At 62.9% G+C, this 42,726-nt stretch carries 47 protein-coding genes; 13 read left to right on the plus strand and 34 right to left on the minus strand.

All coding sequences use genetic code 11. The annotated features are described in order from the left end of the window. Window positions 1-238 precede the first annotated feature (238 nt). The 9 genes from NKJ28_RS29905 to NKJ28_RS29945 all read left to right on the plus strand — a co-directional run bounded on the left by NKJ28_RS29905 (window position 239) and on the right by NKJ28_RS29945 (window position 8,497). Window positions 239-1,066 (plus strand): AraC family transcriptional regulator, encoded by an 828-nt coding sequence (locus NKJ28_RS29905; protein WP_023675803.1) that lies wholly within the window; start codon window positions 239-241, stop codon window positions 1,064-1,066. A 108-nt stretch (window positions 1,067-1,174) separates the two neighbouring features. Continuing rightward, the gene (locus NKJ28_RS29910; RefSeq protein ID WP_352638162.1) at window positions 1,175-1,624 is read left to right on the plus strand and encodes an SRPBCC family protein; all 450 of its coding nucleotides are present in this window, start codon (window positions 1,175-1,177) and stop codon (window positions 1,622-1,624) included. A gap of 12 nt (window positions 1,625-1,636) precedes the next feature. Beyond that, window positions 1,637-2,431 carry an FAD binding domain-containing protein gene (locus NKJ28_RS29915; protein WP_352638164.1) on the plus strand — a complete coding sequence of 265 codons (795 nt, stop codon included), beginning with the start codon at window positions 1,637-1,639 and terminating at the stop codon, window positions 2,429-2,431. A gap of 49 nt (window positions 2,432-2,480) precedes the next feature. Next, on the plus strand, window positions 2,481-2,963 hold the full coding sequence (locus tag NKJ28_RS29920; protein WP_352622417.1) for a (2Fe-2S)-binding protein: 483 nt from the start codon (window positions 2,481-2,483) through the stop codon (window positions 2,961-2,963). A gap of 13 nt (window positions 2,964-2,976) precedes the next feature. Further along, complete coding sequence (locus NKJ28_RS29925) at window positions 2,977-4,341, plus strand: xanthine dehydrogenase family protein molybdopterin-binding subunit (RefSeq protein WP_352638166.1); 1,365 nt, start codon at window positions 2,977-2,979, stop codon at window positions 4,339-4,341. A 1-nt stretch (window position 4,342) separates the two neighbouring features. Then, window positions 4,343-5,347, plus strand: a complete 1,005-nt coding sequence (locus tag NKJ28_RS29930; protein ID WP_352638168.1) for a xanthine dehydrogenase family protein molybdopterin-binding subunit — start codon at window positions 4,343-4,345, stop codon at window positions 5,345-5,347. 9 nt (window positions 5,348-5,356) lie between these two features. After that, window positions 5,357-6,238 (plus strand): AAA family ATPase, encoded by an 882-nt coding sequence (locus tag NKJ28_RS29935; protein WP_352638169.1) that lies wholly within the window; start codon window positions 5,357-5,359, stop codon window positions 6,236-6,238. A 235-nt stretch (window positions 6,239-6,473) separates the two neighbouring features. Continuing rightward, window positions 6,474-7,610, plus strand: coding sequence for a vWA domain-containing protein (locus NKJ28_RS29940; protein WP_352638170.1), 1,137 nt, complete (start codon window positions 6,474-6,476; stop codon window positions 7,608-7,610). Then, window positions 7,610-8,497 carry an amidohydrolase family protein gene (locus NKJ28_RS29945; protein WP_352638182.1) on the plus strand — a complete coding sequence of 296 codons (888 nt, stop codon included), beginning with the start codon at window positions 7,610-7,612 and terminating at the stop codon, window positions 8,495-8,497. The genes NKJ28_RS29940 and NKJ28_RS29945 overlap by 1 nt, the downstream gene beginning before the upstream one ends. 220 nt (window positions 8,498-8,717) lie before the next feature. Here NKJ28_RS29945 and NKJ28_RS29950 read toward each other — a convergent pair whose 3' ends face one another. The 21 genes from NKJ28_RS29950 to NKJ28_RS30050 all read right to left on the minus strand — a co-directional run bounded on the left by NKJ28_RS29950 (window position 8,718) and on the right by NKJ28_RS30050 (window position 32,441). After that, complete coding sequence (locus NKJ28_RS29950; protein ID WP_352638172.1) at window positions 8,718-9,125, minus strand: carboxymuconolactone decarboxylase family protein; 408 nt, start codon at window positions 9,123-9,125, stop codon at window positions 8,718-8,720. A gap of 355 nt (window positions 9,126-9,480) precedes the next feature. Continuing rightward, window positions 9,481-10,977, minus strand: a complete 1,497-nt coding sequence (locus NKJ28_RS29955; protein WP_352638173.1) for a sugar ABC transporter ATP-binding protein — start codon at window positions 10,975-10,977, stop codon at window positions 9,481-9,483. Next, window positions 10,977-12,035: an SMP-30/gluconolactonase/LRE family protein gene (locus tag NKJ28_RS29960; protein WP_352638174.1), complete on the minus strand. Its 1,059-nt coding sequence runs from the start codon at window positions 12,033-12,035 to the stop codon at window positions 10,977-10,979. The genes NKJ28_RS29955 and NKJ28_RS29960 overlap by 1 nt, the downstream gene beginning before the upstream one ends. After that, window positions 12,032-14,155, minus strand: a complete 2,124-nt coding sequence (locus NKJ28_RS29965) for an ABC transporter permease (protein ID WP_352638175.1) — start codon at window positions 14,153-14,155, stop codon at window positions 12,032-12,034. The genes NKJ28_RS29960 and NKJ28_RS29965 overlap by 4 nt, the downstream gene beginning before the upstream one ends. 83 nt (window positions 14,156-14,238) lie before the next feature. Further along, window positions 14,239-15,264, minus strand: a complete 1,026-nt coding sequence (locus tag NKJ28_RS29970) for a sugar ABC transporter substrate-binding protein (protein WP_352638177.1) — start codon at window positions 15,262-15,264, stop codon at window positions 14,239-14,241. A 57-nt stretch (window positions 15,265-15,321) separates the two neighbouring features. Further along, window positions 15,322-16,308, minus strand: coding sequence for an ABC transporter permease (locus NKJ28_RS29975; RefSeq protein ID WP_023675789.1), 987 nt, complete (start codon window positions 16,306-16,308; stop codon window positions 15,322-15,324). 280 nt (window positions 16,309-16,588) lie between these two features. After that, window positions 16,589-18,031 (minus strand): DHA2 family efflux MFS transporter permease subunit, encoded by a 1,443-nt coding sequence (locus NKJ28_RS29980; RefSeq protein WP_023675788.1) that lies wholly within the window; start codon window positions 18,029-18,031, stop codon window positions 16,589-16,591. Between the two features lie 225 nt (window positions 18,032-18,256). Further along, window positions 18,257-19,057, minus strand: a complete 801-nt coding sequence (locus NKJ28_RS29985) for a 3-methyl-2-oxobutanoate hydroxymethyltransferase (RefSeq protein WP_023675787.1) — start codon at window positions 19,055-19,057, stop codon at window positions 18,257-18,259. A gap of 37 nt (window positions 19,058-19,094) precedes the next feature. Then, window positions 19,095-19,409 carry a MocE family 2Fe-2S type ferredoxin gene (locus NKJ28_RS29990; protein WP_023675786.1) on the minus strand — a complete coding sequence of 105 codons (315 nt, stop codon included), beginning with the start codon at window positions 19,407-19,409 and terminating at the stop codon, window positions 19,095-19,097. Between the two features lie 44 nt (window positions 19,410-19,453). After that, complete coding sequence (locus NKJ28_RS29995) at window positions 19,454-20,542, minus strand: fatty acid desaturase family protein (RefSeq protein ID WP_023675785.1); 1,089 nt, start codon at window positions 20,540-20,542, stop codon at window positions 19,454-19,456. Between the two features lie 91 nt (window positions 20,543-20,633). Continuing rightward, window positions 20,634-21,815, minus strand: coding sequence for an aldose 1-epimerase family protein (locus tag NKJ28_RS30000; RefSeq protein ID WP_023675784.1), 1,182 nt, complete (start codon window positions 21,813-21,815; stop codon window positions 20,634-20,636). 34 nt (window positions 21,816-21,849) lie between these two features. Further along, window positions 21,850-22,632 carry an ATP-binding cassette domain-containing protein gene (locus NKJ28_RS30005; protein ID WP_023675783.1) on the minus strand — a complete coding sequence of 261 codons (783 nt, stop codon included), beginning with the start codon at window positions 22,630-22,632 and terminating at the stop codon, window positions 21,850-21,852. Next, the gene (locus NKJ28_RS30010; RefSeq protein ID WP_245274659.1) at window positions 22,629-23,633 is read right to left on the minus strand and encodes an ABC transporter permease; all 1,005 of its coding nucleotides are present in this window, start codon (window positions 23,631-23,633) and stop codon (window positions 22,629-22,631) included. The genes NKJ28_RS30005 and NKJ28_RS30010 overlap by 4 nt, the downstream gene beginning before the upstream one ends. Window positions 23,634-23,694: 61 nt before the next feature. Beyond that, entirely contained in the window at window positions 23,695-24,636 is a 942-nt protein-coding gene (locus NKJ28_RS30015) for a sugar ABC transporter substrate-binding protein (protein WP_023675781.1), read from the minus strand. Between the two features lie 37 nt (window positions 24,637-24,673). Further along, window positions 24,674-25,588 carry a sugar phosphate isomerase/epimerase family protein gene (locus tag NKJ28_RS30020; protein WP_023675780.1) on the minus strand — a complete coding sequence of 305 codons (915 nt, stop codon included), beginning with the start codon at window positions 25,586-25,588 and terminating at the stop codon, window positions 24,674-24,676. Window positions 25,589-25,630: 42 nt separating this feature from the next. After that, window positions 25,631-26,719: a Gfo/Idh/MocA family protein gene (locus NKJ28_RS30025; RefSeq protein WP_023675779.1), complete on the minus strand. Its 1,089-nt coding sequence runs from the start codon at window positions 26,717-26,719 to the stop codon at window positions 25,631-25,633. Between the two features lie 50 nt (window positions 26,720-26,769). Further along, on the minus strand, window positions 26,770-27,843 hold the full coding sequence (locus NKJ28_RS30030; RefSeq protein WP_352458307.1) for an ABC transporter ATP-binding protein: 1,074 nt from the start codon (window positions 27,841-27,843) through the stop codon (window positions 26,770-26,772). Between the two features lies 1 nt (window position 27,844). Further along, the gene (locus tag NKJ28_RS30035) at window positions 27,845-28,936 is read right to left on the minus strand and encodes an ABC transporter ATP-binding protein (RefSeq protein WP_352638179.1); all 1,092 of its coding nucleotides are present in this window, start codon (window positions 28,934-28,936) and stop codon (window positions 27,845-27,847) included. After that, complete coding sequence (locus NKJ28_RS30040; RefSeq protein ID WP_352458309.1) at window positions 28,933-29,892, minus strand: carbohydrate ABC transporter permease; 960 nt, start codon at window positions 29,890-29,892, stop codon at window positions 28,933-28,935. The genes NKJ28_RS30035 and NKJ28_RS30040 overlap by 4 nt, the downstream gene beginning before the upstream one ends. Beyond that, entirely contained in the window at window positions 29,889-30,749 is an 861-nt protein-coding gene (locus NKJ28_RS30045; protein ID WP_254820511.1) for a carbohydrate ABC transporter permease, read from the minus strand. The genes NKJ28_RS30040 and NKJ28_RS30045 overlap by 4 nt, the downstream gene beginning before the upstream one ends. Before the next feature lie 78 nt (window positions 30,750-30,827). After that, window positions 30,828-32,441 carry an extracellular solute-binding protein gene (locus NKJ28_RS30050; RefSeq protein WP_352458310.1) on the minus strand — a complete coding sequence of 538 codons (1,614 nt, stop codon included), beginning with the start codon at window positions 32,439-32,441 and terminating at the stop codon, window positions 30,828-30,830. A 372-nt stretch (window positions 32,442-32,813) separates the two neighbouring features. Here NKJ28_RS30050 and NKJ28_RS30055 point away from each other — a divergent pair, with 372 nt between their 5' ends. Continuing rightward, on the plus strand, window positions 32,814-33,845 hold the full coding sequence (locus NKJ28_RS30055; RefSeq protein WP_352571254.1) for a LacI family DNA-binding transcriptional regulator: 1,032 nt from the start codon (window positions 32,814-32,816) through the stop codon (window positions 33,843-33,845). A gap of 172 nt (window positions 33,846-34,017) precedes the next feature. Further along, window positions 34,018-34,236, plus strand: coding sequence for an SIP domain-containing protein (locus NKJ28_RS30060; protein ID WP_352458312.1), 219 nt, complete (start codon window positions 34,018-34,020; stop codon window positions 34,234-34,236). On the opposite strand, the gene NKJ28_RS30065 is transcribed toward NKJ28_RS30060, so the two are convergent. From NKJ28_RS30065 to NKJ28_RS30075, 3 genes are all read right to left on the minus strand, one after another. Continuing rightward, a complete protein-coding gene (locus NKJ28_RS30065) occupies window positions 34,233-34,655 on the minus strand; it encodes an aconitase X swivel domain-containing protein (RefSeq protein ID WP_023675772.1) in 423 nt (140 codons plus the stop codon). The genes NKJ28_RS30060 and NKJ28_RS30065 overlap by 4 nt on opposite strands. Next, on the minus strand, window positions 34,652-35,902 hold the full coding sequence (locus NKJ28_RS30070) for an aconitase X (RefSeq protein ID WP_352571255.1): 1,251 nt from the start codon (window positions 35,900-35,902) through the stop codon (window positions 34,652-34,654). The genes NKJ28_RS30065 and NKJ28_RS30070 overlap by 4 nt, the downstream gene beginning before the upstream one ends. A 184-nt stretch (window positions 35,903-36,086) precedes the next feature. Further along, a complete protein-coding gene (locus tag NKJ28_RS30075; RefSeq protein WP_023675770.1) occupies window positions 36,087-36,338 on the minus strand; it encodes a hypothetical protein in 252 nt (83 codons plus the stop codon). A 273-nt stretch (window positions 36,339-36,611) separates the two neighbouring features. Between NKJ28_RS30075 and NKJ28_RS30080 the strand changes: the two genes are divergently transcribed. Next, entirely contained in the window at window positions 36,612-36,944 is a 333-nt protein-coding gene (locus tag NKJ28_RS30080) for a hypothetical protein (RefSeq protein WP_023675769.1), read from the plus strand. A 211-nt stretch (window positions 36,945-37,155) separates the two neighbouring features. Here the strand turns inward: NKJ28_RS30080 and NKJ28_RS30085 are convergent, their stop codons facing one another. The 9 genes from NKJ28_RS30085 to NKJ28_RS30125 all read right to left on the minus strand — a co-directional run bounded on the left by NKJ28_RS30085 (window position 37,156) and on the right by NKJ28_RS30125 (window position 41,707). Next, window positions 37,156-37,482 carry a hypothetical protein gene (locus NKJ28_RS30085; protein ID WP_352614491.1) on the minus strand — a complete coding sequence of 109 codons (327 nt, stop codon included), beginning with the start codon at window positions 37,480-37,482 and terminating at the stop codon, window positions 37,156-37,158. Further along, window positions 37,479-37,658, minus strand: a complete 180-nt coding sequence (locus NKJ28_RS30090) for a hypothetical protein (protein ID WP_352614490.1) — start codon at window positions 37,656-37,658, stop codon at window positions 37,479-37,481. The genes NKJ28_RS30085 and NKJ28_RS30090 overlap by 4 nt, the downstream gene beginning before the upstream one ends. Further along, on the minus strand, window positions 37,655-38,161 hold the full coding sequence (locus NKJ28_RS30095) for a type II toxin-antitoxin system VapC family toxin (RefSeq protein WP_352638181.1): 507 nt from the start codon (window positions 38,159-38,161) through the stop codon (window positions 37,655-37,657). Before NKJ28_RS30095 ends, NKJ28_RS30090 begins: the two co-directional genes overlap by 4 nt. Continuing rightward, window positions 38,154-39,008 (minus strand): hypothetical protein, encoded by an 855-nt coding sequence (locus tag NKJ28_RS30100; protein WP_352614488.1) that lies wholly within the window; start codon window positions 39,006-39,008, stop codon window positions 38,154-38,156. Before NKJ28_RS30100 ends, NKJ28_RS30095 begins: the two co-directional genes overlap by 8 nt. A gap of 8 nt (window positions 39,009-39,016) precedes the next feature. Continuing rightward, a complete protein-coding gene (locus NKJ28_RS30105) occupies window positions 39,017-39,946 on the minus strand; it encodes an IS1595 family transposase (protein ID WP_352614486.1) in 930 nt (309 codons plus the stop codon). Between the two features lie 162 nt (window positions 39,947-40,108). After that, window positions 40,109-40,342 (minus strand): DUF2934 domain-containing protein, encoded by a 234-nt coding sequence (locus NKJ28_RS30110; RefSeq protein ID WP_352594170.1) that lies wholly within the window; start codon window positions 40,340-40,342, stop codon window positions 40,109-40,111. Between the two features lie 86 nt (window positions 40,343-40,428). Next, on the minus strand, window positions 40,429-40,641 hold the full coding sequence (locus NKJ28_RS30115) for a hypothetical protein (protein WP_352594171.1): 213 nt from the start codon (window positions 40,639-40,641) through the stop codon (window positions 40,429-40,431). A 121-nt stretch (window positions 40,642-40,762) separates the two neighbouring features. Then, window positions 40,763-41,068, minus strand: coding sequence for a DUF1236 domain-containing protein (locus NKJ28_RS30120; protein ID WP_023675766.1), 306 nt, complete (start codon window positions 41,066-41,068; stop codon window positions 40,763-40,765). 342 nt (window positions 41,069-41,410) lie between these two features. Further along, entirely contained in the window at window positions 41,411-41,707 is a 297-nt protein-coding gene (locus NKJ28_RS30125; RefSeq protein ID WP_023675765.1) for a hypothetical protein, read from the minus strand. A gap of 167 nt (window positions 41,708-41,874) precedes the next feature. Between NKJ28_RS30125 and NKJ28_RS30130 the strand changes: the two genes are divergently transcribed. Next, window positions 41,875-42,150, plus strand: a complete 276-nt coding sequence (locus NKJ28_RS30130) for a hypothetical protein (RefSeq protein ID WP_023675764.1) — start codon at window positions 41,875-41,877, stop codon at window positions 42,148-42,150. Window positions 42,151-42,201: 51 nt separating this feature from the next. Here the strand turns inward: NKJ28_RS30130 and NKJ28_RS30135 are convergent, their stop codons facing one another. Then, entirely contained in the window at window positions 42,202-42,501 is a 300-nt protein-coding gene (locus tag NKJ28_RS30135) for a hypothetical protein (protein ID WP_023675763.1), read from the minus strand. Window positions 42,502-42,726: the final 225 nt, after the last annotated feature.

Below are 42,726 nucleotides of genomic sequence, written 5' to 3' on the forward strand. Positions count from 1 at the left end.
TCCGCCATCCCGAATCTCCCTGCTTCGACCATCATCACAGAATCACCAATCGGCTTCTGTGCAAAGGTCTCACAGGGGGAGAAGGGGACGCGCTCCTATCGCCGAGTCTGAAAATCCGCGGTGCGGCGCATGGCCGGCGCCCGGACGTGCACATGCGTCTTGACGCAAGCCCAAACTGCGCCGCACAATCGCTCGCAGCAGGCGAAGGGAGGCCAGTCGCCTGCGGGAGGATATACCCATGACGGAAGCGATCAGGCTCTACTGGGGCCGGTTCGGACATGTTTCTGTCCTGAACGTCGCCAGCGACTTCGTCACCCATGCCCATGTCGAGGCGCATATCATCATCTGGCTGGAAGGCACCGCCGGCGAGATGACCATCGGCCGCGAGACGGTACGGCTTGGACCGGGCACCGCCGCCGGCATCAATTCCTTCCAGCCGCACAGCCACGCTCTGTCCCGCGACGGCACGCCCGGCCTGTTCCTCGCCTTTTACATCGATCCGGACTGGGCACGAAAACGCCGCGAGCTGCCTTCCGCCGCGCCGCTGTTCTCTGCCCCGGCAATCACGCTCGAGCCTTGGCTGCACAAGGCAGCGGCCAACCTTCTCGACCATCTCAGCGACAATGAGAGCATCGACGACATCGCCAATTACGAGATCGAGCGCTTCATCGACAGCGTGCTCGATGCCGCCGACGCCTCCGCACCGCAGACGGTGCGCACCCGCATCAACACCATGCAAGACTTCCGCGTCCGCAAGGCGATCCAGCTGATGAAAGCCAATGTCTGCGAGCGCATCTGCTTCGACGACGTGGCGCGCAGCGTCGGCCTGTCGCGGCCGCATTTCTTCGCCCTGTTCAAGGAACAGACCAATCTGACGCCCAACGTCTATTGGAACACGCTGCGCATGGAGGAAGCGGTGCGGCAGTTACAGTGGTCGCAGGAGCCGCTGATCTCGGTCGCCTGCAATCTCGGCTTCACCACGCAAGGCAATTTCTCGCGCTTCTTCCGCGACCATGTCGGCGTCCCGCCGACGCTTTACCGCGAGGCGGCGCGGGCGATCAGCTGAGCGCCCGTTTTTTCAGACTATTTGATAGGCGTTCAAGACGCATTGATAAGCGCTGCCGAGCCTGCCGCTCTACCCTCCCAAGCAGCTGATTTGCAAGGGAACGATCATATGGCGAAAGTCACCATCTCCAGCGTCATCGACGCACCGGTCGAAAAGGTCTGGGCGCGCATACGCGACTTCAACGGCCTGCCGACCTGGCACCCGCGCATGGTCGAAAGCCATATCGAAGACGGCAAGGATGCCGGCACGATCGGCTGCGTGCGCAATTTCCAGCTCGCCAGCGGCGCCCGCCTCCGCGAAAAGCTGCTCGATTTCTCCGACGAGAACTTCCTCGTCAGCTACGCCATCCTGGAGACGCCGCAGCCGCTCACCAATCACAAGTCGACGCTGCAGTTGCGGCGGGTGACGGACGGCGACCGCACCTATGCCGAATGGACCGCCAGCTTCGACGCCGCTCCCGAGGAAGCCGATAAATTGGCCGAAGGCATGGGCGCCAATGTTTTCCAGGGCGGGTTCAACGCCCTGAAGGCCCATTTTGCCGGCCAAAGCCAGGCGTAAAGGGAGCGTTCCATGACGCTTGCATTGCAGACTTTCCCGACGGTGAAGGACGCCGGCGCGGCGCTGAAAGCCGCCGGCACCCGCTATCTCGGTGGCGGCACGCTGGTCGTGCGCGCCGTCAATGAAGGCGACGTGTCGATCTCCGGTTTCGTCAGGTCGACCGACCCGGCGTTGTCGGCCATCAGCGTCTCCGGCGGCACGGTCCGCATCGGCGCGTCGGTGACCATGGCGGCGATCGCCCGCCATCCGGATCTCGCCCCGCTGGCCCACGCCGCGCGCGCCGTCGGCGGCCCGGCGATCCGCAACATGGCGAGCGTCGGCGGCAATCTCTTCGCGCCAGCGCCTTACGGCGATTTCACCGTTGCACTGCTGGCCTTGGACGCAACCGTCAACACCGGCGACGGCGAACTGCCGATCGAAACCTTCCTGGCGAAACGCGAAAGCAACCACGCCATCGTCACTGCGGTCGGCTTCACGCTTCCGAAGGAAGGCGGCTTTCGCTTCCTGAAAGTGTCGAGGGTCAAGCCAAAGGGCATTTCGGTGCTGAGCATCGCGACCGTGCTGGAGCACGCACCGGACGGCACTGTGTCGTCCGCGCGGATCGCGCTCGGCTGCATGGCCGACCGGCCGATCCGTGCCAGGGCGGCGGAGAAGGCCCTGATTGGCCGGGAACTCACGAGCGAGGGCATCGCACCGGCACTGGCTGTTGCCCGCGACGGCACTTCGCCGCGAACCGATCCGATCGCCAGTGCCTGGTATCGCAACGAAGTCCTGCCGGTCCATCTCGGCCGGCTGCTGCTCGCCTGAAAGACCGTGGCGCGTATGTCCGCCTGGCTGCGGCGCAAGGAGTAAAAAGATGGCAAAGGTCCCGGTTCAGTTCACGCTCAATGGTGCCGAAAAGGCCGAATTCATCGACAGCGGCACAACGCTGCTTCATGCGCTGCGCGACAAGATCGGCGACACCTCGCCAAAAGGCGGCTGCCACCAGGGCACTTGCGGCGCGTGCTCGGTCATCATCGATGGCGAGCTCAGGCTCTCCTGCCTGACGCTGGCCGAGACCTGCAACGGTGCGGCCATTACCACGACCACGGGGCTGGCGGAAGGCGGCGTGCTGCATCCGCTGCAACGCGCTTTCCTCGATGCTTTCGCGACCCAATGCGGTTTCTGCACGCCGGGCATGATCATGGCCGCCAAGGTGCTGCTCGACCAAACCCCGAACCCCAGCCGCGAGGACGTGGTCGAGGCGTTGTCGGGCAATATCTGCCGCTGCACCGGCTACGAACCGATCATCCAGGCGGTGCTGAGCGCTGCGCGCTCCAATTCGCAGAACGCGGCTTGAGGGAGTCAAAAAGATGGAACTCCGCAAGAACTACTTCGCCGACCAGCGCAAGGACGATCTGCACGAGATCGGCCAGCCGCGGCCGCGTTCGGATTCGCCCGGCCATGTCACCGGCAAGACCGCCTATTTCGCCGACCGCAATTTTGCCGGCATGCTGCACCTGAAGATGGTGCGCAGCCCGCATCATCACGCCCGCATCCGCAGCATCGATACGTCGGAGGCCGAGAGGCATCCGGGCGTGGTGAGAATCCTGACCGCCAAGGATGTGCCGCACAATGTCTACACCATCCTGATCCTGATCCAGATCGGGCCGGAGGACGAGACGGTGCTGGCCGACGGCAAGGTGCGCTGGAAGGGCGAGGCAGTTGTGGCGGTGCTGGCCGAGACCGAGCGCGCCGCCCAGGAAGCCGCCGCCAAGGTCAAGGTCGACTACGAAGTGCTGCCGGCCGTCTTCGACATGGAGGAAGCGCTGAAGCCCGGCGCGCCGATCGTCAATGAGTACCATGGCCGGAACTACTATCTCTACGATAGCGGCGAATGCCGCAAGGTGCGCTTCGGCGATGTCGAAGTCGGCTTCGCCGAGGCCGACCACGTGCTCGAACAGACCTACCAGTCTTCACCGATCGAGCATGCGCCGACCGAGACGACCGGCTGCATCGTCGCACCCGAGGGTAACGACCGCTTCACCTGCTACACCAACACGCAGGCGATGTTCTTCACCCTCGATAACGCCTCGATCATCCTGCAGATGCCTGGCAACAAGCTGCATTTCGTCGGCGGCACTGTCGGCGGCGGCTTTGGCGGCAAGGTCGACGTCATCGTCGAGCCGATCGCCATCCTTGGCGCCAAAATAACAGGACGACCGGTCTGTTTTATCTACAGCCGCGAGGAAGAGATGCAGATTTCCTCGCCGCGCGCCGCCGAGAAAGTCATCATCAAGGACGGCGTCATGAACGACGGCCGCATCGTCGCGCGTAAAGTCACGGGCTACACCGATGCCGGCGCCTATTCGCGCCATTCGCCCTACGGCGCGCAGAAGGGCGCCGGCCATTATCCCGGCCCCTATACGATCCCGAACGTCTGGATCGACACCTACTGCGTCTACACCAACCGCACCCCGTCCTCGGCGATGCGCGGCTTCGGCGTCACCATCGGCGATTTCGCGCTGGAGGTACAGATGGACAAGCTCGCCCGGCTGATCGGCATGGACCCGCTCGAATTCCGTTTCATCAACGCCTATCGCGATGGCGACATGAAAGCACATCGGCAGCCGACCGAGGGTGCTGCGCTGATCGAGTGCATGCAGGAAGCCTCGCGCGCCAACTGGCCCGTGGCAGAAAAATTCATGGCGATGTCGTCCTACGCGAAGGGAGCTTGAGATGGCGATCAGGCGCGGACGCGGCGTCGCCGCGATCAACTACCCGACCGGCATGAATCTCGGCGGCGACCCGACCCAGGCGCTGGTGCATTCGACGCCGACCGGCAATTTCATGGTCACGCTGTCGAGCGTCGATCTCGGCCAGGGCATGAAGCAGATCATGGCGCAGATCTGCGCCGAGACGATCGGCGTGCCGACCGACCGTGTCGTCGTAGACACCGCCGACACCGATACCGGTCCGCACTGCATGGGCACCTTCGCCTCGCGCGGCACGCATCGCGCCGGCAACGCCGTCATCCAGGCGGCCAGGGAAGCCCGCCAGGTGATGCTGGAAGTGGCGGCCGAGGAGCTTGAAGTCAATGCGTCCGACCTCGAGACCGATGGCCAGGGCAACATCCTGGTCAAGGGCGCGCCGCAGAAATCGATCTCGATCTTCGATGTCGCGCTGTCGGCGCATTTCAAGCGCGGTCGTTCGATTTCCGGCCGAGGCATGTTTTTGATCCCGCGCTCCTATCCCGAAAAGGAAACCGGCGCGATGAAGCCGTCGACCTGCTACGCGCACGCCTGCACGGTTGCCGAGGTCGAAGTCGACGACGAGACCGGCGAGGTCACCGTGCTGACGGTGAAGAACGTGTTCGAGATCGGTCGCGCGCTGAACCCGAAAATGGTCGAGCAGCAACTCGTCGGCGGCTCGTGGATGGGCATCAGCCATGCGCTCTACGAGACGACCGAACCCTATTACCCCGACCGCGATCACGGCGGCACCGACTTCAACCAATATCTGATGCCGGGTCCTGGCGATCTCGCGCAAACCGAGATCATCGTGCTGGAGAGGCCCTCGGCCGACGGGCCGTACGGCGCCAAGGGGCCGGGCGAAATGTGCGCCAACCCGCAGATCCCGGCGGTCGCCAATGCCGTCTTCGACGCCGTCGGCGTGCGCATCGACACGCTGCCGATCACGCCGGAGCGCATCCTGCGGGCGCTGAAGGCGCAAGCATCGAACTGAGTGTTGGAAATGCCCAAGAGAAGTGCCGAGACAGTCGCGACATCGCCGGAGGCGGTTGCGTCGCGGCTCGCCGCCTCGCGCTATCTCGCCGATGAAAGCCTGGCCACCGCAATCTTCCTGGCGATCAGGCTGGGTAAGCCGCTGCTGCTCGAAGGCGCGCCCGGCGTCGGCAAGACCGAAGCGGCGAAGGCGATAGCCGAACTGCTCGGGCGTGAGCTGGTGCGACTGCAATGCTATGAGGGCATCGACGCCGCGCATGCGCTCTACGAATGGAACTACCAGCGCCAGTTGCTCGCCATCCGCCATGCCGGCGAGCATGAGATCGACATCTACGACGACCGCTTCCTAATCGCGCGGCCGCTGCTGCAGGTGCTGAAGGCGCCGGAAAAGCGCGTGCTGCTGGTCGACGAGATCGACCGTTCCGACCATGAATTCGAAGCGCTGCTGCTGGAATTCCTGTCCGATTTCCAAATCAGTATTCCCGAGCGCGGCACCATTCGCGCGACGGCGCAGTCGATCGTCATCCTGACCTCGAACCGCACCCGAGAACTGGCCGAAGCGCTGCGGCGGCGCTGCGTCTACCACTGGATCACCTATCCCGACGCCGGGCGCGAGGCCGAGATCATCATGCTGCGCGCCGGCGATGTCGCCGAGGCCACAGCGCGCGCGGTGGCTGCCGCCGTGCGCGATATTCGCGCGCGTCCGCTGGCGAAGCCGCCCGGCATCGCCGAGGCGGTCGAATGGGCCAATGCCGCGACCATCCTCGAAAAGGGCGGCAGCCCGTGGCCGGAAGCGTTTCGCCGCGCCATTGGCGTGCTGATCAAGGACGAGGAGGATCTATCCTGCATCGCGCCGGAGCTCGGCAAGATTGTCGAGGAGGCGCTGGCGTGAGCCGGGAAGTCGGCAATCCCCTCCTCCCGTCCATTCCGCAACGTTGGCGGGACAGCACCCCCCTCTGTCCTGCCCTCTTTGCCACCACTTGGCATCTCCCCCTCAAGGGGGGAGATCAGATGTCATCCCGGCTTTCGCTAAACTCCAACATTGCAGGGCTGAGCGGAGCGTCGAAGCTGCCAATCTCCCCCTTTGAGGGGGAGATGTCCGGTAGGACAGAGGGGGGCGCGAAGGAATGATGCGGGGAGAAAGCTTGCCCTGCGCCGCAGCACCCTTCCTCGGCTTCGGCCGGCTGCTGCGCCGCTACGGCTTCCCGGTAGCGCCCGAGCAGGTCTCCGGCTTCATGCAGGCCGTAACCCTGCTCGGGCCGCGCTCGATGGCCGACATCCACGAGGCGGCCCTTGCCACGCTGGCGCCGCCGCCCGACCGCCGCGACGAATTCGAGGCGCATTTCCGGAGCCATTTCTATGGGGACGCCGCGGCGCTGGTCGAAGGCGAGGCCGACGAGGAAACCCGCATCAAGGACGATGGTGCAACGGGCGAAGAAGAAATCGAGGTGGTCCGCCAGGAGGAAGGCGGCGAACTGTCTTCGGCCAGCGAACAGTTGAGCGTCCGCGAGTTCCATCGCGATAGCGACGGGCTTGCCGCCTTCCGCCGCAAGCTCGCCACCGCGTTGCCCGCCCGCCGCTCCTTCCGCACCGTGCGCACGAATGCCCGCGGCAAGCTCGACCTGCGCCGCTCGCTGCGCGAAATCGTCAGTGCCGACGGCGATATCCCCTCGCCGCTGCTGCGCCGGCGGCAGACAGTGCCGCGCAAGCTTCTCATGCTGATCGACGTGTCGGGCTCGATGAAGCTCTACACATCGGACTATCTCAAGCTGGCACACGCGGCGGTGCAAGGCGCCGACCGGGCGGAGGTCTTCACTTTCGGCACACGGCTGACCCGTATCACCTCGGCGCTGCGCATTCGCGACCGCAATCAGGCGCTGGCCCACGCCGCTGCCCAGGTCGACGACTGGGACGGCGGCACCCGTATGGGACCGACGCTGCTCGCGTTTCTATCGGTGCCGCGCTTCTCCGCCTTTGCACGCGGGGCGGCAATCGTCATCCTGTCCGATGCGCTGGAGCGCGGCGATCATGCCGAGCTGGAGACCGCGATGCGCCGGCTGAGCGCCCGCGCCTTTCGGCTTTCGCTGGCGACGCCACTGGCCGGCGATCCGCGCTTCCGGCCGGCCACGGCAGCACTTAGCGCCATCCTGCCGGTGCTCGACGATCTGGTCGACGGCTCGTCGATCGCCGGTCTCGCCGATTTCATCCTGTCGCTCGCCCGCCCAGCTCCGGCGGCCGCGGCAATCTGGACGAGGGTTTCATGATGCAGAAGGCGATCGACGCGCATTTCCACATCTGGCGCCGAGAGGACCAACCCTGGCTGCGCGGGCCGATGGTGCCGCGCATCTTTGGCCCCTACGAGCCGATCCGCCGCGATTATCCGATCGAGGAATTCCTCGCCGACCAGCAAGGTTCGGGCGTCGAGAAGGCGGTCTATGTCCAGACCAACTGGGCGAAGGAGGATTTCGAGAACGAGGTGGCGTTCCTGCAGAAGACCGCGGAAGAAACCGGCTGGCCGCACGCCATCGTCGGCTATGCCGACATGACGGTGGACGACGTGCGTCACCAGATCGACCGGCTGAAAAAATATCCGCTGCTGCGCGGCGTGCGCATGCAGCTGCACTGGCACGGAACGCCGGCCTTCCGCTTCGCCGCCTCGGCCGATCAGGTCATCGACCCGAAGGTGCGGGCCAATGTCGCGCGGCTCAAGGATTACGGCCTGTCCTTCGACCTGCAGCTTTTCCCCGCCCAGATGAGAGACGGGTTGACGCTGGTCGGCGACAATCCGGAGACCAATTTCATTCTCACCCACGCCGGCATGCTGACCGACATGGAGCCGGAGACCACCGAGGCCTGGAAGTCCGGCCTGCGCACGCTGTCAGCGGCGCCCAACCTCTATGCAAAGCTGTCCGGCCTCGGCACCTTCGTCCACCGCAACGACCCGGCGCTGATCGGCTATATCGTCGACAACGCCATCGACATTCTCGGCAGCGACCACCTGATGTTCGGCTCGAACTTCCCGATCGAGAAACTGTGGACCAGCCATGCCGAGCTGATCAAGGCGCACCGCGAGGCGGTGGGCAAGCACGGCACGGCGGCAGAGGCTGATATTTTCTGGAACACGGCGGAGCGGGTCTACCGGCCGGTGTGAGGCGCGCACGCCTCCCCTTCTCCCCCTGTGGGAGAAGGTGGATCGGCGCGAAGCGCCGAGACGGATGAGGGGTGTTGGAAGGAACGCGACGGAGGAAATGTAAAGCAATTTAAGCACTTACGTCTCCAAGGCAGCGATCCGTCCAGCACCCCTCATCCGACCGAGCTTCGCTCGGCCACCTTCTCCCACAAGCGGAGAAGGGAAGGCGCCGCGCCTCACCTCACCGCACCTCGAACTCCGGATCGACCGGGATCTGCAGCGCTGTCACCATCTGGTTGGTTTGCCCGGCCAGCCCGATGATCGACACCAACTCGCCATGCTGCGCGTCGGTCATGCCTTTGGCCCGCGCTGCGGCGGTGTGCGAGTGGACGCAATAGGAGCAGCCATTGGCGGTCGAGACGGCGATGTAGATCATCTCCTTGGTAAGCGGATCGATGGCGCTGTCAGCGACCATCACCGCCTTGAGCTGCTCCCACACCCGCCTCAGCGAGACCGGATCATTGGCCAGCCCGCGCCAGAAATTGTTGACGAAATCGGATTTGCGCGTCGCACGGATGTCGTCGAATACCGCCTTCACGGCGGGAATCGCCTGGACCTCGGCATCGGTCAGAAGTCTTGTGGTGGCCATGGCAGGCTCCTTTCGTTTGAATCATTATGCGAGGTCGTTGAATCAGGTCTGGAGAAAAAGCGGCTAACCTGCCCGGGTGATTCAGTTTTGCAGGCCGGCCCAGAACCCTGGAATGCACAGCCCCTCACCTTCGTCATCCCTGGGCGAAGCAGGAGCGAAGCTCCGTTGCGGAGACCCTGGGATCCATGCCGTGACCTCCGCCGATGGGTGCAGCGGAGCAGGATGCTGCACCGCAGCAGCGCTCTGATGTAGCGGCATGGATCCTGGGGTCTGCGCCGCGTCGCTTCGCTCCTTGCTTCGCCCCGGGATGACGAAACGACGGGCGACTCGGCCAATTGTCGAAGTTCGCATCGCCCTAATGCACCGCTGCGTACATGATCTTCTCCTCCGTGGCCTCCGCAGGCGAGAACTCCTCGACGATGCGGCCCTGCCGGCAGACCAGGATGCGGTCGGACAGGTTCATAATCTCCGGCAGGTAGGACGAGATGACGACGACTGCGAGGCCTTCATCGGCCAGCCGGTTGATGATCTGGTGGATCTCGGCGATCGCACCGACATCGACGCCGCGCGTCGGCTCGTCGAAGATGACGATGCTCGGCTTTTGCACCAGCCCCTTGCCGATCACCACCTTCTGCTGGTTGCCGCCGGAAAGCTCGACCACGCGCGCATTGTCGTTGATCGCCTTGACGTTCAGCGTCTTGGTCCATTCGGCCGACAGCGCCCGCATCTCCTGCGCATTGATCACCCAGCCCTTTTCCCGCCCTGCCGCCAAAAAGCCGCCGAACAGGTTCTCGGCGACGTCCATCGTCTCGAATATCCCCTCGCTCTTGCGGTCTTCGGTGACATAGACGATACCGTCCGCCACCGCCTCGCTCGGCACGAGATAGCGCACCGGCCGGTCGTCCAGTTCGATGGTGCCGCCGCGCAGGAAGTCGCGCTTGTAGATGCCGGAGACGATCTTGAACGTCTCGGTGCGGCCTGAGCCGATCAGCCCGAAGACGCCGGTGATCTGGCCCTCGAAGATCGAGAAGGAATTGTTGCGCACGACGTTGCTCATCGAGATGTCCTGCACCGACAGCACCTTCTTGCCGGGCTTGCGCAGCTTGGTCTCGTCGCGCTGGCTGTAGAGCTGCCCCGACAGCGTCCGCCCGACCATCGCCGCGACGATCCTGTCGCGATCGAAAGCGGCGGTGTCGTCGGTGATCACCAGCTCGCCGTCGCGCAGGATGGTGATGCGGTCGGCGATATCAAGCGCCTCTTCGAGCGCATGGCTGATGAAGACGATCGATACGCCCCTTGCCTTGAGCCGGCGGATCAGCGCGAAGAAGTGCCGCTTTTCCTCTGGCGTCAGCGTCGCCGTCGGCTCGTCGAAGATGATGATCTCGGCATTGTGGTGGACGGCGCGTGCAATTTCGACCATCTGCCGCTTGGCGGCGCCCAGCGTCGCCACCATGGCATTGGGGTCGACAGGAAAATTCAGCGACTGCAGGAACTGCTGCGCCGAGATGTAGGTGCCGCGCAGCCGGTTGAGAAAGCTCTCGGTGCCGAGATAGAGGTTCTGCGCCACGGTCATCGACGGCACCAGGCTGGTCTCCTGGAACACCATGGCGATGCCGGCTTGAAGCGCCGCATGCGGCGAGGCGTAGGCGATCTCCTGGCCCTTGTGGAACATCTTTCCCGATGTCGCGTCGACAACGCCGGCGATGATCTTGGTCAGCGTCGATTTTCCCGCACCGTTCTCGCCGAGCAGCGCGTGGATCTCACCCTTGCGCAGCCCGAAGCTGACATTCCTCACCGCGGGCACGCCCCGGTAAGTCTTGGTCACGTTCTCCAGGCGGACGATCGGTTCCATCAGCGATGCCCTCCTGAAGCCAGATCGATGGCCAGCAGACAATCGCCGCCTTTCGAGGCAATGAACAGGCGACCGTCTTTCTCCGCCACGCTGCAGATGCCGTGGCGCGTGCCGTTGGCGCGGCTGTGCAGGCTGTACTGCGGCCGCATGTCCCGATCGAGCCTGACCACCAGCCCGTAGGAGCGGCTCGGCGACCATGGCTTGTGGATGCCCATGGTGCGGATGCCGCCGCATTGCAGCGGCTCGAGGAAGCTGCGGTTGGAGGCGAGCGCCGGCGCGATCCAGTGTTGCGGCGGCACTTGCGCGAGCATGTCGTTTCGGTAGTGCGTTTCCTGCAGTACGAATTCGATCAGCCGGTTGCGCGGCGCAAACAGCGCCAGCCAGGCGCCACCGTCGGCGGCAGGCGACAGCCGTGCGGGATAGCCGGGGAGATGCGCCAGCACCGTCGAGCGGCTGCCCGTCGCGCCATCGAAGCGGACAACTTGATGGCGCCAGCTCTCGCTGACCAGCACATCCTTGCCGGCAGGATGCAGCCCATAGGGAAAGGCGATGTCACCGGCGAGCTTGCGGAATTCGCTGCCTGCCGGATCGCGTTTCCACAGCGAACCCGACGCACCCTTCTTCATCAGATCGGCGGCCCATTGCGACGGCGCGTGGTCGGCCGAGCCATTGGCCAGCCAAAGCGTGCCATCTTCCGCATAAGCGAGTGCTGTTATGCAGCGGATCTCGGCCGGCAGGGCGGCCTCCTTGCCTGCAATCAGCAGCCTGCCGCTTTCGAGCCCGACCGTCAGTTCGCCGGCGGGCGAGCGCGCGAGCGCTGTGACCGCGGCCGGAAATGTCTCGACCAGAACAGGCGCGCCACCGGCGGCGAGCGCGTAGACGGCATTGGCACTGGAAACCAGCAGCCGGCCGTCGGCGGCCAGCAGATTGTCGGGCTCGGTCAGATCGGCAAAAGCCGGCGCATCGTCCAGCAGCGTGTTCGGCCTGAAGGCACCGTCGAGCGGCGGGATGGTCACCGCCTTGCCGCGGAAGATGTCGAGGATCGGATCCAGCATCATGCCTTCGCCCCCCAGTAAGAAGCGGGGCTGGTCCAGTTCGGGTCGGCGCCGGCAATCCGGTAGCGGCCGATCCGGTTGTTGAGGATGCCGCCCACGAACAGAAAACCCTTGTGCTCGCGCATCGAAGTCACCATCGGATGCGCGGCGCCCGACAGGTCGCCCATCGCCTCGACGATGCCGCCCTTCTCGTTGAATTTCACCACACCGCCGGTGTTGATGTTGGGGAACAGCCATTCGTCCTGCGGCAGCCGGCGCGTCATGCGCTTGCGCATGTCGGGATGGCGCAGCGACAGGTCGAAGCTCGGCGTGCGCATGCCGAGCCAGGCCATCCAGTAATTGCCGTCGGAGGCACGGTTGATGTTGTCGGGGTAGCCCGGCATGTCGCGGATGACGCATTCGGCGCTGCCTGCCTTCGGCCCTTCCAGCCAGTAGCGGTGCACGCGGCAGGCCCAGCTTTCGGCGAAGAACAGCGACTTGCCGTCATGCGCCATGCAGACGCCGTTGGTATAGCGGTAGCCGTCGAGTAGCGTTTTCGTCGAGCCGTCCCTCGGGTCATAGACAAGCAGCCGCCCCGTGGCGCGGTTCTCGATCGAGTCGAGCGCCCAGTCATGCGCATCATAGCGCTTGGTGGAATCGGTGAAGTAGATGCGGCCGGCCGGCGCGATGTCGCAATCATTGGGATCGCGCAGCCGTGCATCGTCGACGATCGAGGTCCAGGAGCGCGACGTTTCCGCCGAAAGCCGCTTCACCTCGCGCTGCGGCGAGACCGAATAAAGGCCCATGGCGCCGACGCAGCTGATCAGATTGCCTGTTTTGTCGAAGGCCAGGCCGAGCGGAAAGCCGCCAATATGGGCAAAGACCTCCGAGCGTTTGTAGTCCGGCGCGAAGAAGCGGACGATCTCGCCATGCCTGGTGCCGCAATAGAGATGGTCGTCGCGGTCGAGGATGACGTCTTCCGGCCCTTCCAGCTCGCCGAGCCCGATATGGTCGGCCTCCGACAATCGGTTGTCGAGTTCGTAAGGGGTGCCCGAGCCCGGTGCAGCCGACTGCGTTGCCCCCATCTTCAGGTAGACCGGTGCGACATAGACCTCGTCCAGAACCTTGTGGCGGTTCTTCAGCCAGCGAATGTCGATGGTGACGGCGACGGCCAGCATGATGCCCAGTACCATCTGGTTGGTGCCGGTGCCATAGCCCAGCCGGATCAGCCCGTTGGTCATCGTCAGCACGATGATCGCGCCCATCAGCCCCTTGATCACCGAACCGCGACCGCCGCCCAGGCTGACGCCGCCGACGACTGCTGCTGTCAGTGCCATGACCTCGAGGTTGAGGCCTGTGCCCGGCCCTGCCCCGCTCAGCCGGCAGGCGATGAGGAAGCCGCCGAGCGAGGCGCAGAAGCCGGAAAACACATAGGTCATGAATACGGTGCGGCGCACGCGGATGCCGGCATTGTGGGCCGATCGCCGCGACCCGCCCACCGCCTGCACATGCCAGCCGGGCCGCGAGCGCGTCAGCGCGACATGCGTAATAATCGCCAGGATAATCGCCGCCCACACCGCAACCGACAGGCCCCAAAAGGTATCGTCGCCGATGAAGTCCAGCACATCCGATGTGGCATCGGAAAGCTGCACGTCGGCGGCATAGGTGGTGACCAAAATGTCGAACAGCGCCCGCCCGAAGATGAAGGTGACCAGTGTCGTCAGGAAAGCGCGCAGGCGGAAATAGCCGATCAGGTAACCGTTGATCGCGCCGAACAGCAGGCCGGTGGCGATCGAGGCGGCCAGCGCCAGCCACACCGATTGTTCGAGGATGAAGAAGACGAACACGGCGGAAAAGCAGGACAGCGCGAAGATCGAGCCGACCGAAAGGTCGATGCCGCCGCCAAGCATGACCACCGTCATGCCGGTGACGACCAGCGAGAACTCGCCGAGCTGGCGGGTCGATTCCTGCAGCGCCATCGGCTTGAAGAAGCCGGGGATGATCGAACCGAACACACCGAGCGTCGCCACCAGCGCCAGGAACGGAATGGCGTTGTCGGTCCAGCGCTTGCTCAGGATCTCGCCGACGAGGTGGTCGGGCACGAGATTGTAGCGCCAGGATTGAAGGCGTTCGCGAAAGGACATCGGTTGCTGCTGCCACTCAAGAGAGAAAGAGGCGGCCGAACCCGGTCCGGCCACCTCGTCGATGCTTGCAACGGACCCGCGGTTTACTTGGCCGCAGCTTGGGCTTGCAGTGCCTTCAAGTCCCAGCAGCTGTCTGGCTTGAGGTCGGGCTTGGTTGTCGCCTTCTCCAGCGTATAGATGTAGGTGTGCGAGGTGCCGGCCGGCTGGCCACTCTGCAACAGGAACTTGATGACGGCGTTCATGTCGCCCGACTGGCGGGCAAGGTCGGTCATCACCACCGCGCCATAGGTGCCGTCCTGCAGCTTGTCGCAGTCGGCGGTCTTTTCGCCACCGCCGGTGGTGACCAGAAAGACTTTGCCTTCGAGCTTGGCATCGCGGATCGCAGCCGATGCGCCGGTCGCGTCGCCGTCCCAGAAATCGATGATGGCGCAGATGTCGGGGTTCTGCTGCAGCATCGTCGTCGTCACGTTGCGCGAGGTCGTCGCATCCCAGTTGGAGTCCGGCTTGGCCACGACCTTGAAGTCGGGGTTCTTGTCCAGCACCTTCATGATGCCGGCATACTGGTAGAGGCTCGACGAGTTGGCCTGGTCGCCCTGCACCAGCCCGATCTTCTTGGACGAGTTCGGCCCACAACCCTTGATCGCCGCTTCGGCTTCCAGCTGGCCGAGGCGATCCCAGTCGCTGCCGACAAAGGCATCGGCCGGGAAGTTCGCCGGATTGTCGACCAAAAGCACATAGGTGCCGGCCGCCTGCGCCTTCTTCATCAGCTTGGCATAGGAGTTGAGGTCGGGCGAGTGGATGATCAGCACGTCCGGCCTGGCGTCCGACGAGATCGCGTCGGTTATCGCCTGCGCGCCGGCATCGACCACCCAGTTCGGGTCACGCGTCTCGAACACGCCACCCCAGGCCTCGATCTCCGTCTTCAGGTAATGCGCCCAGCCCTGTGCCAGGTCGAAGCCCATCGCCATCGGGACCAGCATCACGCGCTTGCCCTTGAGCGCTTGCGAATAGGCGGCCGGACCCGGATCTTCTGCAGCGAAGCCCGGCGCCACGAAGGCGGAGACGGCAAGCGCTGCCGCGGCAGCCATAAATGTCCTGATGATTTTCATGTCACATCCTCTGGTTTGGTATGTCGTTCGCGGCCGGCCCCAACCGTTCGCGTCAGTCTAAATGTCGCCTTGCTGCGCGGTCTGCTCGTCGCGCGGATTGATGAACCCGTCGACGATGATTGCCGCCAGAAGGATCGCGGCCTTGATCAGGTTCTGATAGAGCAGCGGAATATCGATGATGGTCATGGCGTTGAGCAGGATGCCAATCAGCGCGGCACCCACCAGCACGTTGCGCACCCCGCCCCGCCCGCCAGACAGACCGATGCCGCCGATCACCGCCACCAGCACGATGTCGTAGAGCAGCGTGGAATTGACGATGCGGGTGTTGATCGAATGCAGGCTGGCGGCGGTGAGCAGGCCGGCCACCAGCGAGACCAGGGCCGACAGCACGTAGCGCAGCACCAGCATCGGGCGCACTGGAATGCCGATGTTGCGCGCGGCGACCGGGTTGTCACCGGCGAAATAGACGTAGCGGCCCCATTTGGTGTAGCGCAGGAACAGGAAGAAGGCGAAAGCCAGCCCGGCGAAGACAAACACCTCGACCGGGATGTCGAGGAAACGCAGCCCGCCCAGAAGCTCGACCCAATGGCCGGGCGGCACCGGCACGGCGTCCTGCGTGATCAGTTGTGAACGCACATAGCCGAAGACGAAGGATGCGGTCGCCAGCGTCACGAAGATCGCCGGAACCTCGGCGTAGGCGACCAGGATTCCGTTCAACAGCCCGATGGCGAGAACGCCAGCGAGCACATAGGCGAAGGCCAGCCCGTCGGATGTTCCCGAATTCAGCAGTTGCAGATACCACGCGACCGACATCGCCATGATCGCCACCGCCGACAGGTCGATGCCCCTGCCGATAATGACGACCGCCATGCCAAGCGCCAATATGCCCAGCACCGAGACCGAGCGTACGATGGCAACGAGATTGTTCGAGTTGATAAACCCGGGCAGTCCGATGGCGGCGGCAATGAACAGCACAACCGCGATGGCAAAGACAATGCCCTCCTGGTTCAGGCTTCTCCAGTTTAGCCAGCCGGTCGCGTTCATTGCCCGCTTTCACCCGCGATGGCTACGCCCTGCTCCCTCTGCGGCCATCGGAACGAAAGCTAATCGGCTCAAGACCAATTCGTCAAATGAATCCGCGCATTGCAGGCCGGCTTGCGAGGAAATTCTGCGGTTGGACGCGCCGATTGGCGAGGCTGGCGCAATGCCAGGAACTCAAGCACTTTTGCAATTAACCGTGCCGATCGGAGCGCTCGCAAAAGTTTGTTCCACAACGAGCGAAGCAGGCAGAATTTATGTCCGCGATCGCCGCTGGATTCCCGCGTCAAATCCGCGAAACATGGCCCGAGACCTCGGCGCCGGCAGCGTTCGACAATGCGAGAAAGCGGAACGAGGCGACGAGACCGATTGCGCCGATCACCAGGAAGGCAAGGCGGAAGTCGACGAGATCGAGCGCTGCCGCGCCCCTGGCGATCTGTGACAGGTTGAGCAGCGCCGCCGCCACCGCCACGCCGAACAGCATCGCCACCTGCTGCAGCATGCTGGACAATGTCGCCGCCGAGCTGCGCTGCTGTGAGGCCACATCGGCGAAGGCCAGCGTGTTGAGCGCGGTGAACTGCATCGAGCGCGAAAGGCCGGCGATCAGCATCAGCACCACCACCAACGCTTGCGGCGTCTGCGGCGAAAGCGCCGCGCAGGCCATGATCGACAAGGAAGCGATCACCCCGTTGACGATCAGCACCGAACGGAAGCCGAAGCGCCTCAGCGTCGGCGTCGTCACCGCCTTCATGCCGAGATTGCCGAGGAAATAGGTCAGGATCATCATGCCCGCATCGACCGGGCTCAGGCCGAAGCCGACCTGGAACAAAAGCGGCAGCAGGAATGGCGTGGCGTTGATGGCGATCCGGAAGATCGTGCCGGCCGACAGCGTCGAGATGGCGAAGGTCTGCACCTTGAAAGCTGTGAGATCGAGCAGCGGATGGTTGGCGCGTCGCAGATGCCGCACCGCCAGCCAGCCGACCAAAATGCCCGTGCCGAGCAGTGCCACGGTCGGCAACACACCCTCCTGCGGATGCGCGATGCGCTCGAGGCCATAGAGCATCGCGGCGAGCCCCACCGAGGTCAGCAGGAAGCCCGGCCAGTCGAGCGGCTTGGCCCCAGCTTCGCGGTCCCCAGGAATGAAGCGGGCAACCAGCGCCAAACCGGCAACCCCAAGCGGAATGTTGATGAAGAAATTCCAGTGCCAGGAGAGATAAGTGGTGATGAAGCCGCCAAGCACCGGCCCGACCACCGGCGCAAACAGCGCCGGCCAGGTGATCAGCGCCGTGGCGTTGAGAAGCTCGGATTTCGGCGCGTTGCGCAGCACCAGGATGCGGCCGACCGGCGTCATCAGCGCGCTGCCCAGGCCCTGAACCGCGCGTGCGACGACGAACTCGGCCAGGTTCTGTGAGATGCCGCAAACGAGCGAGGCCAGCGTGAACAGGGCGATCGCCACGAGGAAGATGTTGCGCGCGCCAAAACGGTCGGCAAGCCAGCCGGACAGCGGCACGAACACCGCCATGGTCAGCATATAGACGGTGATGCCGATGCTCATCGCCACCGCCGGCACGCCGAAGGATTCTCCCATCTGCGGCAGCGAGGTCGAGATGATGGTCGAATCCAGAAGCTGCATGAAGAAGGCGACGGCGACGATCAGCGCCACCCGCCGGGCTTGCCGCGCCGCCGGCGCGGTTTCGGGCAAGGCTTTGTTTTCGGGAATGGCGGTCATGCGCAGAACTGTCCGAAGGGGAATCTTCTCCCGCTCCATCGGCAACCGCCCAATTGTCCGGCAAACCGATGACGCACCGGTTTCAACAGCATCTGGCCGGTGCCGTCCAGACCTAGTCCAACAAACTTTCGTGTGGCATCGCAGCCGGTTATGCGATGACTTGGCCCTGCCGCGAACCGGCCTTTTACGATCCGCGATGACGCTTCGTGCCGCTGCCGGGGCGTCTTATGCGGCTTCGATCTTCTCCAGGAACAGGCTGAGCTGGTCCGGGTCCATGTGCACGACGTGCCTGTCTTCGGGATAGGCCAGGCTGTTCACATCGGCGACATATTCGGAAAAGGCGGCGATGCGTTCGGCCTGCAGGCGATCGTATTCGGCGGCGAAATTGCGATAGACCTTGGAATGCCGAGGCATGTGGCCGCGGTTCTGGCCGAGGATGTCGTCGGCGAACAGATACTGCGCGTCACAGCCGGTGCCCGCTCCCATCGACAGCATGATCAGCGACGTGCGTTCCGAAATCGCCTTGGCCACCTCGACCGGCACCACTTCGATCTCGGCGCCGATCGCGCCGGCGGCCTCCAGTTGCTTCACCGCTTCGAACACCTGCATGGCGGTGTCGGCGGTCTTGCCGACGGCCTTGAAGCCGCCGGTCCAGGTGGCGCGTGACGGGATGAGGCCGACATGGCCGATTACCGGAATGGCATCGTCGGCCATCCGCTTGATGGTGGCGTACCCGGCGCTGCAGTAGACCGCATCGGCGCTGGCCTTGTAGAGCCGGAACGCCCAGCGGACGAAATCGTCGGCGGTGCCGATCTCGAAGAAATTCTCGCCCGGCATGGTGAACAGGCTGGGTGCCGCATCGCGGTATTGCGGATTGAGCACCAGCTCCGGCGGCACCGAGACGATATCGACGCCGGCGCGTTCGGCGGCCTCGGCCTCGTCCATCGTCAGCACGCGCAGCATGGTCAACTGCCGCTTGCCCTTCATGGCCCGCAGGTCTGCGACGGTCGGTCTTTTCCGGCTCATGGATTTTGGTCCCCTTTGCTACGTGACAGAAGGCCGGTCAGGCGATCTGGATCATCACCTTGCCAGCTTCGACCTTGACTGGATAGGTCGCGAGATTGACGCAAACGGGAGCGCCCTTCGCCTGGCCGGTCTTATAATTGAAGCGGCCATTGTGCTTGGGGCATTCGATGATGTCGTCCATGACAAGCCCGTCGGCCAGATGCGCCTTCTCATGCGTACAAAACCCGTCGGTGGCGAAGAATTCATCGTCCGGCGAACGGTAAATCGCGAAGGTGCGGCCGCCATGGTCGAAGCGGATGACATCTTCCTCTTCGACATCGTCCACGGCGCACGCTTCGACCCAATCGGCCATTCTATATCTCTCCTGAAATTTTCTGCATGGCGCCGGTGCGGTGCCTATTCAGCCGCCGCCGACATGTTCACTTCGTGGAACTCGCCACGATAGGGCCTGGCCGTTGGCGGCAGTTCGCGCTTGAGGAAATGATCCTCGTATTTGAGCTGCCTGAGCAGGACAGGCCAGACCTCGCGATAGGCATGCCATATCGACGGGTTCGGCTCCGGCAGATCGTGCTTGATCAATTCATGCAGCTTGGGCAGCGCGTGATAGGGCACCATCGGAAACATGTGGTGCTCGACGTGGTAGTTCATGTTCCAGTAGATGAACCGGCTGATCGGGTTCATGTACACGGTACGGGTGTTGAGCCGGTGGTCGACGACGTTGTCGGCCAGACCGATGTGTTGCAGCAGGCCGGTCATCACCATGTGCCAGGTGCCGTAGAGGCGCGGCACGCCGATGAGCACCACCGGCACCCACGACTGCATGTAGAGGGCGAGTGCTATCGTGGCGATGTAGATGGCAATATGCCAGCGCGCCGCGATGACGGCCTTGTGCTGTTCCATCTCGGGAACGTAGCTTTTCTCGTCGGGCGTCAGCTTGCCGAGCGCCTGGCGTACCAGCGCCGGAAGCGAATAGCGAAAATCAAGGATGCCGGTGAAAGCCAGCGCCGCACGCAAAAGGTCCGGCGGGCGCATCACGGCGATCTCGGCGTCGCGGCCGACGATGATCGTGTCTGTATGGTGCCGGGCATGGCTCCAGCGCCAAGTCACCGGGTTGCGCATCAGCATGAAGCTGGCGATCTGGTAGACGACATCGTTCATCCAGCGCGTGCGGAAGGCAGTGCCATGGCCGCATTCGTGCCAGCGCGAGTCGCTGGAGGAGCCGTAGAGCACGCCGTAGACGAAGAAGAACGGCACGCACCACCAGGTGCCCCAGAAATAGATGGCGCCGGCGGCGGAGCCGAGGATGGCGACGATCCAGATGATCGTGTCGCGGATCGCCGGGCCGTCTGAGCGCTGCATCAGCTCCTTGATCGCCTTGCGAGGGACATCCGTGTGGTACCACTCCGCCGAGGCCAGTCCCGTCTCGATCGCCCTGCGCGTGCTTTCGCCGACCAGGCTGTAATCGCGCTTTACCGTGCCAGCCATTGTGACCTCCGATTCCCGATCTGCCGCGAGCCCTCCCCGCTCCGGCCGGAGCCAGCCTCCCAACTGGTGTCCCGTATCTTGTTCGCCATTATCACGACCTGCCTCCAAGAACAGGAAAACGGCCCGACGGCTGCGGGTAGTCCTCTCGCGGCTGCCTGGCGATTGCCGCGATCCGGCTCTCCGCATCGGCGATCTCGCCGGCGCCGTCGAGAACCCGGAACACGGCATCGTAGGAGCGGCTCTCGCCGTGCTCCAGCCAGATCATCTCGCCGCGTTCGCGCGCGGCCAGATTTCCCAGCACATGATGCGTCGAGGGCTCGATGCCAAGCGCGTACTGCCCGGCCTGGAAATTCTGCCATTGATAGGCGCAAGGCAACTGGTCCTTGCGCGTGACCACCTGCAAGCCGAGGCCGAGCCTGTCGTTGACCACCGCGACCGGCACTTCGCCGGCGCTGTCGGCGCCGAGCTCGTGCTGCCAGACCTGTTCCTTGAATCCCGGTTGCGGCGCCGGCACCGTGCGGTAGCCGACCTTCTGCACTTCATAGCGCTCGCCGGCATGGCCCGCCCAGACGACGTCGCGGATCGGCGCCAGGTAGCGCGATCCTTCGTCGAGCACCGGATGGCTGATATTGATGTGGTAGAAATACATATGCGGCGTACGGTTGAAACCGTGATTGACGACACGGTCCGAAAGCCGGATCTCGTTGCCGCCGACATCGGCCTCGATCCGCCGCAGCAGGTGCAGATCCTCGCCGAATACAGTCGATTGCTGAACGATGCCTTCGGCCCACAACACGCAGCGGTCGCCGTCCCAGGTCTCGCCATAGCCGGTCAGCCGCGCCGGGATGGTGCTGATGCGGCCGTGCAGCGAATGGCGCACCATCGTCTTCGGCGGGTAGTTGTAGGTATCGGCCGGTACTTCGTTCATGAACAATATATGGTCGAGGCCGCAGGTCAGCAGAAGGCCGGAAAACGACCGCGCCCACGCCAATCCCTCCTCGCCTTCATATTCGTGCAGGCCGGGATGGCGAAAACCGCTCGGCGAGTGCCAGCCGATCGCCTGGCCCCTGAAATCGCAATCGGCGATATCGAGCGCCCGGTCGACCAGCGCGGTGAAGCGCAGGCCGGAGCCGGTGCGGAATTCGAGCATGCGGATGCCGCGCTCGACGCCGTCGCCAAGCGTCATCAGCCGCACGCCGGCGAACTGCGACAGCATGCCCGAGCGTTCCGAGACCTGCCGGCGCGACAGCGTCTTGCCGTAAAGCTCTACCATGTGACGGCCAGTTCTTTCACTTTGCTCCCGTCCTTCACTTCGCTCTCGTCTCCTTGAGCAGGGCCGACATGTCGGCGCCGGTGATGATGCTTTCCACGGTCAGCAGATCGGTGCCGGCGACCGTCTGCTCGGCGACGATCTCGCCGCGGCGCATAACGATGATGCGGTCGGCGACCTGGAAGACGTGATGGATGTTGTGGGTGATCAAAAGCACCGAGTGGCCGGCGTCGCGCACTTCCTTGACGAAGCGCAGCACGCCGTGCGTTTCCTCGACGCCGAGATTGTTGGTCGGCTCGTCGAGGATGATGACCTTGGCGGCGAACTGCATGGCGCGGGAGATGGCGATCGACTGACGCTCGCCGCCTGACAGCGTGCTAACCAGCGCATCGGCGTCGAGTTTCTTCGAGATGCCGACGCGCTTCAATAGAGCCGACGCAGCATCGCGCAATCGAGCGAGATCGAGCGGCGCGAACACGCCAAGCCATTTGAGATTGACCGGCTCGCGGCCAAGGAAAAGATTGCGCGCGATGCTGAGATCGGGAGCCAGCGAGGTGTCCTGGTGGATGGTCTCGATGCCGAGATCCATCGCGTCGCGCGTCGAGCGGATGGAGACCTTCTGGCCGCGCACATAGATGTCGCCGCGATCGACGGGAAAGACCCCGGAGATCGCCTTGATTAATGTCGATTTGCCGGCGCCGTTGTCGCCGAGCAAGGCCACCACTTCGCCCTCGTTGAGCGTGAAGGAGGCGCTCTTCAGGGCGCGGACGCTGCCGAAGGATTTTTGCAAATTCTGCAGCCGAAGCACTTCCATGATCAGCTCCTGGCGGCGTTCTTCTGCAGCAAAGCGTGCAGGATGAGCATGGCAAGGATGATGACGCCGACGAAGATGTTATAGGCGAGCCCGGGCACGCCGATCAGCACGATGCCGTTGCGGATGCTGCGCAGCATCAGCGCGCCGACGATGGTGCCTAGGATGGTGCCGCGCCCACCGGTCAGCGCAGTGCCGCCGACCACCACCATGGCGATCACTTCGAGCTCGTAGCCGGTGCCGGCCACCGGCGAGGCGGCAGAGATGCGGAAGGCGCTGATCATGCCGGCGAGACCGGCCAGCACCGAGGTCAGGATGAACAGCCAGATCTTGACCGCATCGGCCGGCACGCCGCGCGCCACGGCAGCGTTACGGTTCGAGCCGATAGCGCTGATCCAGTTGCCGAGCTTGGCGTAGTGCAGCACATAGATCGCCAGTAGCGACAGGCCGATGAACCACCAAAGCGAGGTATAGAAACGGAACGTTCCGATATTGAAGCTGCCGGCCAGCAGCGTCACGAAGAAGCCTGGCTGGTTCCAGGATTTCAGCGGAAAGCCTTGGGTGATGTAAAGCGCTGCCCCACGCACGACGAGCAACATCGACAGTGTCACCAGGAAGGACGAGATCCCGATCTTGGTGACGATCAGGCCGTTGATCGCACCGATCGCTATGCAGAGCAGCAGGCCGGCCAACAGCGCGACGCCAATATCAAACCCGCCGTTCTGCACCAGCAGCATGACGACGACCGGCGCCAGCCCGAACACGGCACCGACCGAAAGGTCGAACTCGCCCGCCGTCAGAAGCAGCGTCATGCCGAGCGCGATGATGCCGAGCTCGGGCAGGAACGCCATCATGTTGGAGATGTTGAGCGGCGACAGGAAATTCGCGTCGGCGATCGCGAACACCGCCAGCAGGACGATCAGGATGACGAGCGAAGAGAACTGCGGCGAGCGCATCAGGCTCGACCTGCGTTTGGCACGCGGCATTTCCTCTTCTGCGGCAATTGTCATGACAGTTCGAACCATACGCCAGGGTGACGCTCGCCGCCTGCGCGGCGAGCGTCAGTTTCAATCATTTGTTGTAGAGTTTCAGGATCGGTTCGACGCTCGAGGCGTCGTAGAGGCTGAACGTGTGAATGTCGTAGCCGATCGGTTCGCCCGCGGCGGCGAGACCGAGCAGCGCCACCGGCATGAAGCCCTGCGCCGATGGGAACTGCCAGGCAGCCGCGTTGATGAAGCCGGACTTGACTGACTCGGCGGTTTCCTTCGAATTGCCCCAGCCGACGACCGGAATCTTGCCGGCCGGCACGCCGGCGCCGTCGAACACCCGCTTGACGCTGGCCGCGACGGAATCGCCGAGCGCGATGATTGCCGGCGGATTGTTGGCAACCATGTAGTCGGTCATCTTGGCGATGATGCCGGCCGGATCGGTGCCGCAATCGACCACGTCATATTTGATGCCGAGCGGATCGAAGACGCTGGCAATGCCTTCGGTCTCGAGCTGCTGGTAGCTGGCGCCCGGCACTTCGACCGGCAGGAACACTTTGTCGCCCTGCTTCACCATCTTGTGGTCGACCAGATATTTCGCCCAGATGACACCGGCTTCCTTAAGGTCGGCGCCGACATAGGCCTGCCGGCCGGTTGCCGGATCGTCGGTATTGAAGAACACGATCGGGATGCCGGCCGCCTTGGCTGCCTTGACCTCCTCGGTCCACAGGCCGGGCTGCGCCGAGGTCGTGGCGATGCCGTCCGGTTTGGCGGCGAGTGCCGAGTTGAAGGCTTCCTTCTGCGCCGCCATGTCGCCGCCGCTGAACGAGATCTTGCAGGTCACCTTGAGCTGGTCGCAGGCCTTGGTGGCGCCGGCATTCCAGTCGATCCAGAAGGCATCCGACGGGCCGCCATGCGACAGCAGGTAGAACGTCTTCTGGGCGTCCTGCGCCAGCGCCGGCGTACCCAGCGCAACACCGGCGAGAACCGTCGCCGCGGCAGCGATTTTCAACGCGAATTTCAACATTTCTCTTCCTCCCTTGTTTCGTAGCCGAACCGCGCCATCACAGTCCGTTGGCGCGGAATTTTCCGTCGAGGAATTTCTTGGCACGGGGCACGTCGTCTTCCGAAAGATGCTCGATGATGACCGGGATGTTCGGATGCTTTTCGGCCAGCCGCTTGAGATAGAGGTCGTAATTCAGCGAACCGAGGCCGGGCGCCGGCAGCTCGATCTCGCCGACGCCGCGGAAGGTGTGGCTCTCCAGCGCGTCCTCGTCGCCGATGTCTGCGTGCTTTTCCGACTTGTCGCCGCCGGAACGCTTGACGTCCTTGGCGTGGGCAATCTTGATCTTGTCGGTCAATGTGTCGAACACCTGGTTCAGGATCTGGTCCATCCTGTCGATGTTGTGCGTTTCGAAATAGTTGGTCGGGTCCATCAGCAGGCCGAGGCCTGGGTGGTCGATCTGCGCGAACATCCTCACCGTCTCTTCGACCGAACCGACGACATTGTTGACATAGGTTTCGAGCAGGAAGACTGCGCCGTGGTCATAGGCGGTCTGGGCAAGGTCGGCGATGACCTTGCGGCATTCCTCAAAACCTTCCTCGGTCTTGTTCTTCGGGTGATGCACCCAGTCGGACTCGGTGTTGTAGGTACCGGTTTCCGAGATCACGTAAGGGGTGCCGAAATGGCGTGCGTTGCGGATGATCTCCTTCAAATAGCCGACGCGCCGCTCGCGCTCGCCCAGGTCCGGATGGATGATGTTGGTGTAGCCCGACACACAGCAGATCGGCAGATTGTGGTCGCGGAACGTATCGCGGACAGTCTTGGCCTTGTCCTTGGTGATCTGTCCGGCGGAAAGGTCGATATCCCTGAAATGCAGGTCGAGCTGCACGGTGTTGAAATCGAGCGCACGGATCTTCTGCGCGGTTTCCTTGAGGCCATACGGGAAATAACCCGTGAAAATACCTGCCTGCATCATGGTGTGAAGTCCTCCCTGTAAGTGATTCAGTCGTCCGGTGTTTCAGTTGATCGAGATTTCGGAAAGCTTGACGGTCCGGCCCTTGTCGATGGAGCGGTAGCCGGCTTCGACCAGCGCCATGGTCTTGACGTTGTCGGCGACGGACAGCGCCGGCGGCTCGCCCGTCTTGACCGCGTGCTGGAGCTGCTCCATGACGCCGATGAAGGCATGCGGGAACCACATCGTGTCCCAGCTGGGCGTCACCCATTCACCACCGGTGGTCTCGGTCGAGGCATAGGTCAGCGTCGAGGCAGAACCTGTCGGCCAGCCGATGGTGCCCTTGGCGACGCCCTTGGTGCCGTCGACGCGCCAGTTGATGTGCTGGTCGTCCTTGTAGCCCTCCTGGCGCGGACCGGACCAGACATCCTCAAGCGATACGGCGAGCACGCCCGACGGGAACTTTATCGTCGACACGGTGATGCCGTCCGAATGATCGAAGCGGGTGCGCGGATCCTTGCGGGTCAGGGTGGTGATCTCCAAGGGATCGCCGAACAGGAAGCGCAATACGTCGAGATGGTGGACGCTCATATTGGCGAGCGTCAGCCGGTCATAGTCCTCGAGGAAGCTCTGCCAGTGCGGGATCGCATGCATGTCGATCTGGGCGAAAACGATGTCGCCGAGCGCGCCGCTGTCGATGATCTGCTTCAAGACGCGCATCGACTGGTCGTAACGCATGTTCTGGTTGACCGAGAGGATCTTGCCTGCCTTGGCCGCCTCGTCGCGAAGTTTGACGGCCTCTTCAAGGGACAGCGCCAATGGCTTCTGCGCCAGGATCGCCTTGATATGTGCCTGCTTCAGAGCATGACGGATCAGTGCCGGCTGCTTGTCCGGCGGAAAGGCAAGGTCGATGATCTCGACGTTCTTGTCCTCGATGAGCTGTTCCGGCGTGTCGTGGACGGTTGGGATATCCCAGCGTTTGGCGACTTTCTCGGCGCTGGCCTTGGTCCGCGAGGCAATCGCCACCACCGGGAAACCGGCTTCCTTGTAGGCGGCAAGGTGACATTCGGCCATGATCATGCCGGCGCCGACGCAGCCGATCCTGTATTCCCTGGTGCGGACTTTAACGTCCGGCTCGAAGCCGTTGCCCACCATTTCTTGGCTTGCCATATGTTCCTCCCGAAGCTCGTTCCTTGCAGCCGCCGTCATCGTGCCAAGGCTCCCCCGCTCTGTCCGAAATAATGCACCCTGCCCGGCTCGCAGGATATCACTACCATCGCGTCCGGCCTGATGTCCGGCTGGCCGCGTAACAGCGCCCGCAGACGCGTCTTTCCGGCGGCGAGCGTCACAACGGTGTAGCCGCCGAGCGGCTCGACCTCGAACACTCGCGCCGGGCGGCCCGCGCCCCCCTCCGGCATTCCACCCGACCAAGACCTGACCTTGATGTCTTCCGGCCTGAGCCCGATCTCGACGGCATCGGCCGGCGCAGCCTTGTCCGCGACGCGGATCGTGCCTTCCGCCGCCTCCACGCCTTCCGCGCCGTGCACCGACTTCAATATATTCATCATCGGCGACCCGAGCAGCCGCGCCACATAGGTGCTGGCCGGCCGGTCATAGATCTCGGCCGGCGCGCCGATCTGCCTGATCTTGCCGTTCTCCAGAATGGCCATTCGGTCGGCGACCGACATCGCTTCTTCCTGGTCGTGCGTGACATAGATCAGCGTCTTGCCGAGCTCGCGCTGGATGCGCTTGAGCTCGACCCGCGTCTCCTCGCGCAGCCGGGCGTCGAGCGCCGAAATCGGGTCGTCCATCAGATAGGCGGCGGGATCCCGCACCAGCGCGCGGGCAATCGCCACGCGCTGCCGCTCACCTCCGGAAAGCTGTGCCGGCGGCTTGTGCAGGATATGGCCGATATGCAGCTTGGCCGCGACATCGGCGACGCGCTTTTCGATCTCGGCTTCGGCGACCCGGCGTTCGACCAGCGGAAAGCGGATGTTGTCGCGCGCGCTCATATGCGGAAACAGCGCCAAATTCTGGAACACCATGGCGACGTTGCGCTCGGCCGGCGACACCGTGTTGACCGGCTTTCCGCCGATCAGGATCTCGCCCGCGTCCGGGGTTTCCAGCCCGAGCACCAGGCGCAGTATCGTCGACTTGCCCGACAGCGGCGGCCCGAAGAAGCAGAAGAACTCGTTGTCGTTCACCGCGAACGACGCATCGTCGACGGCCAGCGTGCCGCCATAGCGTTTTGTCACATTACGGAAAACGATGTCGGCCATCTCAACCTGCTCTCAATGCAAGACCGGAGGCGGCGTCGAAGACGCGCACCGCCTCCGCCGCAGGCGCGACGACGGCTGTCTGCCCGATCGCCAGCCCGACATCATTGTCGAACACCGCCTTCACCGCAGTCTCGCCGTCGCCAAGGTGGATGATGGTGCGCGCACCGATCCGCTCGACGAAACTCACCGGCATGGACAGGCCACGGCCACCTTCAGCCAGCGTCACCTGCTCCGGTCGAAAGCCATAAAACACCTCGCCGCGCATCCTGCGTACGGCATCTGCGATCTCGACCGGCAGCGGCGGTGTCACGCCGAGCGGGCCGAGATCGATGACCAGACCACGGTCGCTTTCCGCCGGCCTGCCCTTGAGCAGGTTCATGCCCGGCGCGCCGATAAAGCGGGCGACGAAGACATTGGCCGGATTGTTATAGACCTCGAGCGGCGTGCCGACCTGCTGCAGCACGCCGTGGTCCATCACCGCGATGCGGTCGGCCATGGTCATTGCTTCAAGCTGATCGTGGGTGACGTAGACCATGGTCTGCCGGAACTGCCGCTGCAACTGCTTCAGTTCGGTCCGCATCACTGCCCGGAAGGCGGCGTCGACATTGGAAAGCGGCTCGTCGAGCAGGAAGATCGCCGGCTCCATGATCGCCGAACGGCCGATCGCCACCCGCTGCAATATGTTGACCGACAGTCTGTCCGCCTTGCGGTCGAGCAGCGGCGTCAGTTGCAGCATCTCGGCAATGGCGCCGACACGGCGGCCGATCTCGGCCTTTGGTGCGCCGCGCATTTTCGGCCCGTAGGCGAGGTTCTGCCGCACGCTCATATGAGTGAAGATCGCATAGTTCTGGAAGACGAAGCCGACGCCGCGCCGCCCCATCGGCACGCCGGCCATGTCGCGCTCGCCAAACAGGATCTTGCCGCTGGTCGGCCCTTCCATGCCGGCGATCATATTCATCGTCGTCGACTTGCCGCAGCCAGACGGCCCGAGCAGCGCCATGAACTCGCCGTCGGCAATGGCCAGGTCCATCGTCTTCAGCGCGGTGAAGTCGCCGAATTTCTTGACCAGGTTCTGCAGGTGGATGGTGCTCATGCCGCCACCTCGCGTACCCGGGCCATGCGTTTCATTGCAAACACCGCAGCGATGGACAGCACGATCAGTATGGCCAGCGCGATTGCCGCCACATAGCCCCAGATCAGGTCCTGGGTGGTGAGCTTGTAGATGTAGACGGAGATGGTTTCGGTAGCGACGCCGGGACCGCCGCCGGTCATGATGTAAAGCGTGTCGAATATCTTGAAGTTCTCGATCACCCTGATCGCCAGCGCGATGATGATGATCGTCTTCATCTTCGGCAGCACGATGGTGACGAAGCGCTGCCACGGGTTGGCGCCGAGCAGCGTCGCCGCCTTGATCTGGTCGTCGGGCACGCCGACCAGGCCGGCAAGCAGGATCAGGAACATCAGCGGCGTCCACTGCCAGATGTCGGCGACCATGACGGCGATGAGCGCCAGCGTCGGGTCCGACAGCCAGGCGATGGTGACGGGAAAGCCTGAGATCGCCGACAGGATGTCGTTGACCGGGCCGCCTGACTGAAACAGCATGAAGAACATGTAGCCGGCTACCGCCGGCACCACCATCATCGGCATCAAGAGGATCGAGTAGAAGATCCGCTTGCCGGGGAACTCGTCGGCAAACAGTGTCGCGAGCGCCAAGCCGAGCAGGAACTCCGCCGGCACGCAGACGATCATGACGATGGCCGTGCGCTTCAGCGCACTCCAGAAGCGCGCATCGGCGGCAAGGTCGGTGTAGTTGGCGAAACTGTTCCACATCGACCAGGCGTTCCACCAGCCGGTGCCCGACAGCGGCGACCAGTCGGTCAGGCTGATGTAGAGCTGCATCAGGAGCGGGAAGACGGCGATGAACAGCACCAGGATCTGCGCCGGCAGCGTCAGCCGGAAGCCGAGCTTTGCGCCCTCGTCCGGCAGCACCGACGCCGCTTTGGAGGCTTGCATGTCGCCCTCCGAAATCGTCGCAGTCACCGCGCTCATTGCTTGAGCGCCCCGAAGGTCAGTCCGCGCACCAGATGGCGCTGGATGGCGATGCCCATGATGACAGGCGGCACTGCCGCTATCAGGCCGAGGGCTGCCTTGGCGCCGTAGAGCTGTCCGGTCATCGATGAGGACAGCGAGGCCATGTAGACGGGGACCGTCACCCATTCGCGCGTCGTCAGAAGCAATGCAATCAGATAGTCCGACCAGTTGAGGATGAAGACGAACAGCGCAGCACTGGCCAGCGGCGCGCGCATCATCGGCAGCGTGATGCGGGTGAAGACGCGCCACCGCGAGCAGCCCTCGACCAGCGCCGCTTCCTCGATCTCGCGCGGCATGTCGTCGAAGAAGGTCTTCATCAGCCAGAAGGCGAAAGGCAGCGTGACGATGCCGTAGATCAACGACAGCCCCCACCAGCTGTCGGTGAAATTGAGGAAGGCCCACATGATCATCACCGGGGTCATGACCGCCATCGGCGGAAACAGGCGAAGCTGGATCAGCGCCAGCGGCAGGTTCTGGCCCGAGCCGAAGCGCGACAGGCCGTAGGCCGCCGCGGTGCCCGCCGACATGGCGATTGCCGTACCGAATGTGGCCGACAGCAGCGACGACAGGATCGGCTTCAAAGCTGTGCGGTCGAGCGCGACGATCAGATTGTTGGTCGATTCACCGAAGACGAAGCGGAAATTGCTGAGTGTCGGGTTCTTCGGCCACCAGGTCAGGTCGGCGCCGGTCGCCGACCATTCGGCGATCGGCTTGAACGCCATCGACACCATCCACAGGATCGGCACCAGCGTCACCGCCATCGCCGCAAGGATCGCGGCATAGCGGAATATCTCGAAAGGAACTGAACGCTTCATCTTGCGGCTTTGCTGGGTCCTTCGTTGCCGAGGGGAAGAGCGACCGCTCCTCCCCTTCTTGGTAGGATCCTGGAAGGATCAGGCGATTGGATCGAGGACGGTCGGCCAGGCCTCCTTGTTGGTCTTGATGGCTTCGAGAAGCTTCTCCTCGCCGGTGCGGCGGGCAATCTTCTTCCACTCGGCCTCGGTGTCGGCCATCGCCTGCTCGGCTGTCTTGGCCTTGGTCAGCGCGGCGACGAGGTTCTCGTCCAGCGCGTTGTGGAAGGCGGTGGCGCCGGGATAGTTGATGGTGGGCACGGTGCGGGCGACCGTCTCGCGCACCACGTCCATGTGGTAGGCGTGATAGGTCTGGCGAACCAGCGGATCCGAGAAATCCGATAGTCGGAACGGATCGAAGTAGCCGCCCGGATTGGCAGTCATCCAGGCGTAGATGCGGCTTGAGCCCAGCCACTGCAGGAACAGGTAGCAGGCCTCCGGATTCTTGGCTTGCGAGGACACCGACGCCGACAGATTGAGCCACAGCACCGACCGGCTGACCAGCTTGCCGTCGATTTCGCGGCCGGGCGGCAGCATCGAGCCGATCTTGCCGGTGACAGCTGAATCCTTGTTGCCGGCATTGTCGAGGAATTTCGGCAGATTGGAGAAGGCGCAGGTCATGGCCGCGCCGCCCTTGGCGAAATTGCCGTACTGCTCCGGCCAGCCCCAGGAGATCGCGTCCGGCGAATGGTGCGAAAGCGAAGCGATGTACTCGCTGGTCGCCGCGATACCTTGCTCAGAATTGATCAGCGGCTTGCCGGTATCGTCGAACAAGAACTGATTGGGCGAAGCCATTGAGACATAACGCTGATACCAGTTGGTGTAGCCCCAGCCCTGGTTGCGCAGATCGGTCGAGCCGAACAGGCCCTTGTCCGGGCGCTGGAAGAAGGCCGCGATCTCGTCATGCTGCTTCCAGGTCTTCGGCGCCGCCAGTTCATAGCCGTATTTGTCGGAGAAGGCCTTCTTCTCGTTTGCGTCGCCGAACAGATCGGTACGGTAGACCCATGTCTGGAAGTCGCCATCCAGCGACACGCCGTAGGTCGAGCCGCGATACTGGTTGAGCAGCGAGACGCCCTTGGCGCCGTCGACATAGCCGCGCTCGGGATCGTCCCATTCCGGCTTGTATTGCGCGACGAAGTCGTCGAGCTTGAGGATGCCGCCGGTTTCGGCGAGGTCGCCAAGGCGGTTCCATTCGACCGCGTAGATGTCATATGCCCCACCCTTGGTGGAGATGTCCTGCATCGTCTTGGTGAATTCCTGGCCGTTTGGCACACCGACGATTTCCAACGGAATGCCGGTTTCCTTCTCCCAGAGATCCTTGATCGACGGCGCGCCGGCCGGAAACGGCTGGGTCAACTGGCCGATCGAGCCGTCGGACAGGCCAAGTACGATCTTGGCCGGCGCCTTGCCGGCGCCCTTCATCGCCTTGGCCGCCTCGATGGCGCGGCCCTCGGGCGTGTCGGCGCCATACTGGTAGCGCTCCGAGCCGTCGAAGCCCGTCGGGCCACCGATCATGCCGGGCGCCAGGGCATCGGCCGCATAGGCACGGCTTGGGCGAATGAATTTCGGTGCAATACCTGCGGCGGCAACAAGGACTGCCGCCTTTCCACCGGACGCCAGCAAACGGCGCCGCGACACGCGGATCAAATTCGACATTGGAACTCCTCCCTCAGGGCCTTGTTCCTCCACGGCCCTTATGATGGATATTGACGGCACTATACGAAGGCTGTCAACATCATAAATAATCAATACACCTCATAACATCTCATGGGAGGGGAAGAATGGCGTTTGTAAAGGCTCTCATACTGAAGCCGGTGCTTGAATTTGAGGGAGCCCGGCTGCCCACCTCCCCGCTTTGGTCTGCTTGGGCATTTTGGTGTAGCGCGGCGGCTTGCGCATCGGCCAAGGCCGGTTACATCATTTCCCATCAGAATCGCGGACGGCGATGAAGCCGCTCTCCGACGGTGGACCCATGAAATGCGTGATCTCGATGCGCCCCTGGCGCGTTTTGGAATGAGGTGATCGACAGTGCGGTCCACCCTGACAGACATAGCCCGGGAGGCCGGCGTTTCGGCCGCCACGGTCGACCGTGTGCTCAACAACCGCGCCGGGGTTCGGGCGCGCACCCGCGAGGTCGTGCTCGAAACGGCACAGCGGCTTGGCTATATCGCTGAAAATTCGAACAATCCGAACCAGCGCAACGCGGTTACTGGCGAGGTCATACGGCTGGATTTCGCCCTGCCCGCCGGCACCAATTCCTTCATCAAGATGCTGCACCGCCAGATCGAGGCGCAGGCGCAGGCGCGGCCGGACCTCGACGTCCGCGTCGCTACCATCGAAGGCTTCAATCCGGACCGGCTTGCGCGTCTGCTGCAGGAACTGCACGGGCAGACGCAAGGCGTCGGTGTGATCGCGCTCGACCATCCGACGGTCCGCGAGGCGATCCGCTCGCTTTCGGCCAGCGGCGTCAGGGTCGTCACCATCGCTTCCGACATCCTGCATGTGCCGCGGGTTGCCTATATCGGCATCGACAACCGCGCCGCCGGCCGGCTCGCCGGCTACCTTCTCAACCGCTTCATGGGTGCCGGGCGTCCGGGCAAGGTCGCGCTGTTCGCCGGTTCGCTCTCCTACCGCGGCCACGAGGAGCGCGAGATGGGCTTCCGCCACATACTGGCGGAAGAATCGCCCAATCTGCAGATCGTCGAGATGCGCGAGATGCTCGACGACCGGGAGAAGGCCTATTCGGAGGCCTCCGCCCTGCTGGACCGGCACCCGGACCTAGCCGCCATCTACAATGTCGGCGCCGGCAACACCGGCATCGCCCGCGCGCTAAGGGAACGCGGGCGTGCACTGTCAACGGTCTTTCTCGGCCATGAGGTAACGGAGGGCACCAAGGAGCTCTTGCTCGACGGCACGCTCGACGCGGTCATCGACCAGAACCCGCGCGTCGAAGCCCGCGAAGCGCTCAACACCTTGACCCATGCGGTCAGGGGCTTGCCTTACGAACTGCACCAGCCACGGCTGCAAGTGATCTTCAGGGAAAGCATCCCGGAGATCTGAAAGAAGGGCCGAAGCCGATCATAGATGCGCCGCCCAATACGAACAGCGCCTTCGTCTCCGCCGCCGGCGACGACCGTCTCGGCGGCCAGTGCCTTGAACCCGCAAGACGGCGCAAGGACAGACACGCCATCGGCAGCATAACCGTCATGCTGCCCGATCGAAACCAGCGCATGTGCCCGCGCCCGCTATCACTGCCGACCATGCCATTTCGCTCCTGTGGGTAAGGTTGCTCGCATGGCCGACCGGTTCGGCATTCGGCTGGTTCGCGGCCGAAGCGGCAGCCGCCACGACGGTGCGCGAACACTGGCGCGGCACGCTGGCGCTCGGCCGCAACGAAACACTGGCGGCAGCCTACTGGCGGCGGGGCGCGGCGGGACTGATGGCCGGCTAGAGCTTGCTCACCATCGCTTGCGCATCTTCGCCCAGACCGATTGCGATCCGGTCGCCGGAGACAATGCCTGACATGTCGCAGACAACCAGCGGCATGCTGATTTCGTAGAGGAATTCGGCAACGATGGCGCCGACGGCAAGGATCGGGTCCGGCCGCTCCAGGATAATGCCGGCCGGCGCCGTGCCTCTGCGGATCGCTTCGGCTAGAACCGAAGACGAGGACGACGACCCTCGCCCGCTCGGCATCACCAGGATCTTGCCGGCGATATTGCCGCCCAGGTCCGGATGCGAATGGTCGATGATGTCGCCCGTTTCGACGTCGATCCCGCCCCAGAAGCTGAGCGCCTGCGAAAGCACCAGCGCTGGGCCTTGTGCCGAGCCGGAAAGGTGGAATGTACCGGTTCTGGCCGGCGTCTTCATGGCGCGCCTCGCACGACGCGGCCGGCCGCAGCCGAGCGGACGCAGTCTTCCATGTCACCGAAGGCCACCGAGACACCGATATTGCCAGGTGCGTAATGCGCCCATTTGCCCGAATTGGTCATCACCACGCCATCGAGACGCTCGAGGATCGACGTGACATAGGTGCAGGTGTCGGTGACCGGAACGAGGCCGAAGGCTTCCATGCCGGCCAGTGCGCCTTCGTCCTGCAGCCGCGTCAGCGTCGCGCGCCCTGTGTTGACATAGATTGGGACACCCTTGCCTGGACCGACTTCGCGCAGCAGCGGCAACAGGCGCATCCACTCTTCATGGGAGAAATGCGGCGTGCCTAACGACACGGCTGCAAGCTGCACGCCGTCGGGGACGCTCGACAGCCTGGCCAGCGCATGGTGGATGTCAGCGCGAGAGATCCGGATTTTTTCCTCCGGCGCCAGGCCGTGCAACGCCTCATCCGGCGTCTTCGCCTCCGGCGTGATGCCGACGGCATGAAACAGCGCCACGGCACCCGTCGTTGCCGCCGCCGCCCCCAGCGCCTTCAATTGGTCCTCGTCGCGCGGCTGCGGCAGGCCCGATATGACAGGGATGCGGTCGCGAGCCCTTTGCCCGATGATCAGCCCGACGCCGACAAACAGAGCGTCGCTTGGCTCGAAAGCAGCGTCAGTCAGCTCGAACAGGACCTGGCCTCGTCGATTTTCACTCAGATGCAGCCCCCATGCCGGCGCGCGCCCGGTCATTGCGCAGCACAAATCGATAAAATCGCCATAGCGGTTGGTCCGCGCCCCGATCACCGAATTGGCAAAGACGATGGCGTTGGACTCACCCCAGGCGATCTGCTCGCCGAACCTTGGCCGGAACCGGGTCTGATAGGGTGCGCAGGTGAAGGTCGCCTGGCAGCCGAGTTCCAGATGCGCCTTCATCAGGCGTCGCGCCGGCGTTTCTTGCGACACCGGCATCTTCACCAATCCGGGATGGATGAGGTCGAACGAACCGACGTTCAGCGTCGTCGGCACCCGAACGCGGCCGCCGCCCTCGATCAGCATTTCGACGAAATCGAGGCTGGCCTGGCCGTGATAAAGGCAGCCGTCGATATGGGCACCGGCAATGTCCAGCAATTTGCGCGCGCCGACCGCCTTCGCGAAAGCGACCAGGATCTTCATGGCGGCAGCCGCTGCCGAGCCTTGCTCGCCATGCAGCATCGACTGGTCGCCGGCCGTCAATTCCAGCGTCATCGGCAAATTCCCGAGCCCACACTATGCCGATCGAGCACTCCCTGATTGCGGAGCGTCTGGCAAGACAGAGCTTTGGATCTCTTCTACTTCGCGGCGATCAGCGGACCAGACGTTCACAGCTCATCGCGAAGCAAGAGAGTCGCGAAGCACGGTCGCAGAGCGGGCGATCGCCGCGGAAACGACGCTATTCCTTCTGGGGCACCCCGTCGACTGCCCCGTCGCCATCTGCAGAATGCGGCAGGATGCCGAAGTCGCGCGACTTGGTCCCATGCGCCGCCGTCAGGAAACCATCGGCTGTGAGGCCTCGCCTCAAAAGTTCCCGTACCGCGGCCGACCGGCTCGGCATGCGCTTGTCGAAGCGCCAGTTCTCCAACGCCGCCAGTTCATCGGCGGTCAGCATGATCTGCAATCGTTCCGGGCGTTCCAGTTCGGACATCTCGGCCTCCAGTCATACCAGGCTAAAACTAGCTGAGTTAGCATGTTCCTAATTCTTCGTAGAGTTAGGTATGTTGGCAGAGTACGTCAAGATCTCCAGATGCGTGATCCGTGCAGAAATCCAATGAAGCGGATCAAGCATCAGCCGCACAATCGACAAAATACACTAACTATTTGATACTAAATGATTTTTCAAGATTTTCGCTTGTCAATCGCCGACTCTGGGCGCATGGTGAAAGCGAGGGATAAACCGCTCCTGAAGGGAAGGTTTTCCATGCGCTACGGATTTTCGGTTCGCCTGCACGAAGACGTCAGTTCCCGAGTTCGGGCTACATTGCGGTCCGGGATTGCCATCAATCTGACTGCTGTCGCCGAAGCCGCGCGACTGCAGAACCTCGCCGAGAATGTTGCGCGCGAAGACATCGAATGGCTCGTCATGCAAGCAGCCCAGCTCTACGGGGCGGCTATCGAGTTCGACGGCTTCGCGGAAACCGATCTGGCGGAGTTTGCGTGCCCTCAGCTGATGCAAAGAAGCCCCGCCGTGGGCTGGGACGCCTTGGAAGACGGAGCGTCCGCTTCGCCGGATCCTGGCCGTCAAACACACTGAGGCGCGTGCTCGTGTGAGCCCCGCCCTGCTGCCGCCACGTGCAAGGCGGTAAGTAGCCCGCCATTGGGATGGCGGGCTTGGCGCCGACGAATCTCGCGCCTGAATATGAGCTCTGCACTGGCAGGCACGAGGAATGGCTGTTGCCATTGCCTGGGCAGGGCAGTTCCGCCGTGACCGGACCGATCCGGACAAGGCGGGGCGATTATGTACTTTACAAACAGGGAGGTCTGAAGACGCGGGTAGCCCCCTCTTCGGGGTCGATCACCAACACAACGTTTTCTGGGTTTTGCCAAGGCAGCGACATCACGTAGGCCGCAAAGTCGTCTTCGGAGAAATGGTTGAAGCCGCCGCCAGCTACAAACATTTGCGGATGCTTGCTGCCGCCAAAGCTAGCCTCGACGCTGTTAAGTTGTTGGAAGGGGCCGGCGCGCTCCGCTAGCCACTCCTGTATGCGCTCGAAAAGAACGGGCTGACCGTTCGGGCTCGAACAATCTTCAGCAATAGATGTACAAAGCACCACACCGCTGACGACGCTCATCGTGCCTTCTTGCCCTTCGGCTTTTGCTTGTGGTCAGCCGGGGTACGCGCCAGCTTGCCCATTAGGGCATCGGCATCGGATTTCCCTTCGTCCGCTTCAATCTCGCGCGCCTTCTCTATGAACGCGCGCGACTGTGTTGCGTCATCCCGCTTTGCGGACTTGTGCTTCGCGGTCATTGGGCGCCCTCAAATATATCGTGCTGCGGCTTAGGTGGCTTAGGCGTTGGTTTTGGAGGGCAGATTTTCAGCGGCTTGCCATCAGCGCGGTTCACCTTACCGTCCAGCTTGAGCAAATCGGCGCCATCGAACGTGTGCATCTCATCGACGTTCAAGGCCAGCGCCGTTGCCAAATGGATGCCATCGGAGGGCTTCTTGCATTCGGTGTGATGTCTCATAAGCCTTCGACAGGCGACACCAATCTTTTCGTCAACGACGACCGCGCGAATCCATCTTTGCCGCAGCAACAATTCGATTTGCTTATCGCCATCCTCAGAAAGCGGCTTGCCGGCGTCCTCGCACTTCGCCTTGAAGACCTCCGCAAAGGTGAAGAATGGCGTGTAGATCAGTACGTCGCCGGCTTCGGCTTCCTTCCACACTGCGGCACAATTATTCAGCTTGCCCGGCTCCTGGTTTATGAGGCCGAGAAACGTACAGGAATCCCAATACACTCTTTTAGCCAAGCCGCCCTTCGTGCAATTGCTCTAAATATTCGTGAGGGTCCATCCCCGCCGTAAAATCAGGATCAAGTATCGCTTCCAAATTCACAAGAGGGGCAAACTCAATTTCCCGCACTTCGACCGCGTCTATGGTCTGCAATTTTCCGCCGGCGATGTAGTTGAGCCGCCCATGTACCCCAAGGGTTTTTCCCTTCCAAATATCGCTCATGGAATGCTCGTCACCGAACCTTTCGATTAGGTCTCTGGAAAGAGTGCACCAGATGAAGCCATACATTTCGTTTTTGATCTGGATAGCCTCTCTATTGCGATAGCGACCAGCCGCAAGCATCACGCCTTCAATCTCGCCGAACGACTGTCGCGGCACTAGATCTTGCTCGAAATCCATCACGTTGAAAGCATCAAGCGTGTTGATACCGGCTTTCGCCTGATCGGGCGTGATCGAGATCACGTCACCGTCTTCAAAATCAATATAAGTCTCACCGATGCCGTTTAGATTTCTGGCGAAGATGCCTTTGGCAACAGCGAAGGTATCGTGCGTCATCCATTCCGGAGGAGTGCCGCGCGTCATGAGGCTCCGAAGACCTTGCGAGACTTCGGCTTTGACGCGCTTAGCCATGGCCGACACATTGACCGAAGGATTGGACGCTTGCGCAACGGCAACGACAGTAAACGGGCTATTGGTGCTGGCTTTCTCCAGCCTCCACTCAAAACGCGAGTGCGGGTCGCCCATCGACTGCTGAGCGGCCTCAAATAGCTTCATGTGGTCGAGAACCTGCTGCATGGCGTCGGTGACGCTCAGCAACTTTTCGTCGGAGACGGTGGGGTGCACCGTTATGACGACACGGTCCATTTTCTCGCCTATTCCGCCCCGACGCCCGATGAGTCCCGGTACTTCAGTCGTTTTCCAACGATGCCAGCCATAGCCCTTACCGTCCGGTTGTTGTCATCGACGCCAAGCGCGATGCGGTTGCTGTAGCGAAAGTCGAATTCAGCAAGATAGCGGTGCAAGTGCTGCTCACCGCAATGCTGATAGATGCCCTTCATGCCACGCTTGAAGATCGAATAGTAGCCTTCCACGGTATTCGTATGCACGTCACCGCGAACATACTCGTCTTTGGAGTGCGTGACAAAATCGTGAGAGGCGAAATCCTGACCGGCGCGGCGATAGATGCCGGACTCGTCAGTCATGAGCGCGCTTTCCCGCGCGATGTTGGCGCGAACGATCGGCATGACATTGCCCATGCGAGCGGTATCGACATGGAAGGAACGAGCGCGACCGCCACGTTCGACCAGCGTAACGACAGAATTCTTGTGAGCGCCGCCGCCACGCTTCACCGGAGCGCCTTTCAGGCGGCCGATGTAGGTTTCGTCAACTTCGACCTGTTTGCCATCGCCGCCCATTGGGGACAGCACCCCGTCACGCATAGCCTCACGCAAGCGATGGAACATGAACCACGCGGTCTTGTACTGGACCTGCAAAGTCCGATGCAGTTGGTGAGCGCTGATACCCTTCTTGCTGGACGCAAGAAGGTGCGCCGCTTGCCACCACTTGTGCAGCGGCACATGGCTTGATTCGAACACCGTTCCGACCTTCACGGTGAATTGCTTCTTGCACTCCAAGCAGCGGCGAAGGCCGGTGCGAGCGGTTGGGCCAGAGACTCGGGTAATGCGCGCCTGTTCGCAGTTGCCGCACTTCGGGCAAATCGGACCTTCGGGCCAAACAATCGCTTCCAGCCGCTCAAAAGCAGCTTCTTCGTTGTGGAAATGTGGCTCGGAAAGGACGCTCATAACCCGGATTCCTACTGTGGATTCAAGGTATCAGGCATCGCCGTGTTTGTAAAGTACATAATCGCCCAAGGCGGCCGGGCCTATACCATGAACGTAGCCTATAATGGATCTGAATTCTGCCGTTTGGACGCGTTCAATCCAAGTCTGCCTAAATCCGCTCGTTCACGCTTTGCGTGGTCGCGCCTTGGGTTTGCTTCCGTCCTTGGTGACGGGCGCCGGCTTAGGCTGGCGTGCTTTCGGCTTCGGCCGGCTGGCGGTCTTCTCTTTCGCGGCGATTTCCGTGTCGATTTCTGTGGTAGCCTGATCCCAATGCTGCTGATGCGCCCCATCGGGCCTGCCTGCCTGTTCCCAGATCGCGTGTGCCCGCTGGCGAATCCGTTCCTGCCTGTCCGTCACTGATACCTCCGTCGGCTCGGTTCATGCGTAAGCAACGCTGTTCTAGCTGAAATTTCGACCCGCGTCTTGAGGCGCAGGCAACACCGTCATTGAGCCTCTCTGTCACACAGGACAGCGACGCCAAGGAGCGCCGCCTTCTTGATGATCAGCCCTTCAAGGTCGGCGTCCGAGCGCTCGGTTCCGGTGCGTTCGCGCAACAGTGCTATCGCCGCCTTCATCGACAGCAGGCCATCGCCTCGTTCAGCAAGCAGTTTGTCGACGGCGGCGGCCACGTTGACCGGCTCGACATGCGGCAGCATGGGAATGGCTCCTTTCCTTGTTTCGAGACGGCGGCTCCATCCCGATCGCGCGGGATGGAGCTCTGATTTGGTTATTAGACCGTGACCTTTCCAAACCCGGTTCGCGGTTTGGCAACGCCGATCACTCGATGACCTGCACTATCTTGCGGGTGCCTGGGTCGACGAGCACGGTGCGATTGCCGACGACGACGTATCTGTACCGCACGTCTGGAACATCGATCGGTTGCAGCTCGACCGTATCGGGCAACGTGGAACCGATATTGAGCTCCACCCCCAGAAGACTGATCGACGCAAGCGGGTGCTTGTGGACGTATTCGCGGATGACCGTCTGCTGTTCGGGCGTGACAATCACCTGGTCCGCGGTGGCCACGCCGACGCCGGCAAGCAACGCCAATCCCGCCGCAGCAGGAACAAGGTGGATTTTCATCGTCTACTCCTGTTGTTACGGGCCTCGCCCTTACAATTGCGACGCGGCATTCCGGTCGAAGCGGCGAACCCTCTAGGCAAACGCCCACGCCACCTTGTTGTTCCGTAAGTGGCGGCTAATCGAACACCGGTGAAGTGCCCGCGCGATGCGGCGAATGGACTGCGAATGAACTGCGGTGGCCCGCGTCGCAAGACGCGGGCCGATCGGTTTCCCGATCAGCAGCGATACCGGAGGGGGGTGATATCTACTGCGTCTGAAATAACATTTAGGACAAGCTAATGTTCCTAAGCGAGTGCAACAAACCTGCCGGCGCAAGCGGCGCGAAGTTGCCGCTCGTCGCTGCTACTGCTTTGGCGGCTGTGGCGGCACCTCGCCGGGCTTGATCACCGGGGTCTTGCCCTCATCCGGCGGTGGCGCCGCCATGCCCTGATCGCCCGTTGGCGGGGGCTTCAGCACCCCACCGCATGGCTCGAGCGTATCGGACAAATTGTTGCCGGCCGGCTTCTGCTGCTCGCTGTTCTTGTCGGGCAGCTCGACTTTGCAGCGGTCGGATTGCGCCTGTTCGCCCGGCTGCGCGGCCGCCGGCACCGCCAGCAGCAGCGCACCTAGCATATACGGCAAGAAAATGAGCGGTCTCATGTCGAGCTCCTTTCGCGCCAGTATCTTCTGAATGTGAAGGCGGGCAGGCGCGATTGGTTCCGTCGTGCGGCAATGCGCCCGGACCGCAGCGGCCCGGAACCGGCCGCCAGACTTATGAGTTCAACCACTGAGCCAATTCAGGGCCCCTGACATTATGGAGAACCGCGATGAAACCGCGCAGGAAAGAACGAACCGACGACGAGACGGAGAGCCCGACGATCCAGCAGCAGGACTGGGACGCCATCCGGAGCGGGAGAATCCTCCCTGACGGCGTGCCGCAAAACGGCGATATTCGCTACGACGTCGAGAAAAGCGGCGAACTGCCGGAGGAGGACGACGATAACGCTTACCAGGAAAGCGACGAGGCCTTGCCGGACGACACCGATGAACGCGTCATTTCGCGCGATCTCCAACGGGAAGGTGGTCCTTTCGACGAGGAATGAGCCACCGCCTTCCGCATTCTGCATCGGCGGTCGGATGAAAAACCCTTGCTTTCAGTCCGGGAGGTCGAAGACCGGATCCTGGCAGCGATAGACCGGACATTGACCGTCACGCGTCTTGATATAAGCGGCGCGCGGCACCTGCGGCCAGTCGCATTCATTGCCGAATTGGCGGACGTATCGATCGTAGGTGTTCTGGCCGGTGGTCAGCACCACCGAGCGATGCCTCTGGATCAGAAGCTGTGTCTGTTCGCACGTCATCGCGCGGCTGTCCGGCCGGGCGTGGGCCGTCGCGGCAAACAGAAGCGCCCCGGCTGTCAGGACTGCCGCTTGTGTCAGGACCTTGGCAAGCATGACACCATCTCCCATGCCTAACGCGCATCTTGGTCGGGCAGCGCCGGATCGAGCCGCCCTGTCGCGAAAGAAAGATCGTACAGAATGCGAGGGAAAATGCAAAAAGCCCGGCCCACCATTTGCGGCGGGGGGCGCGAAAAGGACGTCAGTTATTAGTGGGTGGTGTGGGAGTCGCGGAATAAAATGGAACGGGGCAACAGAGCCACATGTCTCTGCGAATCCGGG

Source organism: Mesorhizobium sp. M0145, from assembly GCF_040322355.1.
In the GTDB taxonomy this organism is placed as follows: Bacteria; Pseudomonadota; Alphaproteobacteria; order Rhizobiales; family Rhizobiaceae; genus Mesorhizobium.

What these genes read in the sequence shown, in the direction of transcription:
- NKJ28_RS29905 (WP_023675803.1), top strand. Translation starts at nt 239, where the DNA reads ATGACGGAAGCGATCAGGCTCTACTGGGGCCGGTTCGGACATGTTTCT.
- NKJ28_RS29910 (WP_352638162.1), top strand. Translation starts at nt 1,175, where the DNA reads ATGGCGAAAGTCACCATCTCCAGCGTCATCGACGCACCGGTCGAAAAG.
- NKJ28_RS29915 (WP_352638164.1), top strand. Translation starts at nt 1,637, where the DNA reads ATGACGCTTGCATTGCAGACTTTCCCGACGGTGAAGGACGCCGGCGCG.
- NKJ28_RS29920 (WP_352622417.1), top strand. Translation starts at nt 2,481, where the DNA reads ATGGCAAAGGTCCCGGTTCAGTTCACGCTCAATGGTGCCGAAAAGGCC.
- NKJ28_RS29925 (WP_352638166.1), top strand. Translation starts at nt 2,977, where the DNA reads ATGGAACTCCGCAAGAACTACTTCGCCGACCAGCGCAAGGACGATCTG.
- NKJ28_RS29930 (WP_352638168.1), top strand. Translation starts at nt 4,343, where the DNA reads ATGGCGATCAGGCGCGGACGCGGCGTCGCCGCGATCAACTACCCGACC.
- NKJ28_RS29935 (WP_352638169.1), top strand. Translation starts at nt 5,357, where the DNA reads ATGCCCAAGAGAAGTGCCGAGACAGTCGCGACATCGCCGGAGGCGGTT.
- NKJ28_RS29940 (WP_352638170.1), top strand. Translation starts at nt 6,474, where the DNA reads ATGATGCGGGGAGAAAGCTTGCCCTGCGCCGCAGCACCCTTCCTCGGC.
- NKJ28_RS29945 (WP_352638182.1), top strand. Translation starts at nt 7,610, where the DNA reads ATGCAGAAGGCGATCGACGCGCATTTCCACATCTGGCGCCGAGAGGAC.
- NKJ28_RS29950 (WP_352638172.1), bottom strand. Translation starts at nt 9,125, where the DNA reads ATGGCCACCACAAGACTTCTGACCGATGCCGAGGTCCAGGCGATTCCC.
- NKJ28_RS29955 (WP_352638173.1), bottom strand. Translation starts at nt 10,977, where the DNA reads ATGGAACCGATCGTCCGCCTGGAGAACGTGACCAAGACTTACCGGGGC.
- NKJ28_RS29960 (WP_352638174.1), bottom strand. Translation starts at nt 12,035, where the DNA reads ATGATGCTGGATCCGATCCTCGACATCTTCCGCGGCAAGGCGGTGACC.
- NKJ28_RS29965 (WP_352638175.1), bottom strand. Translation starts at nt 14,155, where the DNA reads ATGTCCTTTCGCGAACGCCTTCAATCCTGGCGCTACAATCTCGTGCCC.
- NKJ28_RS29970 (WP_352638177.1), bottom strand. Translation starts at nt 15,264, where the DNA reads ATGAAAATCATCAGGACATTTATGGCTGCCGCGGCAGCGCTTGCCGTC.
- NKJ28_RS29975 (WP_023675789.1), bottom strand. Translation starts at nt 16,308, where the DNA reads ATGAACGCGACCGGCTGGCTAAACTGGAGAAGCCTGAACCAGGAGGGC.
- NKJ28_RS29980 (WP_023675788.1), bottom strand. Translation starts at nt 18,031, where the DNA reads ATGACCGCCATTCCCGAAAACAAAGCCTTGCCCGAAACCGCGCCGGCG.
- NKJ28_RS29985 (WP_023675787.1), bottom strand. Translation starts at nt 19,057, where the DNA reads ATGAGCCGGAAAAGACCGACCGTCGCAGACCTGCGGGCCATGAAGGGC.
- NKJ28_RS29990 (WP_023675786.1), bottom strand. Translation starts at nt 19,409, where the DNA reads ATGGCCGATTGGGTCGAAGCGTGCGCCGTGGACGATGTCGAAGAGGAA.
- NKJ28_RS29995 (WP_023675785.1), bottom strand. Translation starts at nt 20,542, where the DNA reads ATGGCTGGCACGGTAAAGCGCGATTACAGCCTGGTCGGCGAAAGCACG.
- NKJ28_RS30000 (WP_023675784.1), bottom strand. Translation starts at nt 21,815, where the DNA reads ATGGTAGAGCTTTACGGCAAGACGCTGTCGCGCCGGCAGGTCTCGGAA.
- NKJ28_RS30010 (WP_245274659.1), bottom strand. Translation starts at nt 23,633, where the DNA reads ATGACAATTGCCGCAGAAGAGGAAATGCCGCGTGCCAAACGCAGGTCG.
- NKJ28_RS30015 (WP_023675781.1), bottom strand. Translation starts at nt 24,636, where the DNA reads ATGTTGAAATTCGCGTTGAAAATCGCTGCCGCGGCGACGGTTCTCGCC.
- NKJ28_RS30020 (WP_023675780.1), bottom strand. Translation starts at nt 25,588, where the DNA reads ATGATGCAGGCAGGTATTTTCACGGGTTATTTCCCGTATGGCCTCAAG.
- NKJ28_RS30025 (WP_023675779.1), bottom strand. Translation starts at nt 26,719, where the DNA reads ATGGTGGGCAACGGCTTCGAGCCGGACGTTAAAGTCCGCACCAGGGAA.
- NKJ28_RS30030 (WP_352458307.1), bottom strand. Translation starts at nt 27,843, where the DNA reads ATGGCCGACATCGTTTTCCGTAATGTGACAAAACGCTATGGCGGCACG.
- NKJ28_RS30035 (WP_352638179.1), bottom strand. Translation starts at nt 28,936, where the DNA reads ATGAGCACCATCCACCTGCAGAACCTGGTCAAGAAATTCGGCGACTTC.
- NKJ28_RS30040 (WP_352458309.1), bottom strand. Translation starts at nt 29,892, where the DNA reads ATGAGCGCGGTGACTGCGACGATTTCGGAGGGCGACATGCAAGCCTCC.
- NKJ28_RS30045 (WP_254820511.1), bottom strand. Translation starts at nt 30,749, where the DNA reads ATGAAGCGTTCAGTTCCTTTCGAGATATTCCGCTATGCCGCGATCCTT.
- NKJ28_RS30050 (WP_352458310.1), bottom strand. Translation starts at nt 32,441, where the DNA reads ATGTCGAATTTGATCCGCGTGTCGCGGCGCCGTTTGCTGGCGTCCGGT.
- NKJ28_RS30065 (WP_023675772.1), bottom strand. Translation starts at nt 34,655, where the DNA reads ATGAAGACGCCGGCCAGAACCGGTACATTCCACCTTTCCGGCTCGGCA.
- NKJ28_RS30070 (WP_352571255.1), bottom strand. Translation starts at nt 35,902, where the DNA reads ATGACGCTGGAATTGACGGCCGGCGACCAGTCGATGCTGCATGGCGAG.
- NKJ28_RS30075 (WP_023675770.1), bottom strand. Translation starts at nt 36,338, where the DNA reads ATGTCCGAACTGGAACGCCCGGAACGATTGCAGATCATGCTGACCGCC.
- NKJ28_RS30080 (WP_023675769.1), top strand. Translation starts at nt 36,612, where the DNA reads ATGCGCTACGGATTTTCGGTTCGCCTGCACGAAGACGTCAGTTCCCGA.
- NKJ28_RS30085 (WP_352614491.1), bottom strand. Translation starts at nt 37,482, where the DNA reads ATGAGCGTCGTCAGCGGTGTGGTGCTTTGTACATCTATTGCTGAAGAT.
- NKJ28_RS30090 (WP_352614490.1), bottom strand. Translation starts at nt 37,658, where the DNA reads ATGACCGCGAAGCACAAGTCCGCAAAGCGGGATGACGCAACACAGTCG.
- NKJ28_RS30100 (WP_352614488.1), bottom strand. Translation starts at nt 39,008, where the DNA reads ATGGACCGTGTCGTCATAACGGTGCACCCCACCGTCTCCGACGAAAAG.
- NKJ28_RS30105 (WP_352614486.1), bottom strand. Translation starts at nt 39,946, where the DNA reads ATGAGCGTCCTTTCCGAGCCACATTTCCACAACGAAGAAGCTGCTTTT.
- NKJ28_RS30115 (WP_352594171.1), bottom strand. Translation starts at nt 40,641, where the DNA reads ATGCTGCCGCATGTCGAGCCGGTCAACGTGGCCGCCGCCGTCGACAAA.
- NKJ28_RS30120 (WP_023675766.1), bottom strand. Translation starts at nt 41,068, where the DNA reads ATGAAAATCCACCTTGTTCCTGCTGCGGCGGGATTGGCGTTGCTTGCC.
- NKJ28_RS30125 (WP_023675765.1), bottom strand. Translation starts at nt 41,707, where the DNA reads ATGAGACCGCTCATTTTCTTGCCGTATATGCTAGGTGCGCTGCTGCTG.
- NKJ28_RS30130 (WP_023675764.1), top strand. Translation starts at nt 41,875, where the DNA reads ATGAAACCGCGCAGGAAAGAACGAACCGACGACGAGACGGAGAGCCCG.
- NKJ28_RS30135 (WP_023675763.1), bottom strand. Translation starts at nt 42,501, where the DNA reads ATGCTTGCCAAGGTCCTGACACAAGCGGCAGTCCTGACAGCCGGGGCG.